Source organism: Confluentibacter flavum (genome assembly GCF_002843175.1).
In the GTDB taxonomy this organism is placed as follows: Bacteria; Bacteroidota; Bacteroidia; order Flavobacteriales; family Flavobacteriaceae; genus Confluentibacter; species Confluentibacter flavum.
Genome location: NZ_PJEO01000016.1, coordinates 1 through 57,671 on the forward strand (window position 1 = coordinate 1; position 57,671 = coordinate 57,671).

Annotated in this window: 43 protein-coding genes (1 of these 43 running past the window's edge); 12 read left to right on the plus strand and 31 right to left on the minus strand. The window is 34.4% G+C overall.

Annotation, left to right across the window (positions count from 1 at the left end):
• Positions 1-19 precede the first annotated feature (19 nt).
• The 7 genes from CSW08_RS05160 to CSW08_RS05190 all read right to left on the minus strand — a co-directional run bounded on the left by CSW08_RS05160 (position 20) and on the right by CSW08_RS05190 (position 11,982).
• Positions 20-925, minus strand: coding sequence for an IS982 family transposase (locus tag CSW08_RS05160; RefSeq protein WP_106657880.1), 906 nt, complete (start codon positions 923-925; stop codon positions 20-22).
• A gap of 106 nt (positions 926-1,031) precedes the next feature.
• Entirely contained in the window at positions 1,032-1,427 is a 396-nt protein-coding gene (locus CSW08_RS05165; protein WP_157831430.1) for a response regulator, read from the minus strand.
• Entirely contained in the window at positions 1,420-2,442 is a 1,023-nt protein-coding gene (locus CSW08_RS05170; protein ID WP_106658850.1) for a response regulator, read from the minus strand. Before CSW08_RS05170 ends, CSW08_RS05165 begins: the two co-directional genes overlap by 8 nt.
• A gap of 33 nt (positions 2,443-2,475) precedes the next feature.
• Positions 2,476-2,901 carry a response regulator gene (locus CSW08_RS05175; RefSeq protein ID WP_106658851.1) on the minus strand — a complete coding sequence of 142 codons (426 nt, stop codon included), beginning with the start codon at positions 2,899-2,901 and terminating at the stop codon, positions 2,476-2,478.
• A gap of 68 nt (positions 2,902-2,969) precedes the next feature.
• Positions 2,970-7,496: a PAS domain S-box protein gene (locus CSW08_RS05180; protein ID WP_106658852.1), complete on the minus strand. Its 4,527-nt coding sequence runs from the start codon at positions 7,494-7,496 to the stop codon at positions 2,970-2,972.
• 269 nt (positions 7,497-7,765) lie between these two features.
• Complete coding sequence (locus CSW08_RS05185) at positions 7,766-9,196, minus strand: DUF5689 domain-containing protein (RefSeq protein WP_106658853.1); 1,431 nt, start codon at positions 9,194-9,196, stop codon at positions 7,766-7,768.
• Between the two features lie 11 nt (positions 9,197-9,207).
• A complete protein-coding gene (locus tag CSW08_RS05190) occupies positions 9,208-11,982 on the minus strand; it encodes a TonB-dependent receptor (RefSeq protein ID WP_238987201.1) in 2,775 nt (924 codons plus the stop codon).
• Positions 11,983-12,125: 143 nt separating this feature from the next.
• Here CSW08_RS05190 and CSW08_RS05195 point away from each other — a divergent pair, with 143 nt between their 5' ends.
• Positions 12,126-13,220, plus strand: coding sequence for an endonuclease/exonuclease/phosphatase family protein (locus tag CSW08_RS05195; protein ID WP_238987202.1), 1,095 nt, complete (start codon positions 12,126-12,128; stop codon positions 13,218-13,220).
• A 12-nt stretch (positions 13,221-13,232) separates the two neighbouring features.
• Here the strand turns inward: CSW08_RS05195 and CSW08_RS05200 are convergent, their stop codons facing one another.
• From CSW08_RS05200 to uvrC, 9 genes are all read right to left on the minus strand, one after another.
• Entirely contained in the window at positions 13,233-13,673 is a 441-nt protein-coding gene (locus CSW08_RS05200) for a hypothetical protein (RefSeq protein ID WP_106658854.1), read from the minus strand.
• 115 nt (positions 13,674-13,788) lie between these two features.
• Complete coding sequence (locus tag CSW08_RS05205; RefSeq protein WP_106658855.1) at positions 13,789-14,574, minus strand: endonuclease I family protein; 786 nt, start codon at positions 14,572-14,574, stop codon at positions 13,789-13,791.
• A gap of 79 nt (positions 14,575-14,653) precedes the next feature.
• Positions 14,654-16,312, minus strand: a complete 1,659-nt coding sequence (locus CSW08_RS05210) for a choice-of-anchor J domain-containing protein (RefSeq protein WP_106658856.1) — start codon at positions 16,310-16,312, stop codon at positions 14,654-14,656.
• Positions 16,313-16,324: 12 nt separating this feature from the next.
• Positions 16,325-18,880, minus strand: coding sequence for a TonB-dependent receptor (locus CSW08_RS05215; RefSeq protein ID WP_106658857.1), 2,556 nt, complete (start codon positions 18,878-18,880; stop codon positions 16,325-16,327).
• A gap of 179 nt (positions 18,881-19,059) precedes the next feature.
• Complete coding sequence (gene pgi / locus CSW08_RS05220) at positions 19,060-20,679, minus strand: glucose-6-phosphate isomerase (RefSeq protein WP_106658858.1); 1,620 nt, start codon at positions 20,677-20,679, stop codon at positions 19,060-19,062.
• Between the two features lie 4 nt (positions 20,680-20,683).
• Positions 20,684-21,934: a M23 family metallopeptidase gene (locus tag CSW08_RS05225; protein ID WP_106658859.1), complete on the minus strand. Its 1,251-nt coding sequence runs from the start codon at positions 21,932-21,934 to the stop codon at positions 20,684-20,686.
• Between the two features lie 226 nt (positions 21,935-22,160).
• On the minus strand, positions 22,161-22,937 hold the full coding sequence (locus CSW08_RS05230) for a DUF3108 domain-containing protein (protein WP_106659012.1): 777 nt from the start codon (positions 22,935-22,937) through the stop codon (positions 22,161-22,163).
• A 211-nt stretch (positions 22,938-23,148) separates the two neighbouring features.
• The gene (locus CSW08_RS05235; protein ID WP_106658860.1) at positions 23,149-25,377 is read right to left on the minus strand and encodes a patatin-like phospholipase family protein; all 2,229 of its coding nucleotides are present in this window, start codon (positions 25,375-25,377) and stop codon (positions 23,149-23,151) included.
• Positions 25,374-27,167 carry an excinuclease ABC subunit UvrC gene (uvrC, locus tag CSW08_RS05240; RefSeq protein WP_106658861.1) on the minus strand — a complete coding sequence of 598 codons (1,794 nt, stop codon included), beginning with the start codon at positions 27,165-27,167 and terminating at the stop codon, positions 25,374-25,376. The genes CSW08_RS05235 and uvrC overlap by 4 nt, the downstream gene beginning before the upstream one ends.
• 447 nt (positions 27,168-27,614) lie before the next feature.
• Here uvrC and CSW08_RS05245 point away from each other — a divergent pair, with 447 nt between their 5' ends.
• The 4 genes from CSW08_RS05245 to CSW08_RS05260 are packed head-to-tail and all read left to right on the plus strand — an operon-like array spanning position 27,615 to position 30,478.
• A complete protein-coding gene (locus tag CSW08_RS05245; protein WP_106659013.1) occupies positions 27,615-28,040 on the plus strand; it encodes an ATP-dependent zinc protease family protein in 426 nt (141 codons plus the stop codon).
• Positions 28,037-28,915 carry a 30S ribosomal protein S6--L-glutamate ligase gene (gene rimK, locus CSW08_RS05250; RefSeq protein WP_106658862.1) on the plus strand — a complete coding sequence of 293 codons (879 nt, stop codon included), beginning with the start codon at positions 28,037-28,039 and terminating at the stop codon, positions 28,913-28,915. The genes CSW08_RS05245 and rimK overlap by 4 nt, the downstream gene beginning before the upstream one ends.
• Positions 28,916-28,930: 15 nt before the next feature.
• Positions 28,931-29,905: a succinylglutamate desuccinylase/aspartoacylase family protein gene (locus CSW08_RS05255; protein ID WP_106658863.1), complete on the plus strand. Its 975-nt coding sequence runs from the start codon at positions 28,931-28,933 to the stop codon at positions 29,903-29,905.
• Positions 29,906-29,914: 9 nt separating this feature from the next.
• Positions 29,915-30,478 (plus strand): 5-formyltetrahydrofolate cyclo-ligase, encoded by a 564-nt coding sequence (locus CSW08_RS05260; protein ID WP_106658864.1) that lies wholly within the window; start codon positions 29,915-29,917, stop codon positions 30,476-30,478.
• A gap of 89 nt (positions 30,479-30,567) precedes the next feature.
• On the opposite strand, the gene CSW08_RS05265 is transcribed toward CSW08_RS05260, so the two are convergent.
• From CSW08_RS05265 to panC, 14 genes are all read right to left on the minus strand, one after another.
• Positions 30,568-32,550, minus strand: a complete 1,983-nt coding sequence (locus CSW08_RS05265; RefSeq protein WP_106658865.1) for a monovalent cation:proton antiporter family protein — start codon at positions 32,548-32,550, stop codon at positions 30,568-30,570.
• A gap of 192 nt (positions 32,551-32,742) precedes the next feature.
• On the minus strand, positions 32,743-33,288 hold the full coding sequence (locus CSW08_RS05270; protein WP_106658866.1) for a pyridoxamine 5'-phosphate oxidase family protein: 546 nt from the start codon (positions 33,286-33,288) through the stop codon (positions 32,743-32,745).
• A 153-nt stretch (positions 33,289-33,441) separates the two neighbouring features.
• The gene (locus CSW08_RS05275) at positions 33,442-33,738 is read right to left on the minus strand and encodes a type II toxin-antitoxin system RelE/ParE family toxin (RefSeq protein ID WP_106658867.1); all 297 of its coding nucleotides are present in this window, start codon (positions 33,736-33,738) and stop codon (positions 33,442-33,444) included.
• Positions 33,731-33,979 carry a type II toxin-antitoxin system ParD family antitoxin gene (locus CSW08_RS05280; protein WP_106658868.1) on the minus strand — a complete coding sequence of 83 codons (249 nt, stop codon included), beginning with the start codon at positions 33,977-33,979 and terminating at the stop codon, positions 33,731-33,733. The genes CSW08_RS05275 and CSW08_RS05280 overlap by 8 nt, the downstream gene beginning before the upstream one ends.
• A 344-nt stretch (positions 33,980-34,323) precedes the next feature.
• Entirely contained in the window at positions 34,324-34,659 is a 336-nt protein-coding gene (locus CSW08_RS05290; protein WP_106658870.1) for a TlpA family protein disulfide reductase, read from the minus strand.
• Between the two features lie 91 nt (positions 34,660-34,750).
• Positions 34,751-35,371 carry a lipoprotein signal peptidase gene (locus CSW08_RS05295; RefSeq protein WP_106658871.1) on the minus strand — a complete coding sequence of 207 codons (621 nt, stop codon included), beginning with the start codon at positions 35,369-35,371 and terminating at the stop codon, positions 34,751-34,753.
• A gap of 169 nt (positions 35,372-35,540) precedes the next feature.
• Positions 35,541-35,921: a TraR/DksA family transcriptional regulator gene (locus CSW08_RS05300; RefSeq protein ID WP_106658872.1), complete on the minus strand. Its 381-nt coding sequence runs from the start codon at positions 35,919-35,921 to the stop codon at positions 35,541-35,543.
• A 4-nt stretch (positions 35,922-35,925) separates the two neighbouring features.
• Positions 35,926-39,366 carry an isoleucine--tRNA ligase gene (ileS, locus tag CSW08_RS05305; protein ID WP_106658873.1) on the minus strand — a complete coding sequence of 1,147 codons (3,441 nt, stop codon included), beginning with the start codon at positions 39,364-39,366 and terminating at the stop codon, positions 35,926-35,928.
• Positions 39,367-39,644: 278 nt separating this feature from the next.
• A complete protein-coding gene (locus CSW08_RS05315; protein ID WP_106658875.1) occupies positions 39,645-40,109 on the minus strand; it encodes a hypothetical protein in 465 nt (154 codons plus the stop codon).
• A gap of 112 nt (positions 40,110-40,221) precedes the next feature.
• Positions 40,222-41,580 carry a DNA repair protein RadA gene (radA, locus tag CSW08_RS05320; protein ID WP_106658876.1) on the minus strand — a complete coding sequence of 453 codons (1,359 nt, stop codon included), beginning with the start codon at positions 41,578-41,580 and terminating at the stop codon, positions 40,222-40,224.
• A 55-nt stretch (positions 41,581-41,635) separates the two neighbouring features.
• On the minus strand, positions 41,636-42,787 hold the full coding sequence (locus tag CSW08_RS05325) for an alpha/beta hydrolase (protein WP_106658877.1): 1,152 nt from the start codon (positions 42,785-42,787) through the stop codon (positions 41,636-41,638).
• A 91-nt stretch (positions 42,788-42,878) separates the two neighbouring features.
• Positions 42,879-43,847, minus strand: a complete 969-nt coding sequence (locus CSW08_RS05330; RefSeq protein WP_106658878.1) for a lysylphosphatidylglycerol synthase transmembrane domain-containing protein — start codon at positions 43,845-43,847, stop codon at positions 42,879-42,881.
• Between the two features lie 4 nt (positions 43,848-43,851).
• A complete protein-coding gene (gene panD / locus CSW08_RS05335) occupies positions 43,852-44,202 on the minus strand; it encodes an aspartate 1-decarboxylase (RefSeq protein ID WP_106658879.1) in 351 nt (116 codons plus the stop codon).
• 13 nt (positions 44,203-44,215) lie between these two features.
• Entirely contained in the window at positions 44,216-45,064 is an 849-nt protein-coding gene (gene panC / locus CSW08_RS05340; RefSeq protein ID WP_106658880.1) for a pantoate--beta-alanine ligase, read from the minus strand.
• Positions 45,065-45,334: 270 nt separating this feature from the next.
• Between panC and CSW08_RS05345 the strand changes: the two genes are divergently transcribed.
• The 7 genes from CSW08_RS05345 to CSW08_RS05375 all read left to right on the plus strand — a co-directional run bounded on the left by CSW08_RS05345 (position 45,335) and on the right by CSW08_RS05375 (position 56,505).
• The gene (locus CSW08_RS05345) at positions 45,335-46,144 is read left to right on the plus strand and encodes a glycogen/starch synthase (RefSeq protein ID WP_106658881.1); all 810 of its coding nucleotides are present in this window, start codon (positions 45,335-45,337) and stop codon (positions 46,142-46,144) included.
• A 23-nt stretch (positions 46,145-46,167) separates the two neighbouring features.
• Complete coding sequence (locus CSW08_RS05350) at positions 46,168-47,841, plus strand: DUF4270 domain-containing protein (RefSeq protein WP_106658882.1); 1,674 nt, start codon at positions 46,168-46,170, stop codon at positions 47,839-47,841.
• A gap of 157 nt (positions 47,842-47,998) precedes the next feature.
• The gene (gene glmS / locus CSW08_RS05355; protein ID WP_106658883.1) at positions 47,999-49,846 is read left to right on the plus strand and encodes a glutamine--fructose-6-phosphate transaminase (isomerizing); all 1,848 of its coding nucleotides are present in this window, start codon (positions 47,999-48,001) and stop codon (positions 49,844-49,846) included.
• Positions 49,847-50,053: 207 nt separating this feature from the next.
• Positions 50,054-52,804, plus strand: a complete 2,751-nt coding sequence (locus CSW08_RS05360) for a TonB-dependent receptor (protein ID WP_106658884.1) — start codon at positions 50,054-50,056, stop codon at positions 52,802-52,804.
• A gap of 11 nt (positions 52,805-52,815) precedes the next feature.
• The gene (locus CSW08_RS05365; protein ID WP_106658885.1) at positions 52,816-54,450 is read left to right on the plus strand and encodes an SGNH/GDSL hydrolase family protein; all 1,635 of its coding nucleotides are present in this window, start codon (positions 52,816-52,818) and stop codon (positions 54,448-54,450) included.
• Positions 54,451-54,616: 166 nt separating this feature from the next.
• The gene (atpD, locus tag CSW08_RS05370) at positions 54,617-56,125 is read left to right on the plus strand and encodes a F0F1 ATP synthase subunit beta (RefSeq protein WP_106658886.1); all 1,509 of its coding nucleotides are present in this window, start codon (positions 54,617-54,619) and stop codon (positions 56,123-56,125) included.
• A 101-nt stretch (positions 56,126-56,226) separates the two neighbouring features.
• Positions 56,227-56,505: a F0F1 ATP synthase subunit epsilon gene (locus tag CSW08_RS05375; RefSeq protein ID WP_106658887.1), complete on the plus strand. Its 279-nt coding sequence runs from the start codon at positions 56,227-56,229 to the stop codon at positions 56,503-56,505.
• A gap of 63 nt (positions 56,506-56,568) precedes the next feature.
• Here the strand turns inward: CSW08_RS05375 and CSW08_RS05380 are convergent, their stop codons facing one another.
• Positions 56,569-57,671, minus strand: partial view of a sugar MFS transporter gene (locus tag CSW08_RS05380; protein ID WP_203226851.1) — the 3' portion only. The gene runs 223 nt beyond the window's last position; the window shows 1,103 of its 1,326 coding nt (coding positions 224-1,326); its start codon lies beyond the right edge, outside the window; it ends in the stop codon at positions 56,569-56,571.

The window sequence follows — 57,671 nt, forward strand, 5'->3', positions numbered from 1 at the left end:
TAACGTGAGTTCGATGTAATTATAAAGTTAAATACAGTTGCTTTGTATCGACGAAGTTGTTTTTTAAAGAAGGTTTTCTATCTTTAAAATTATAGGCAATAAGTGAGGCAAAAATATTATTGAAGTAGTTGGTTACGCTTCTATGTCTAGAATGTTCAACTTGGCAAATGTTCTTGAGTTGGTCAAAAATAGTTTCGATAATGGCCCTTTTTCTTAAATGATAAGCATCTTGCACAGGGGTCAATAGTTTTGTTTTCATGTTCTTTTTAAGCTTGGTTACCAGATGCACTCCATTATAGAACAACTCAGTAAATAGATCTTTGGAGATGTAGCCTTTGTCACCAAAGAGCTTCCCAAACAGCTTTTTAACAAAGGCTTTGAAGCGTAAAGGTTTTCTATCATCCACATTGCCTTTAGTTATCATAAAATCAATGATACCGCCTTGGTCATTGGTGATTATGTGCAATTTGAAACCATAGAACCAACCCAGGGAACATTGTCCCCTTTGTGCCAAATCCTTGAATACCCTATGTTGGTTAATTCTTCGCTTGTCACAAACCCTTAGGGGCGTAGAATCTATAAAACTAATCCCCGTACAATTTGCCAATCCACAAACTTTGAGGTAAATAGCCAGGGGCATAAAGCTTTGCCCTTTGAGTTCCACCATACGATTATAGGATACCAGGTTTGGAAAATAACTGGTTAGATGTTTTGAGACATAGCCTATATAAAAATCCTTGAAGGTTTTATACCCGGATAAATGGAAAAGCACTTGAATGGTCATTACTTCAGAGAGGCCCATTTTTGAAGCTCTGGTGCGCTTTTTTCCATTGGCCAGTAGGCTTTTTTGCCAAAAAGGGACAAATTCAAGACAAAAATCATCAATAGAACAGAAAATTTCAGTAATTTTAGAATCGGAAATCATAGCGAAATATTTAGTTATATAATTGAAATTCAGAACTTTAATTTACTAAATTTTTCGCTTTTTTATTATAAATAAATCAACTTTTTTACGTCGAACTCACGTTAAGTTATTCATTAATTAAAGGCTGCAAAACATGATTTAAAGAATCAACTGATAATGGTTTTGAAAGCGTGTCTTTAACAAAACTATAGCTTTTAGCACGTTTTATATCATCTAGATCGGTTGAAGAAGTAACAACAAAAATTATTATATTATTATTTAGGATGATCTCTTTTTTTTTGATAATATCTAAAAACTGCCAACCATTATATACTGGCATATTAATATCCAACAAAATAATATATTGGCTTTCTTCACTATAATTAGTATTTAAATATTCTAATGCTATTTTACCATTTAAAGAGGAGTTTACGCTCAACTCAGGATAAACCTTCTTTATCATTCTAGTAAATATTATATGAAAAATAGGATCGTCGTCTACTAATAATACATGCTTATTCATTGTTCGACTCATTTATATTCAACAATTTAGCTTCATTTACAATATTACGTACTATGACGTCCATTTCGTTTCCTGATAATTTGAGCTGTTCTATTAAGTACGGTAAATCCTTTGAATTAAAAGATTCGAGCTCAATAAGATTAATTATTCCTAAAATACGCGATAAAGGCGCACGAACTACATGGGATTGTGTCCAAGCAATGTCCTTTAATTTAACGTTCTGTGCTTCAATTTTTTTTGTATGTTCTAATTTATCGGTTACGTCATTTGCTAATACCAATCTGACTAATCTACCATTATAATCAATATTACTACTAAAAATTTCTACACTGATGTTTTTACCAGACTTAAGTGTGTGAGTAAAAAACCCCGCAAAGCCAACAGACCCCGTTAATGCATGCTTGGCTAAACTATCCTGCAAATATTTAATTTGATTTTTAGGCCTTATATCCTTTATGGTCATACTTCTAAATTCCTCTAAGGTGTAACCATATTTATCAATGGCTGCTTGATTTACATCCAAAAAAAATAATGTGGAAGTATCGTATAGCCACATGGGTTGCGGACTCAAATTAAATAAATCTTGATATGTTTTTTTAGTTTTATTTAGACCGTTTATATAGCTTTTTCGTTCTAAAGAATAAATGATGGACTTGTATAATATTTCTGGGTTAATTTCATCTTTAATCAAAAAATCCGATACTCCCAGCGATAATATCTTTCTAGCCAAATCAATATCTGTATAGCCCGTCAAAATAATTATAGGGATATCGGTTGTATTCTGTTGGATTTTTTTTGCCAAAACCTCCCCCTGAAGGTCGGGCAATACCAAATCCAGCAGGATAATATCTATTTTTTTGTCTGACTTTATTGTTAAAATTGCAGATTCGAATGATTCCTCGTGAAAAATTTGGATAGCATCAAATTTTTCAAGTAGATGATCTTCCAGTAACACAAAATCCCCAAGATTGTCCTCAATTATTAGAATTGAAAGTGTCAGGCTATCCTTACTCATTATACCTCGTTTTAAATTTGAATAAAGATAACCTTACTTTGCCAGTTTAGAAAGTTGTAACCAAAACTCCTCTATTTTTAAAATGACTTTTAAAAAATCGTCCATATCAATGGGTTTGGTTACATAACTATTACCATGATTCTCGTAAGATTTATTGATATCTTTTTGATTGGAAGACGTTGTAAGCATTATTACAGGTATTGTCTTTAGTGAGGCATCCTCTTTAATTTTTTCAAGCACGTAATGTCCATTGTAAATAGGGATGTTGATATCAAGCAGTATTAAATCTGGACGATCTACTTCTATATAATCTCCTCTTTTAAACACAAAATCAAGTGCATCGGAACCATTTTTAACCACACTAATTTTTGTTCTTATCTTACTTTCTTCAAAAGCATCAAGGGTAAGAACAATATCTCCTTCATTGTCCTCGACCAATAATATATGGACTTCTTTCATGTTTTAATTTTAATGTTTTTAAACGGTTATATACCTTAGGTAATCATGTTTGTATGTGACCCTTATTTTTATTGAAGTTTCATACTTAAATGTTCTTCGTTTTTATCAATAGTAAAATAAAATGTACTTCCTTTATCCAATTCCGATTCGACCCAAATCTTTCCTCCCCAGTACTCAATAAGCTTTTTAGCAATGGATAAACCAATACCTGTACCTTCATACTTGTCTCGATTGTGCAACCTCTGAAAGATAATAAAAATTTTATCAAAAAATTGGGAATCAATTCCAATGCCATTATCTTCAATACTTATCTGCCAATAGGCTTCTGTTTCCAAAGCTGAAACTTTTATCGTAGGAGGCACATTTTCCCTAGAGTATTTAATGGCATTATCGAGCAAACAATGCACCGTTTGTAAAAGAGGTGCCCTGAAACACGTGATATTTGGAAGATTATTAACAAGTATGGTTGCTTTTTTTTGTTGAATGAGTCTCCTTCTTAAAATACCATAATCCTCGATAAGTTCGTTCAAATTAATAACTTCGAGATGATCTGCAAGTTTTCCTGCTTTAGAATAATCGAGTAAATCCAATATAATTTGTTTCATGCGTTTAGCCCCATCGGTAGCAAAATTAATGTACTGATGTGCTTTATCATCTAATTGGTCTCGGTACTTTCGTTGAATTTGATTTAAAAAACTGGAAATCATCCGCAAAGGCTCTTGTAAATCATGAGAGGCTATAAAAGCAAATTGTTCTAATTCTTCATTGGATATTTCAAGTTCCTTGATATGTTTTTTAAGAATTTTATTCAATTCTAGCACTTCTTTTTCATATACAACGCGGTGGGTAATATCGGTGATTGCACCAACCATTCGAATAGCTTTTCCTGTCTTATTTCTAATAACAACCCCTTTGTCTATAACTGTTTTTTCTTCTCCACTCTTATGAATAATTCGGTATTCATACCGCCAATGTTCCATTGAGGAATCCTGTAAACATTCATGTAAACTAGTCTGTATTCCGGTAAGATCTTTAGGATGGAAACTATCTTCCCAAAATTCATCTCCTTTAAGCGCTTTTTTTACATCATATCCAAATAGTTTTTCAAAACCGTCGCCACGATAAAATACATCATTTTCAATGTCCCAGTCCCAAATAGCATCGGTTGTGGCTTTGGTTACTTTTTCAAAACGTTCATTGGCTTGAAGTATCCGTATATCTGTTTCTTTTCTAAGGGTTATATCCTTGAAATAAACAGATAAGCCCTTTGAGTTGGGATAAGCCGTAACTTCAAACCACTTGTTTAATGTTGGATAGTGTTCCTCGAATGATACCGTTTTACCTGTTGCCACCGCTTGGTGGTATTGTCTATAAAAATCGGAGTCTATGGCATCCGCATACTCCTCCCACAGGTTTTTGCCCAATATAACATCCTTTTTTCTGCCAAGTACATGTTCAGCCTCTTTATTCCAATAGGTAACGATCCAATCTTTATCAGCAGCAAAAAACGCATCCCCAATACTTTCTAAAATTTGGTTTTTCTCCTCGTAGGCTTTTATCAAACGTTCATCGGCTTCTTTCTTATGCGTAATATCTCTAAAAAAAACACTAATTCCGTCAGCTGAGGGATAGGCATTAACCTCTAACCAAACACCGTAATAGTCTTCAAACAAGATGGGCTTTCCTGTTTCTATGACATTATGGTAATTGGTATACGAGGGTAGTTTTACTGCGTCAGGAAAAACATCCCATAAATTTTTACCCAACAGAGCTTCTCTTTTAACACCAATAAGTTTCTCAGCCGTTTTATTCCAGTAAGTCACGGTAAAGTCTCTATTCATTGTAAAGAAAGCATCTCCAATACTTTCCAGGATTTGGTTTTTTTCCTCATAAGCTTTTTGTAATTCTAGTGTCACTTTTTTTCGTTCATTGATATTTTTAAAATAGGATGAAACCCCTCCGCTGGAAGGATACACATTGAGTTCATACCAGTTATTATCCCCAGGATACAAATATTCAAAGCTTAGGGGCTTGCCTGTTTTGGCAACTTTTCGATACACCCTTTCCAACTCCGTACCTTTAGCCGGTTCAAATTCTTTCCAAATATTCTTACCAAGTACCTCACTGCTTTTTCGGTTCAATAAGTTTTCAGCTTCTTTGTTGAAGTAGGTGAAGTTCCAGTGTTCATCAAGAGCATAAAACGCATCAGAAATACTTCCCAGAATTTCTTTAAGTTGAACTTCAGTGGTTTTCAAGGAGTTGATATCTTGAAAACTTCCAGATATTTTAGTCCTCTTTCCTTGAACTTGCTGACTTTTTCCAATGCATCTAATCCACTTTTCTTTCCCTGTTTTTGTAATAATCTGTAGTTCTTCATCAAATCCAGTTCCTTCGTTGATGAGTGTTCCAACTGCTTTTTCAATGCGGCATTTACTTTCTTCTTTATAAAACTCAAAACCTTCTGTTAATGACGGATTGTAATTATCATCAACTTCCAAAATTTCTCTAACCATAGGGGACCAATATATAGTATCGGTTTTATCCAGTGAGACCAAATCGAGTTCCCAACTTCCGATTTTTGCCAATTGAGAGGCATCCGCCACTAACTCTCGTAATTTTTTCTCTTCAGTAATATTTTTGGCTGTAGCATAAATGACCCCTTCTTCTTTAATAGGATTGCAGTGCCAACTAAGCCAAATAACATCACTTTTTTTAGTAATATAACGGGTTTCAAAATTGAGAATAGTTTCTCCTTTTTTTATTTTTTTTACTTCATTGTTAAAAATGGCTTTATCTAGAGGATGTGTAAAGTTTTCAAATGGGTATCCTACAATCTCGTGTTCTTCATAACCGAGAAGTTCACATCCCGCCTTGTTTATTTTCAAAAAATGACCATTTAGATCTGCAATACATATAATGTCTGGTAAGGTATCAAACAAATGATGCAGATCACTTTCTAAGCGTTTCCTATTAATTTTAGCCCCTATAAATGACTCCATTTCAGTCAATATAGACTGATACCCTTCCATTTTATAAACATCTTCTTTAGTCCCAACAACCAACACTCCTACTATTCTTTCTTGGTGTGTAAGGGGAATGCCAAGCACAGATTTCAACCCTGCTTTTTTAGCAGCATCATTTCTTATAAAAAACCCCTCTATATCAATATCTCCCCATAAAATAGATTCTTTGGTTTTCCACACCTTACCTGGAAGTCCTTTATCAAAACCTATTTCCTCTATATTTTCTGAATACGTATAGAATTTTTTCGCTGCAGCATCCATTTCAACACGGGATAAAAGCTTTAAGGCTTTTTCATGAATGGTAGGCAACCAAATTTCACACAAACTAAAGTCTCCATAGTTAACAATAAGTTCACAAAGTCGCTCAAGAGACATATTGAGGTCTATACCGTCATTAAAAACAGTACTTATATTGGCTAAAAAATCTCTTTTAAAGTCTTCATTTTTAGCAGCGGTAACATCACGTTCAATCGCTATCCAGTGGGTGTACCTACCCTTTTCATCGGCTACAGGTGATACGGTGAAGTTAATCCAAAACTCCTCACCATTTTTTTTATAATTAAGCGTGGTTACCTCACATGATTCCCAGTTTCTAAGAGCTTTACCCAATCGTGCCAGTTCATTTTTATCAGATTTTGGACCTTGTAAGATGCGTGGCGATTTGCCAATCACTTCATCAGCCGTATAGCCTGTCATTCTAGTAAACGCTTCGTTTACATATATTATTCTGGGGCCAGGTTCATCCTGTGGCTCGGCTTCGGTAATTAATACGGCATCGTTGGTATGGGTAATAACACTTTCTAGTAATTTTAGGTATTGTTCTTCTTTTTTTTGTAACGTAATATCTTGTACTGTACCTTCAAATGTTATGGGTTTTCCTTCTGAGTTTTTGTTTAACCTTCCCATTTCGTGTACCCATTTTATATCTCCGTTGGGAAGTATAATGCGGTGCGTAAAATTTAATTCTTTTAATCCAGACACTGCAGCTTCTTGTTCACGTTCAAAAAGTGCTCTGTCATCTGAATGAATGGAATTAAAAAAAAAGTCATAACTAATTTCACTATTTTCCCTCTCTATATCCCAAATCTCAAAGACCTTATCTGACCAATACAATAAATTGGTAATTAAATCAAGCCTCCAATAACCAATCTTTGCTATTTCAGATGCTGCTTTTAGTTTCTTTTCTGATTCTTGTAATTCTAAAAGTTGTTTTTGTAAAACGGTAACATCTTGGCAAACTACCATAAAACAGTTTTTTCCTTGAAAATCTACTCTATGACCATTAGTTTCGACAAGCAAAATTGTTCCATCCTTTTTTTGATGGGTAAACGTGCCAAAGTGTTTATTGCCCTTATGCGTATGAATACCCTCATGAACTGCCATTAACTTAGGTATTTCTTCTTTAGGCCTTAACTCTTTAATGGTTAATGTTAAAAATTCTGCTTTATTGTAACCATAGAGGTCAATGGCAGCTTGATTGACATCAAGGATTTCAAAAGTATCTATATCATAGACCCAATTAGGAAAAGGGTTTAAATAGAATAGCGTGCTATAGTCAAGTTTATTGCTCATTTGGGGTTATTATTTGCTCTATCTATTATCCAAATTTTTTAATATTATCATTATCCAAGAGCATGCTTGGAAAAAACATTCAAGACATTATTTATATTAATAAGTGCAAAGGCAACTTTTGCCAATGGCTAAAATTGCATTAATTAATGATTATTTAATTGAGAGAGTTAACTACTTTCCATTTTTACGGATATCGCAAAAAAATTAAGCAGCTTTTATTAGAACGGGTATTAATAGCTTCACAAAGAAAAGAAAATCTTTTAATATTTTCAAGGTACATAATCAATACGTACTTCATCCAGTTCATACGTACCATCAAAAGTAGGGTTGCCACTGCCAATATATTTAAAAGCGATGTGTATGGTTCCTGTTAAACACGATAAATCGACATTGCCAGAGTTAAACCAAGAGCCAAAATAATCGGTATCTTTAACAATATAAGCATCAGACAAGATACTCCAAGTAGCATTGGAAACGTTGGCTTCGGTACCATCCCAATTAGAGGCATATAATACTTGCATATCACTGCTATCGGCAAAACTATTGGAGGTTTTAAAACGCAGGGTTTCCCCATCCTGAACATCTAAATTAATGGGCGGTGATATTAACCAAGCCACATTGCTTACATCGCCCGAACTAGCAGACTGCATTCTAGCCGATCTGTCTAAAGAAGCATTGGTTCCAGTCGCTGTGTAGGCTTCCCAGCCCTCGCTGCCTGCTTCTATATAATTGGTCCAACCGTTTCCTGTTATCAACCGATTATTGGTTTGCGATTGAAAATTATCGTAAAACAAATTGGCCATGCCAACGGTGTCTGCCAGACCACAACTAAATTGCATGGGGTCGCATCGGTTGTCATCGGTAAAATCGACATCGGTAACGCTATTAATCACTAATACATTAAAGTCGTCTCCAAAATCCCTTGTGAAGACTCCAGTTATAGAACCTTTTTTTTGAGGCACTTGTAACGACTTAAAATCGGCAAACGTACTGGTTTGTAATAGTATGGAAAGATTGGTATCGCAACTCTCCAAAGTACGGAATCCATCAAATTCATCAATACCTTCGCCTGCATAGGTTAATGCCAATTCGCTGTTTTTTATTTGCATATTATCCAATTGGATTAAGGTATTTTCATCAGCATCGGTTAATTCTATTAATGATGCTATTTTTGGGGTGATGGTAGCCACTTCTGGTGTTCTAATCACAATCGTTCTATATTCAAATTCTTGTATTTGTTCCAAACTTTGGTCTTCTCCCTTGGCAATGGTTAATACACCGTTTGATTCGCCTATAGTCAATCCGCTTAATTTTACATATATTTTTCTGCCAAACTCGTAGGTGTCAGACAAACTCCCCACATTAATATCTAACCGAATCCCTAATCTGGGATCGTCATCGGGGTTACTGCCATCTACCTTATTTTGAATGATGAGTTCTTCAAAAAAATTACCGGCTTGGTCACTGGACACTACATAGCCTTCAATATATAATTCTTCATCTTCATCAATAATAGCTATCAATTTATCATTGGCGACCGCTTGGGCATACTTTCCGTACAGCGCCTTAAATGTGGTTAGTTGATTTGTTGGAATGGTAATGTCTTGTCCTTCTTTTGGTATTGGAATGTCATAATCGCCATCATCTACGCACGATGAAAAAACAACCAGCAACAACATGGCTATAAATTTAGTATTCATAATTTTTAGTGTTAAAATCTAACATATAGGTTTAAAAAATAATTTGCTCCTCTACCATACCAATATTTAGCACCAAAAACAGGTTTATCCAAGGCTTGGTCGTCCCTTAATTGCCTGTAATTGGCATTGCGCCCTTGTTCAAATCCGCCTGTTTTATAAACTTCATCCAACAGGTTATTTACACTTGCAAAAAAACCAATGTAATACTGGTTCACTTTCCAAGATTTTCCACCTACCAGATTCACTACCATATAATCATCAAAACGTTCTTGTTTTAATAAGGCTCTTGCCAAATCATCATCATAATCAATAAAAGGTTGGCCGTCTACATCGGTATAAAAATTCTTGGTTCTAGTTAACGGACTCACATCTACATAGGTGTTTTTAAAAAAATTGGCCGTGGCACCAAACCACCAATAGTCGGGGTCGCGATATTCAAAACCGACGGAATAAGCTTGTTGCGAACCAACAGCTAACTTGTAATTTTTTAAATAGGATTTACCTAAATATACATTCTCAAACCTATCGGAAGACAGATATAAATCCGGGTTATTGGCATAGGTGTATTGCCCTATGGAACCAGCCCCCTTTAATTTGATAGTTGGCGTTACTTGAGCTTCCACGCCAAACTCGCCACCCAAATGGTTTTTGTTGATGCCCTGTAAAATTTCTTGAATAAATTCGGTTTCATCTCTCCCCGATTGTTGTGTGCCAGAATCGGCAATAACATTACCAATGCCATCTGCAAAGAAAAATGAGATTTCGTTGGCATTTTTAAGCATGGTATAAAACCCGGTGAGTTTTGCCTTTACATAAGAAGAACGGAAAATATAACTAGCATCAAAACTGCTTATTTTTTCTTCTGAAATATTGGGAACGATGTTGTGATTTGATCTGGAATTTGTATAACTATTACTTATGGATGGTGCTTTGGTAATGTAACCTAAATTGAAATCGAATACATGTTTCCCTGATATCTTATAGGTAAAACCTGCCTTAGCACCAAAACCCGTGAAGGATAACTTGTCTCCTTTTCCTAAGGAATTATCGGCAAATGTTTCCGATTGAAACAAGCCTTCACGCTGATATTGCGTGTTAGTGACGCTAGCAGATGCATAAAAATCAGCTTTATTGTATTTAAATTGTGCCTGTGCAAATCCTGATAGCACATTGGCAAACATATTATAATTATAGCCATACCTATCGCCTACTTTGGCTATAGTGTTCGGATTTTTTAAATCGAACTGAACGCCGTCAAAACTATCCACATTTAAAAATCCTGAACCACCCAAAAGATCTAAAACCTCAGCAAAATTTTCAGACTCAAATGCTTTATAACTTATGGATGCATCATATAAAATATGGTCGTTTACCTTACCATTAAAAATGGTGTTTAAGGTGAATTGTTTATCATCTACCCGATCTTCGTACAACATATAGTTAGCGTTTTTTCCTTGGGCTGCATTTGCCATATTGGCGTCGTACATGGGTTGCCAATGAATCTGCCCATCGTTTAAAAAAAATTGTTGTGCACCGTATGCAAATTCTAAATCATCTGGGAAATTGTGCTCAAAATAACTTGGCATTTTTTGATAATAAGCTGGACTTGGGTTTCGTCCGCCTCCTTCAAAAGTCTCCTGTCCTTCCGATGTTAATACTTGTGTAACACCTCCATAAGCCAAACGGCTGTTTCCTGTTTTTCCAAACTGATAACCCACATTGGTGTTCCATGACAGGTTGCTGTTTATGGCCCAATAATGGTTTAGCATTAAAATAGGTTCATCAACTTCTTTAATGCGGGAATTTCGTTTATTTCCATCTTGCCAGCCCCAATATTCATTATACTTTATGCCTTTTAAATCATAAACCTCTTGAGTATTTGGAGACGATTTTCCTCTTCTGTTTGGTGTATAAATGCCTGTAAAGTTTAAACTATGGGCATCATTAATAACTTTTTCTGCGGAAACAAAAACGGAATTCGCATCATATAAGGTAGCCTCTTGATAGCCTTCATCTCCCCATCGTCTCCCCAAAGACACCGCATAAGCCCAACCGCCTTGCAACAAACCCGATGAGTATGTTGCCATAAATCTATTGGCATAACTTCTGTTGCTTGATGAATAGGTGATTCGTCCGCCATACGACATTTGAGATGCCCTAACATTCACATTGCTGGTTCCTAAAATACCTCCAAATTGGTAACTTGATGGTTTTAGTCCCGGAGCTAATTCTTGGTTACGCATCACATCATTTAATCCGCCCCAGTTGCTCCATTGGGGTCTGCCATTATATATTTTGTTCATTTCAATACCATTAATCAACATGGTACTATTATCCGAATCCAATCCCCTAACCCTAAAAAAAGAAGAGCTAAATTCGAATGCAGCAGTTCGTTGAAACACATCTAGAGACGCATGCAATAAACCAGATACGTTTCCAAATCCACTTTCATCATTATCAAGTTCGTCTTCAGTTAAGCTAATGGTAAATAAATCTTGTGAAGCCATCGTATCAAGTTCAAGAATCATATCTGTAATATTAACTGTTTGAAATTCATCTACAGTTATAGGATACTTAGCTGTTATATATCCCATTTTAGAAATTTGTAATATGTGTTCTCCTAAGGGCACATTTGAAGAGAATTCAAACTCGCCTAATGTATTGGTTTTAGTGTTTTGAGATGTTGCCTCAATGGTTACGGTTACTTCTGGAATAGGCTGAAAAGATGTAACATCCTTTACACTTCCTTGAATGCGTGTTTGTTGTGCTAATACAGAAATTGACATTAACATATAAAACAAAAAAACAAGCCCTAATTTTTTCAATTTCTAAATTATAATTACTTACTAAACGCTAAAATAGTTTTTTTGAAAGAAATAACTACTTTTGTAATCAGTTTTTTTATCTTAATATGTAATATGTTTCAATCATGATTAAATTTTTAAAATTCAGTTCATTGTTTTTATTTTGGATGGTAATTTCAATTACAGAGGCTCAAGAACATAAAACTTATAAAATACATACTATTGCTTTTTATAATTTAGAAAACTTGTTCGACACCATAAACGACCCTACTAATTTTGATGAATATAGCCCCTTAATGGAACTAAAGGCAAATCGTTCTGATGCCTATAAAAAGAAAGTGAGAAATATGGCCCGTGTTTTGGCAGATATTGGACGGGACGTTTCTAACAATACTCCTGCAATCATTGGCGTTTCTGAAGTTGAAAACCAAGACGTGCTTGAAGACGTTGTGAATGATTCTATTTTAAGAGATAAAAATTATGGTATTGTTCACTATCATTCTCCAGATGCCAGAGGCATTGATGTGGCATTATTATACCAAAAAAAACTCTTTTATCCCATTACAACAAGCAGTCATGAACTAAAGATTTACGACAATGTTACTAGAAAAAGAATTTACACCCGAGACCAATTATTGGTGAGTGGCCATTTGGATGGTGAACTGATGCATATTATAGTCAATCATTGGCCATCTAGAAGCGGTGGCGAAGCAAAAAGCCAATACAACCGGATAGCAGCGGCTAAACTATCTAAATATTTAGTGGATTCCCTTCAAGTTATAGATCCGTATGCAAAGGTTTTCATCATGGGTGATTTAAATGATAACCCCAATAATACCAGTGTTAAAAAGGGTTTAAAAACTCAAAAAGATAAAGATAAAGTTGATTTTAAAGGTATTTATAATCCTTATGAAAACTTCTTTAGAGACGGTTTAGGAACAACGGCTTACCGAGATGCTTGGAGTTTGTTTGACCAAATACTGCTTACAAAATCCTTATTGGAAAAAGACTATACCTCTTTTCAATTTTATAAGGCAGGTATATTTAACAACGATTATTTAATTACGAGCAAAGGAACTTATAAAGGGTATCCGTATAGAAGTTGGTCTGATGGCGGATTTTCGGACGGGTTTAGCGACCACTTTCCAGTGTATGTTTATGTTATTAAGGAAATCCCCACTGTCCTATCGGACATCTCCCCGAAGGGGAGAGAAGACTAATTAAATCTATTTTTAGCTTATCCAGGTATTCCAAGGAATTCTTGATAAAAATAATACCAAAGCAATGGTATAAAAAACAGCTATTGGTTTTAATTTTGCTTGAGAGGTTAACTTCTTTTTATGTTTGGAATAACCTATGGTTATTAGAGCAACGGCTATAATATTCACAAAAGGATGCTCCACTAAATAAAGTCTATTAACAGCATCTTTCATCACGCCACCCATACCTAATTCACTAAAAGCTTGCAATCTTGGAGACACAAAATATAAAATCAATCCAATTAACAATTGAATATGTGAAACGATTAAGGCAAATAATGATATTCTAAAATCATTGGCAGCATATTCTTTATCTGCAGCCATTTTATACAAAGCATTGAACGTAGCCAATATTAATACCAAAAGTACGAGATAGGCCCAATAAGAATGGAGTATTTTAACTGTATTATACATAATTATAAATTTAGATTTTTAGAATAAAACAAATGTAATAATTTATAGTATAAAAAAACCGCTTCTCTGGATAACTATCTGGAGAAGCAGTTTTTAAATTATTGTTTTATGTATGCTAATTCCATTTATTTTCTGCAGCATTGCCTCCCCAAAGTAAAGTCGCTAAATACGGATTGTCTATAAAAGGGTTTCTATTACCTTGTGCGTGCTCAATAACATCATTTCGTTGAATTTCAAATTGCGATACAGGATCTTCAATGTTCCATTTTAGAAAAAGCGATATGCCGCCAACTTTAATAAAACTTTGATTATACCTAAGATTTAAATACATAATCATTCTTGCAACATCTCCTTTCCAATCGTCACCTGGGTACCATCTATTTTCTTCTACATTATATGTTCCATTTCCAGTTGCGTAGGCATAATTACTTCTTAAACTATTAACGTCTTCATCACAAACCCTTAAATGATGCAAGTCGGCAACAGCTATTTCAGAAGTTAATAATGATTGAGGATAAATATGCTCTGTATTAAATGTTTGCGGCGTATAGCTGTTGTTTCCTGATATATATTCTTGCCAATATCGACTTTCCCCAGAATACATTAGAATAACATTATTTGTATTGCTTGGGTCTTCATCTGCATTGTACAAATATTGGTGTCTTTGTCCATACGATAAGATTTTTGTATGATTCTCGGTAACATGTGCTATTAATTCATTTGCTATTAAATCAGCATCTTCAAAAAAAGACACGTCACTATAATAATTTTGCAGATTTGAAGGGATATTAAAACTTATTTCTATTGGTTTCTCTTCTATTAAAGGTTCTCCATTATTATCAGGGTTGCTGCAATTAATAGATAGTAAACCGAATAGAAGTATTGCAATGTATTTATTCATTAGTGTAAATTTAATTAAAGATAAAAAACCGCTTTTTAGGTTAAAGCGGTTTTATAATTATACTAGAATGATCTTTATTTTATTGTTGATAAACCCATTCACCACCTGTTTTTATAACACTTTTTGATTCATTAGTTGTAGAGCCATTATATATAACATATGTTAACACATATTTCTGATCTTCTGCAGTTACAAAATTTCCATTTTCTAAAAGCACGTTAAAAGCTTCAAGTAACATGGCATCGTTCCAATAATTACCACTTGTAGGCCTTCTATCAAAACTACCAAAGAAACCATAATTGTCAGCAGGCCCTGGATAGATATCTATAAACGCATTAGAAATGAATGCAACATCCGCTCCTGTAAAAGTATATCTTATGGTATTGTCTGGAACCCAACTATTACCATCAAATCCAAATTGCAGAGCAGTATCAATTGTAGATGTGTACGCTGTCCACATTCCGTCTATAACCGTATAAAGATTGCCTCTAATTTGAGCCCCACTTGAGCTAGAGAAATAATCATAAACCATGATAACCTCATCCTCTTCTTGAGCATATGCATATGGTGGAGTAAGACTTAAAAAAGTTGGTAAATAAGATTCCGCTGGTGTTGAGCTTCCAAAATTGTCAAAACGCCCTGGTTGTCCTGAACCTTCACCCATAGAATCAAAATCCGCAGAACTTAAAAAGGAGACGCCATCAACTTCTTCCCATTCACTACCAGTATAGGTGAAAAATTCGCCTTTTTTATTAGTTTCTCCCGTTGCACCTAAAACTTTCAAGGCCATACTCGCTACCCTCCATCTTCCTGCATCTGTATTGGATGAAACATATTTAAAAGCTATATTAATTGATTGTCCATCATATGCTGAAAAATCATAATCTGGAGAAGTAGTCATGCTTCCAAACGCTGTCTTGTCAAAACTTAATGGTGTCCATGTTGCCGTAGATGGATCTCCTGAATAATTTGTAGAAATCAATATATCAATTTGGTCGGGAACACTTAAAAAATCAATTTCCTGAGTTATTTGGAATTTAAGATTTGTTTCTCCACTTAAATCAATAGCTGGTGAAACTAACCATTCCTCATTTGCTACCTGAGTACCAAAAAACCCATTACCTTGAACATAACCAGTCAGAGATGTCCAAACCGCATTGCTACCTGTAGCTGGCGAAGTCTCTATTATTGACCACCCTTCAAAACCTGCGGCAAAATCATATTCCAATAAGTTTGCTAACCCAACTTCTGGTGTATCAAAATATTGCGAATATCTAGCTAAAACAATATCTCCTGCTACAGGACTTGCTATTTGTGTTGCTAAAACATTAGGTATTTGAGTCGTTGCATCTACATTTGGATAAAACCCGAATGCATCACTTCCTGTTGATGCGTAATCTGCATTAGTAAGTTGGTACACATCTGCACCAGAGTAATCACTTACCCCTTCAGCATTACCAATAAATAATCTATAACCTACAGTAACAGCAGAACCTTTTCCCCAACTTGGGTATAAATCGGATAAAAAATCTGGCAACATAGTTTTAGCATCCTCTTCAGAACTAAAGCTGCCAAAAGTTAAATCTAAATCTTCATAATCATCACTAGTTAAAATATAAGTAGTCTCCCCAACAATTGGATTCTCTTTTGCATCTATATCATTATAGATATCTTCTAAAGGATTACAACTCGTGAAAATTGCTCCTATAATTAATAAGTAAAAATATATATTTTTCATTTTCAAAGTTTTTTAAAAATTAAGTTTTGCACCAATACTGAATGTTCTTCCGAAACCAAAATAAACCAGAGCAGTTTCAGCTACCGAACCGTTTCCATCTTGAGCATCTGATATATATTCAGTATCAAATACATTATTCATTCTTGCAGTTAACGTAGCATCAAAAGAGCCAAATGAAAAACCGTGAGTCATTGCCACATCGAATAGTCCATAGGCTGGCATTTTCCATGCATCTGGGGCTCCTTCAGTTCCTCTGTCACTTGGATCAAAATCAGCATAAATATTGTCGTAATAATTATAATCAATTATTAATCTTGTTTCTGGAGAAAATCTATAATTAATCCCTAATGCTAGTGTAGTTTGCGCAGCATCTGCAACATGTAAATCTTTTATGAATAAATCAACTGTTTCAACTACGTTTTGGTCTTCGTCAAGTATATCAACATCTGTTACATTACTATCCCATCTCCAATCTCCAAGAGAAAGCATCCCTGTAAGGTTTAATTCATCTGTAGCTTTATAAACAAAATCCAATTCAACACCTTCGTGGATGGCATTTACACCTAAAATATTTGCTACAGCGTTTATTCCGTTTGGTTGTTGAAATGTAGCGGTTTCAGTTCTATCATTCCATCTAGTATGATAGAGATTTAAATTTGCTGATAATTTTTCTCCCCTAAAGCCATAACCTAATTCAAAACTAGATATTTTTTGATTCGGTGCATCTGCATTAATATTATCATTACTAAAATTTAAAAAGACAGAATCAAAATCAGGAGCTTTTTCAAAGTACCCAAGGTTTGCAAAAACGTTATGGTTATCATCTATTCTGTAATTAGCACCTCCCTTTGCACTATAACCAAAGAAGTTATAACGATCTGTTTCCTGTAATGGGTCACTATCTAAATATTGGAAATAATCAATTCTCTTGTAAGATGTATTAGATGCCGCTAATGAAATAAAAGTATTGAAATTTTCATTTACATCATATTCTAATTGACCAAAAGCACCTATCCAACCAACTAAACCATCATTATAATAATCTCGTTTATCACCGACTTGTAAAGCAGCATTTGGATTATTAACATTACCATCATCTAAAGCGTATTGAGCACCTAATAAATCGGTTACTTCTGAAAAATGGATCCCTTTATAGTTTCTGTAATCTAATCCTGTTAGTAAAACTAAATCATCAGATAAGTTTGTTTTTAATGTAGAAAGAACGCCATACCAGTTATGGTCATTACGTGAAGCTCTCAAATAAGTTTCTGCTCCATTAGCTCCTGATGCAATATTCTCATCTACTATTTTATCAAAATCTATTGGCCCGAAATTTCCAGTTCTGTAATCTCCTTGACCTGTAGTGGCATCAAACCCAAACTTATAATCACCAGCTGTACCGCCTCCACCACCAGATCCGAAAGATGCATAAGCAGAAGTGTTAATAGAGGTATTATCATTTAAATTCCAATAATGGTTTAAAGATATTTGTGGTTTGTGGTAAAAGTTATCTTCTTGAAAAGTAACTTGTCCATTTTTATAGCCCCAATCTGCATTAAATTTCCTGCCTCTTTCAGCGTTTCTAAAAGATTCAATTAACTGTCTGTTTTGTCTTTGTCCATGGCGTTGTTTAGCCCCAAAAGCAGAAAATGACAATTTATGTGCATCATTAATTTCTTGAGAAACGTTAATAAAATAAGATATTCCTGTAAACTCCGTACCATCCACATAACCATCTCCTTCTGTTTTAGCAGCAGAGACTGTTGCTGCAAAACCATTGTCCATTAATCCAGTAGAATAAGTTAAACCATATTTAAAATAGCCATCATTACCAATTGAGGATATCACATTTCCTCCTTCTTCAACATCTGTTGTTTTTGTAATAATGTTAATTGTACCACCAATAGAGGGTACTGCAATTTTAGCAGCACCTAACCCTCTTTGCACTTGCATTTGGCTAGTAACATCTCCTAAACCTGCCCAGTTACTCCAATAAACTTGACCATTTTCCATGTCGTTTACTGGAATACCATTAATCATAACTGCGACATTTTCAGAATTAAATCCTCTAAGATTAATTCTACCGTCTCCATAACCACCACCAGCTTTAGTAGCGTAAACGCCTGGAGTTGATTTTAAAATTTCAGGAAATTCTTGGGTTCCTAACTTAAGTTCAATATCTTCAGCTTTGATACTAGAAACTGCTACTGGCGTTTTTCTGTCTACTGCAACAGAAGCAATAATTTGAATTTCTTCCAAGCCTACTTGACTTGACTCTAAAAGAATACTTCCTAAGCTAGAACTGCCAGTGAAAGAAATTGTTTTTGAACTGTATCCTACGTAAGAGATTACTATTTCCCCAGAATTAGATTGTGTTTCAATGGTAAAGTTTCCATCAAAATCGGTAACAACACCATTAGTTGTACCCTTTTCTATAACATTTGCACCTGGTAAAGGCATATTAGTGCCTTCTTCCAAAACAATACCTGTCAAAGTACTTTGAGCCATGATAACTGTAGTAAATAACAACGCCACAGACATCAATAAAAATTGAGTAGTTTTTTTCATAAGTTTGAATTGAATTAATTATTTATTATTCGAAAATTAGTCACTGCAAAAATACATATAATTATGTTTTAAGTATTACGCATATGTTAAGAAATTTAACAGTTAATGATAAAAAAAACACCCTATTATTTGAACATAATAGAGTGTTTTAATGTATTCGTTAAATTTTTTAATTCATTTTAAGATAAATGCTTATAATAATTCAATAAATTTTGAGTTGAAGAATCGTGCTTATTTGTTGCGGTATTGTTAAGTTCCTGTAAAATTTTTGTTGCTAATTGCTTTCCTAATTCTACTCCAAATTGATCGTAACTAAAGATATTCCAGATAATCCCTTGTACAAATATTTTATGTTCATACATGGCTATTAATTTGCCCAAACTTTCGGGTGACAATTTGTTAATAAAAATGGTATTCGTGGGTTTATTGCCTTCAAATATTTTAAAAGGCAACAACTCTGATGAAGCGCCTTCCGCTTTTACCTCGGCTTCTGTTTTACCGTTTAGCAACGCTTCCGTTTGTGCCAGAAAATTTGATGTTAATTTATCTTGATGGTCTTGATTACCATGTAACGATATAACAAATCCAATAAAATCCGCAGGAATTAATTTAGTTCCTTGATGTATCAGCTGAAAAAAAGCGTGTTGTGAATTGGTTCCAGGCTCTCCCCAAATAATGGTCCCTGTTTGATAATCTATAAGGTTTCCGTTTCTATCGACACTTTTGCCATTACTTTCCATAATGCCTTGCTGTAAATAGGTAGCAAACTGACTTAAATATTGAGAATATGGAATAATCGCTTCACTTTCGGCATTAAAAAAGTTATTGTACCAAACACTTATTAAAGCTAATACAACAGGGATATTTGTTTTAAAATCTTCATTTTTAAAATGCTCATCCATTTTATGTGCTCCCAAAAGCAAACCTTCAAAATTTGGATAACCAACTGCTAAACTAATGGTTAAACCAACAGCACTCCAAAGTGAAAAACGCCCGCCAACCCAGTCCCACATGGGGAATATATTGTTTTCATCAATACCAAAAGCTTTTACATTTTTAATATTGGTAGAAACCGCTACAAAATGTTTGGCAATCGCTGATTCATCGGCAGATTTTAAAAACCAATCTTTAATGGTATTCGCATTTGAAAGCGTTTCTTGTGTAGTAAATGTTTTTGAAACAATAACAAAAAGTGTGGTTTCTGGATTTAACTTTTTAATAACTTCATTAACATGATCACCATCTATATTGCTTACAAAATGCGTCGTTAAATGGTTTTTATAATATTGTAACGATTCCACGACCATGGCAGGGCCAAGATCGGAGCCTCCAATACCAATATTTACAACATCTGTAAACGGTTTTCCAGAAAATCCTTTTCTGCTGCCATTTACCACTTCATTCGTAAAGTTTTCTATTTTTTGTTTTACCTGATAGATTTCAGGCATTACATTAACGCCATCTACTTTAAAATCTGCATTCTTGGGTGCTCGTAAAGCCGTATGCAACACAGCTCTTCCTTCTGTTTGATTTATAACCTCTCCTGAAAACTGACTTTTAATGGCTTCTTTCAATTTAACCTCATCGGCTAATTGAAGCAAGTATGTCATGGTTTCCTCCGTAATTCTGTTTTTTGAATAATCTACGTAAAAATCATCCCATTTAATGGTAAATTTATTTGCTCTCGTGCTATCTTGAGCAAATAAATCTTTCATGTGAACATTTTGCATGGCTTTATAATGTTCCTCTAATTGTTTCCAGGACTTTGTTGCTGTTGGATTTTTACTTGGTAATGCCATAATATTAATTATTTTGGGAGATGAGATTATCGTTTTCTTCTTTATTTGAACTATCTAAAATCGGCAGACCATCTAATTTTTCTTTTATTGGCTTTATAAACTCTAAATAGTCGCCTTTAAGTGATTCTGCAATGGGTTCCGATTGTGAAAATTTCTCCTTTAAAGGATCGACCTGTTGTCCATTTTTCCAAAAACGATAGCATACATGTGGTCCACCTGTATTTCCTGTCATGCCCACCGTACCAATAACATCACCTTGTTTTACGCGATCACCAACTTTTACTTTGCGTTTCTGCATGTGAAGGTATTGTGTTTCGTAGGTAGCATTATGCCTAATTTTCACATAATTACCATTACCTCCTTTGTATTGGGATTCGGTAACCGTTCCATTAGCTGTGGCTAAAATAGGAGTTCCAACCGCAGCAGCAAAATCGGTGCCTTTATGCGGACGTAATGCAAAACCGTAATAAGCAATGCGGCGATTTAAATTATACCTTGATGAAATTCTACTAAATTGAACCGGAGCTTTTAAGAAGGCTCGACGTAAATCTTTGGCAGCTTCGTTGTAATATTCGTGTATGTTTTTTATGGAATCTGTTTGATATCTAAACGCATAATAGGGGGTATCTTTGTGATTGAAAAATGCCGCTTTAACATTATGTACGCCAGCATAAATGGTATCATCAATATACTTGTCAGTATAAACTACTTTAAAAATATCTCCTTTTTGAAGGCGCGTAAAATCTATTGTCCAAGCGTATATTTGTTCTGCCAACATATTTGTTAAAATGGGGCTAATACCTTGTTTATCTAAAATTTCAGAAATACTACTTGTAACAATCCCTGTAACTGTTTTTTCAACATACTTAATAGGTTTTCGGCTTGTGTAGGCATGAATGGAATCGTGAAAATTAATGACCACAAACTCTTCTTGGTTGGGTTGGTAGATAAAACATCTTGGGATTTCCAGAGAATCTTTAGAGCATAATAACGTGTAAGGTTTGCCTATTTGAAGATTTCTAATATTAAAGGTGTCTTTGGCTTTTTCGGCTATTTGAAATATATCTGGATACCCTATTTTATTTCGTTCTAATATTTGACCAAAACTATCTCCCTTTCTTATGGTATCCCTTTTAACTGTAAAATCATTTAAATTAAAACCAAACTCATAAATATCTGGTTCTACCAACGCTAAGTCTTCGGATTCTTCCTCAAAAGTAGTTTCTGATTTTTCTTTACAGCTAAAGATATTCATGGCGATTAATGCCACAATTACATATTTTTTCAACAAATCTTTATTTTTTTATATAGCCCCTAACTATAGTTAATTATTAAATTTTGTAAATCTAATAAATTCCTATTTGTATTTTATTGAAAAAATGTTAATCTATTACTTTTTTTCAACAGTTTTGCGATAAATCGTGAAGATTAGATGGCAAGTTAGGTTACATTAAAAAAAGAAAAAGACTTTGCTTAACCTATTAATTATCAACAACTATTTTAAATGGGTGTTTTAATCCTTTAAAAGCTTCTAAATCGGCTCTTAATGACCCAATTCTTAAATCTGCCTTAATTCGTAAAGGAATCTTGTTTTTATCGTTAGATACCCAAAGCGTTAAACTTTCTTCTTCTTTAAAAACACGCCCAGCCATTACAGATGGTCTAAATTTAAGTGTCTTTATTTTTCCAAAATCGGTTTCTATGGTTTCTTCTCCTAAATATTTTAATTTAAACCCATAGATTTCTTCATCAAAAAACATATCGACCATAACTTCGTCTCCAGGTTTTATATTTTTAACATCTAAACGGTTTCTTAAGTAATAAAATGTAGATACCATATCTTGAATATTGGGCTTGGTATCAAAAACGGCCTTTACTTTATTTTTTTTATCATGGTTGTATGCTTTATTATTTGCATGATCAAAATCAATCTCAATGTCCTTGGTATAACCGCCTTCATCAATATTTCTTATAAATTTATAAGGTATGTTGGTTTTCTTATCAAAATAGGATTCATACCTGTCTTCCACTTTAAAAAACCATTTAATCATACCTGTTGTCCAGCCTTTTCCAACAACATGATATACGTCTTTTCCATTAATCTTATCATCTTTAACGGTAAGCGTAGCGTTACCCGCTTTGAGCCAATTACTGTAGCTCATTTTGAACTTAAACCATTCACCAGTGTCAAATGCAGATTCTTGGGCAAAAGATAACTGCATAATGAACACACAAATTATAAGTAGATATTTTTTCATTTTCATAGTAGTTAAATGTAACTCTTAGTTTATTATTTTATTGTAATAAGACCTAAATTACAATTACTGTTCCAAAAGTATTAAAACAAAAAAACTCCATCAAAATTAAATGATAGAGTTTTCTTATTAAAACAACAAATTAATGTTAAATAATGACTATCCCGTTATTTTAACTTATTAAGACGAAACAAAAACAAGTATACTAACACATTTAAAACCAAAAACCTACATTAAAAAACCAAATGCTTTTTTTAGTTTCTGGAGACCATGAATATTTAATTTCTATTGGACCAATAAATGTTTCTAAAGCATAGCCCAAGGCATAACCTGTGTAATCTATTTTTGAAAACCATTCTGAACCCTCAAAAAGATCATTTCCAACATTTGCCATATTTACGGCAAAATTTAAATGGTTTTTCTTAAAAATTTCATAGTCTAATGTCAATGCAGATTTTATAAAGCTATTTCCAGAAATGGAAAGAAAATCATACCCATAAAATGGCATATAATTATTTATTAAGTGCCCGCCATAACCTCCTAAAACAAAGTTTAGATATGGGTTTGTTTCTTGTCCTACCCTAAAGCCTGCATCAGTTGTAATATTAGCCGAGAATTTTTTAGAAAACGATTGTGAGAACCCAAAAGTAGCTTTGGCTATTGAAAAACTAGAGAAGTCATCTTTAAATTCGGATGCATGTAAATAAGTGTGAAAATCGGCATTAAATAAAACACCATTTTTAGGAAAGTATTTATTGTCATAAGTGTCAAATCTTAATTTGCCAAACACACTTGTATAATCACCTCTTTCAAACACCGATTCTTCATCATCGTTACTGTTCAAAATGGTTTCTGAAGTAATTTTTAAATGTTTATATTCCGCCCCTAATGTTAAAGAAAGATCTTTTCTAAAGAGTGTTTGTATATATATCTGATGTGTAAAATCACTTACTTGTATGGCAAGTTTATTTATGTTTATTAAACTTAATTGCTCTGGAGATAGGATCGTTTCTGCTGCAACATTATGATTAAAATTGTCGTATCTAGAATTCAAACCAATGCTCCAATAAAAACCTCTATCTATATAATAATCAAAATTATATCTTACATTATCACCAAGTATAAAATCGAAAGAAGCCAAGTCATTTTTGGTAAGCAATCTCTTTTTGGTGAGATTTATTAATGCCGAGCTTTTGTATAAATCATCATAATGAAGCCCTAATTTTAAAAAGGTTGTTTCATTACTTTCTTTTAAGTGCGCATTCATATCGTAACCATCAATACTCTCTGAAGGCTTTAATTCATATAAAAAACTATCAAAATTATTGGTCGCAATTAAGTTATTGACTCCCTTATTAAAATCGTCATAACTAATCTTTTCATTGGTTTTTAATTTTAATTTTCCCAGAACATAGGATCTGGTATAATTATTTTCACCAGATAAATTTATCGTATTAATTTTTAGACTATCAACTGGTTTTATTTGTATTTGCTCTCTTTTTTTTGATTGAAATTTGGTAATCTCCGTTAATGCTTCCGCATGATTAAGCGTAGCAACGGCACCTGTTTTAGTGATTTTTTTGAGCTCACTAAAAGACACAACGGAAAAATTTGAGATATCTGGTTTTATGTAAATATCTGTCTTTTTTGCCTTGATCTTCATATCGTTTATGGTCCTAAAATTATTGATTTGGAGCAAAACGTCAGGGGCCGATGTGAGTTGTTCTCGAGACATAAAACCGTCTTGAACATCAACGCCTATAATGACATCCATACCTTTTTCCCTCAGCTCATCTATAGGATAATTATTAACAACACCGCCATCAATTAAAACTTGATCGTCAATAATAACAGGCTGAAACAATGAAGGGAAGGCGCCGCTAGCCATAACGGCTTGTGACAAATTACCCTTATCGAGTACCACTGCTTTGCCTGTTTCTATATTAGTTGCTACACAGAAAAATGGAATAGGCAATTCACAAAAATCGTCTAAAGTATTGACATGTAATGTTGCTTTTGAGAGCAGTCCCAAGGTATTCTGACCTCTTGAAAGTGCGGAAGGCAATTTAATTTTAAAGTTTTTAAAAGGTAAGGTAAAAGCATACTTTTCATTATTATCACGCTCATAAAATGTTTTTGATGCTCTTGGTAAATGATCGTTCAGAATATCATCAAAATTTACCGACTGAAAAATGGAATCGATTTGTTTTCCAGAATATCCAGAGGCATACAAAGAACCAACGATAGCCCCCATACTGGTGCCTGCTATATAATCTATCCTAACCCCTAAACTATCAATTACTTTTAACACGCCAATATGCGCCAGACCTTTAGCGCCGCCGCCACTTAACACCAAACCGACTTTCATATCTTTTTTTTCTGTTTCTTGGGATAACCCCTGAAAACAGATAAAAAAAACTAAAATGGTTATAATATGCTTCATTTATTATGGTAATAATTATAAACTTTTTCTGCTCTTGAAATCCCTACAACAGTCTCCAATTCGTCTAACTTGGCGTTAGAAATTCGTTTGGCAGATTTAAAATGCTTTAATAAATCAACCACCGTTTTTTCACCCACACCCGTTATTGTTTCCAATTCTGTATTTAATGCACTTTTACTGCGTTTATTCCTATGGTGTTCTATACCAAAACGATGTGCTTCATTTCTTAATTGTTGAACGACTTTTAAAGTTTCACTTTTTTTATCTAAATATAATGGAATTGGATCATTTGGATAGTATAATTCTTCTAAACGTTTTGCAATACCTATAATGGCTATTTTTCCTCTTAAATTAAGGGCTTCCAAACTTTTTAATGCCGAAGATAATTGCCCTTTACCACCATCAATAATAATAAGCTGAGGTAACGATTGATCTTCATCCAACATGCGTTTATAACGACGGTAAACCACTTCTTCCATAGAGGCAAAATCATCTGGACCTTCCACTGTTTTTATGTTGAAATGCCGATAATCCTTTTTACTTGGTTTCCCATTTTTAAAAACCACGCAAGCAGCAACTGGATTTGTGCCTTGAATATTTGAATTATCAAAACACTCAATATGTCTTGGTTCTTCATGCAACCTTAAATCGGCTTTCATTTGTGCCATAATTCTATTGGCATGCCTGTCTGGATCAACAATTTTATCTTGTTTAAACCGCTCCATTCTGTAGTATTTGGCATTCCGGACGGATAAGTCTAAAATATGTTTTTTATCCCCTAATTGCGGAACGGTTACTTTTACATCTTCACCCAAATCAACTTTAAAAGGTACGTAAATTTCTTTAGATTTGGAATGGAATCGTTGCCGAATTTCAATAATGGCAAGTTCCAATAATTCTAAATCGGTTTCATCTAGTTTCTTTTTTATCTCTAAAGTATGTGACCGAATGATGGAACCATAAGACAATTGCAAAAAATTGACATACCCATAGGTTTCATCGCTTACAATGGAAAACACATCTACATTGCTTATTTTAGGGTTTACAATAGTCGATTTTGCCTGGTAATTTTCAAGCACTTCTATTTTTTCCTTTATTTTTTGGGCCTCTTCAAACTGCATATTTACTGCATATTGTTTCATCTGTGCTCTAAACTGCGATAGCGAATCTTTAAAATTTCCTTTTAAAATCTCTTTAATAGCTTTTATATTTTCGTTGTATTCAGCTTCCGTTTCCAAACCTTCACAAGGACCATTGCAATTTCCTAAATGGTATTCTAAACACACTTTATATTTTCCAGCATCAATCTTGTCTTCAGATAAGTGATAATTACAGGTTCTTAAATGATAAATGCCCTTTATTAAATCCAACAACGTATAAACGGTTTTCATACTGGTATATGGGCCAAAATACTCGCTGCCATCCTTAATCACCCTTCGGGTTGAAAACACTCTAGGAAAACGTTCGTTTTTAATACAAATCCAAGGATATGATTTGTCGTCTTTCAACATCACATTATAACGCGGCTGGTGCTTTTTAATCAAGTTATTCTCCAGCAACAACGCATCTGTTTCTGTTTCTACAACAATGTGCCTGATGGTTACAATTTTTTTTACCAGCACACGGGTTTTACCATTATCATGTGTTTTAGCAAAATAAGAGCTTACGCGTTTCTTCAGGTTTTTGGCTTTTCCAACGTAAATAATAATCCCTTCTGCATCATAATATTGATACACTCCGGGTTGTTCTGGCAAGGTTTTAAGCTGTATTTCTAATGTAGAATGACTCATCACTCAAAGGTAATTATTTTAATTTTTTATTGTTAATTTACCATGTATTAAAACGTTAAACTTTTTTATATAAATCGCTTTTCGTTAGAACTCATTTAAACCTTTTGGATTGAAGCGAAAATTATTCATTTTGTATCCATTTTAAGGTTTTTTTGATCCCGATTGCTATCGGGAGCAGCAGGGCTATGGAAGGAAAAGAAGACGAAAAATGGGTGCAAAAGGGCGGTTTTTTAGCCAATTGAAAAAGTTTAAACGAGTTCTTTACTAATTCGCTACCTTCGCAAACTTTTTAAATGATTAGAACATGAAATGAGCATGACCGAAAATTAGTCGCAAATACCAATGAAGATATGCGAATTACACATGACCTTTAAAAAACAACTGCGAAGCACATCAGTGAACACAGCTAATAAATATCAACTTAGAGAACTAAATAAATATCTACATATGAAAAAGAAAATTATTGGCAGAGTAGATAAAGTGGACTTTCCTAATTTGGATTTATTCAATATCGATGTTAAAATTGATACAGGAGCGTACACGTCTGCCATTCATTGTTCTGATATTATTGAGGACAACAAGAAGCTAAAATGTACTTTTTACAGTGAAGGCCATGCCAATTTCAGTGGAAAGGAAATCATTTTTGAAACCTTTTCCAGAACGAATGTGAAAAGTAGTAATGGTTTTAAGGAAAATAGATATAAGATAAAATCTGAAGTTATATTTTTTGGAAAAACATATAAGATTAACTTAACTTTAAGCACGCGCGACGATATGAAATTCCCCGTACTTATTGGTAGGCAATTTTTAAAAAACAAGTTTATGGTTGATGTAGACAAAGAAAATATGTCTTTTAATTTAAAAACACAATGAATATAGTTATTCTATCCAGAAACTCTAGTCTATACTCCACTGAAAGGCTTATTGAAGAAGGCGAAAAAAGAGGTCATAAAATGGAAGTTATCGACCCCTTAAAATGCGATATTATTATAGAAAGGGAAAAACCCACTATTTACTATAAAGACCGTTATCTAGATTATGTAGATGCCGTTATCCCTAGAATTGGTGCCTCCATTACATTTTATGGCTGTGCGGTTGTAAGGCAATTTGAAATGATGAACGTTTTTGTTATCGCCACCTCAGATGCCATTCAACGTTCCAGGGATAAATTGCGAAGTTTACAGCGTTTAAGCAAAGCGGGCATTGGCATGCCAAAAACGGTGTTTACTAATTATTCGCGCGATGTGGAAGAAGTGATTGAACATGTTGGTGGCGTACCCGTCATTATTAAACTTTTAGAAGGCACTCAAGGTTTGGGTGTCGTTTTGGCAGAAACCAAAAATGCCGCCGAATCAGTACTTGAAGCCTTCAACGGATTGGAAGCCCGAGTGATTGTTCAAGAATTTATAAAAGAAGCTAAGGGCGCCGATATTAGAGCACTTATTGTAGACGGACAAGTTGTAGGCGCCATGAAACGACAAGGTAAAGAAGGCGAGTTCCGTTCTAATTTACACAGAGGCGGTAGTGCGGAAGTTATAAAATTAAACGAATTAGAATTGCGTTTGGCCATGAATGCGTCTAAGGTTTTAAAACTTCCCGTTTGTGGTGTAGATATGCTGCAATCGGCAAGAGGGCCTTTATTGCTGGAAGTAAATTCTACCCCTGGTCTAGAAGGTATTGAAGAAGCCTCAGGAAAAAATATTGCAAAAAATATTATTACCTATATAGAAAGAAATACAAAGTTATAAAATGATATCATTTGAATGATTACAGCCAAAAATAACACATTACATATTCTAGGAGTTACTATTTTGCCTGGCGAAAGCAAAGAAATAAGTTTAGATTTAGCCAAACTGCACACCACCTCAACGGTAGATGTTCCCATTATTGTAGAACGCTCTAAAATACCGGGACCAACTATTTTATTTACGGCAGGTATTCATGGTGATGAAGTAAATGGTGTTGAAATTGTACGTCAACTCATTGCTTCTGGTATTAACAAACCAAAATGCGGTACCATTATTTGTATTCCTGTTATCAATATTTTCGGATTTATCAATTTAAAACGTGAATTCCCCGATGGCAGGGATTTAAACCGTGTATTTCCAGGTTCCGTAAATGGCTCATTAGCCAGTAGGGTAGCCCATAAATTAGTTCACGAAATCATTCCCCATGTCGATTTAATCATTGATTACCATACTGGAAGCGCTGGTAGATTTAATGCGCCTCAACTTCGCTTTGTTAAAGACAATAAAGAGCTTAACGAGTTATCAAAAGTTTTTGGAGCCCCTTTTGTTTTATATTCTAAAAACTTAAACAAATCGTTTCGGAATACCTGCCATAAATTGGGTAAACCCATGTTGCTTTTTGAAGGTGGAAAATCATTTCACATAGATGAAACCATCACGGCTTCTGGCATTAAAGGTGCCAAACGCATTTTGCAACATTTTGGCATGCTAAAGTCAAATTTCACAGTGGCAAAACCTACGAAAGAGTCTATTTATATTAACGAGAGCACTTGGAAACGTGCCAAATATTCCGGCATGTTCAAACCTTCTGTAAAAATAGGGATTAAGGTGAATAAAAGAGATGTTCTGGGTACCATTACCGATCCTTTTGGCAAATTCAATCACTTTGTAAAAGCCAATAATGTGGGATATATTATTAATGTTAACGAAGCACCAATAGTATATCAAGGCGATGCCCTGTTTCATATAAGCACCAAACTTAAACGCTGATAATAGCATATGCAAAAAGCTGAATTGCGAAAAAAATATAAAGCACTTCGTAGTGAATTATCCATGGAAGCCATTGACCATTTAAGTATGGCGATTGCCAATAAGCTTTTAAAACTACCCGTTTGGGATGCTTCTTTTTACCATATTTTTTTAACGATTGAAGAACAAAAAGAAGTCAATACCGATTATATTTTAAACATTCTATCAGGAAAAGACAAACATATTGTACTCTCAAAAAGTGATTTTGAAACCACGTTAATGACGCATTATTTACTGACGGATAACACCGTGATTAAAAAAAACACATACAACATTCCCGAACCTGTTGATGGTATAGAAATCACCAATAATAAAATTGAAGTCGTTTTTGTGCCCTTGTTGGCTTTTGATAAAAAAGGTCATCGTGTTGGTTATGGCAAAGGGTTTTACGACAGGTTTTTAGCCGAATGTAAACCAGATACCATTAAAATTGGACTCTCTTATTTTGAAGCTGAGGACACCATTGATGATGTTTTTAAAAGCGATGTAACACTGGATTATTGCGTAACACCTGAGCGGGTTTATGGGTTTTAGATTTTTATGAGTAGTTAATAGCAAAATTAGAAACTATCCTTATAACAATATTTTTATCATTGGTAGTTTAATCTTGTGTCTTCAGTCTTTTATTTTATCAGTTTATGGAATTGTTCAATATTACTTTGACTTCCTTGTATATAAATAACATCCCCTTGTTTTAATATTTCTTCTGGCTGTATGCTTTCCAGCATATCATCTCTCCTTTTTATGCCCAGGATATTTATTCCGTATTCGGCTCTTAGGTTCAATTGTTTCAAAGGTTTCCCTAAAAATTTATTGCTATCGGCGTTCATGCTTAAGCATGTGATATTAAAGTCTGCTATATTACTAGGACGAAACGTTTTAGGTCGCTTTAATTCACCTTTAAACAATTGATAATTGTCATTTCTAACCGTTTCGATAAATTGATCAATGTCGTCTTCGGGTACAAGAAAATTTTGAAGCACATGAGTGAAAATTTGGACCGATGTTTCAAATTCCTCAGGAATAACTTCGTCGGCACCTAAAGCAATTAGTTCGGAGGTTTCCTTTACATACCTTGTTCTAACTACCAAATAGAGCGAATCAGAGTATGAGCGAACATTTTTGATAATGGCTTTAGTCGCAAGATTGTCTGATATAGCTATTACAACAGCTCTAGCTTTTGAAAGATGCACCGTTTCGAGAATATGGTCTTGAGTGGCGTCACCAAAAATGATTGGCAAACCCTTTTTGCGTTCATGCTTTACCGTTTCTGCATTCATCTCAATAACAACATAAGGAATGTTACTTGAAGCGGCTGCCTTTGCCAAATTACTACCATTTACGCCATATCCAATGATAACCAAATGATTTTCCAATTCCTGATTGTCAATTTCTAGTTCGCTGTTTTCTGTAATAAAAGATCTGTCAAGTCCTAACTTTTTTGAAACACCTATAAATCTGTTGGCTATTTTCTCTGAAAAAATAATGACAAATGGTGTCAATAACATGGACACGATGGAAACGGATAAAAAATATTGATTGGTTTCAGCATTTAATAAGTTGTATTCTATACCCACTTTCGAGAGTATGAATGCAAACTCTCCCACTTGAAAAAGTGAAAGTCCTGTTAAAAGTACCGTTCTAATGGGATATTTTAGAATTGCAACTGCTATTGCGGTAATGGATGATTTTACAATAAATACAACCAATACCAAAAGCAATATGACAGGAATATTACTTGTAAAAAAGCTCAAATCAAGCAACATGCCCACAGACACAAAAAAGAAACTAGTAAATAACTCTCGAAAAGGCAATATAATACTGGTGGCTTGGTGGCTGTATTCTGATTCAGAGACAATTAAACCTGCAATAAAAGCTCCTAGTGCCAATGACAATCCTGCTTCTGATGTAAGAAAGGCAATAGCAAAACAAAGTGTAATAGTCACCAACAGAAAAAGTTCTTTACTATTCGTTTTCGCAACTGCATGCATCAATCTTGGAACAATATACCGTGCACTTACAAATGTGATTACAATTACAATCGCAGATTTTAGCACCAGCGAAAAAATACTCATGCTAATATTGTCTGACTCTCCTGCTATTAGCGGTACAATGAGCATCATTGGCACCACTATAATGTCTTGAAAGATTAATATTGCCAATGCATTTCTACCATGAGGTGCTGTAATTTCCTGTCTATCTTGCAACGTTTTAAGCACTATTGCGGTACTAGATAAAGAAAAAAGAAAACCAACAAAAACCGACTCATTCCATGGGTACCCTAAAAAGTAATAAACAAGCCCAGATACGAGCACTGTTATGCCTACTTGTAAAAACCCACCAACAAAAACAGTTTTTTTAATTGATATTAATTGTTTAATAGACAATTCCATGCCAATCACAAAAAGCAAAAGGATCACACCAACCTCCGATAGAATTTCAACTTGTTCAATTTCATTTATAAGGCTTAATCCAGAGGGACCAATAATGACTCCTGTTAGCAGAAAACCGATTATGGAAGGAAGCTTCAGTCGTTGAAGCACAAATACGATTATAACAGAAAAAACTAAAAGGATAAGTATGTCTTGTAGTAATGGTACATGCATAAGTTTATTTTATTTCTAAGTTTTGTGTGTGTGTTTCATTTTCGGCCAACCATAGTTGGGGTTTATGGGCTAAGATAGTTAAAAAACACTATTTAGACTTGCCAATATTTTTTAAAAATACACGAGCAACACGAACTTTTTGAAAGCAAATTAGAAGAAATAGGCGTCAAACTATTTTAGATATAGCTCTTTTTAATCGTCCAGAATGTTTGTTTCAAATCCATCAATGCTTACTGTGTTTTTTTCTTTCCAATAGGCTTTGATGTTATCCTCTCCCTGTTTATCAGCCCAAGCATGTAAGGTGGTTCGTTCTTCCTTGAAATCCATAAATGGCACGGCAAAACCACAAGATGTTTGAACCAGGTCCACTTCCATGTCTATTATTTGTCTAGCACCAACATTCTCTAAAAACAAATTTGAATATTTATGAAAACCGTCATCTCTTTTATGGTAAATTTTTGCTTCTCCATATAGCCTTAGAATCAAAGGTTTTCCTTCAAAAGCACAAAACATAATCGTCATTCTGCTATTCTTTAGTAAATGCGCAGCGGTTTCATTGCCGCTTCCTGTTAAATTCAACCAAACAATTTTATTCTCATTAATAACCCTAAACGAATCCGTTCCTTTTGGGGATACATTAACTCTTCCGTCGTTAGCCGCTGTTCCTACAAAAAATAGTTTCTGGTTTTCAATGAACTCTTTTAGTTCGGGTGTGATAACATCTAATTTCTTTCCCATGTTTTAAATTAGTTAAAACGTATTGTGTAAAGTTGGATGTTTGTTAATGAGGATCTTTGCTAAATTAAAATCGGAAGCCAGCAAACGGGCAACAAACTTTGTGCAAGCTAAAACTAGCAATTTTTTATACACGGCTTGTTGGGTGTAGTTTTTTTATTCGGTTAATTTATTTTTCAAATCCATTCTTTCGTGTAATATTCTAATGATTTCTATTTCTTCTGAAATTTGATGATAAAATATTATATGTTTCCCAGATTTGAACCCGAATAAACTAGCACTTATTTCATAATATTGTTTTCCAATATTGGGGTTTTTTCCGATTTCTTTACAAGCAAACTTAATTGTTGAATAATATATGTCTGCTTGATTTTCGGACCATTTATACGTTGTGTAATCCCAAATATCAGATAAGTCATTAATGGCTTCTTGTCTCAATATAACTTTAGCCATTCTTTCCTTTTTCGGATTTTAGTTTGGCCAGATGTTCATCAAAGTTAAAGTTTTCAACCCTTGGGCTATTCAGTCCTTCTTGTATGGCGTTTTTTAATGCAATTACTTTACTTTCTTCATCTTCCAATAGTCGAAGTCCAGCTCTGATTACTTCGCTTACATTTTTATATCGACCGGCGGATACTTGGCTGCTAACAAATTGGTCAAAATAATTTCCGAGAGATATGGATGTATTTTTCATTTTTTTAAATTTTATCAAATTTACCAAAAATTGGTAAAAATTCCAAATCTGACTCGTTTTCTCAAATTACACCCAACGTGTATAGGTGTATGGAACGTTGCGGTTTATTGGTGAGGATTTTCCAAAAAACATTAGCGAAGCAAACTGGCACAAGCGAGAGGTTGCATGGAGTGCACTTTGTTTTACAGATATTTTATTAACTTTCTATTTAGTCTTTTTTCATTATTTCCAAACCATTTTTCGACAATTGTCCCATTTTTATCAATCAGAAAAAAATATGGCCAACCATCCATTTGATAGATTTTAGAAATCTCATCTTTATTTTTTGCATCCCAAATAGAAATTCATTTAAAGTCTATGTTGGCTTTTTGTGCCATTTTATACCATTGTTCTTTCTCATTATCCCAATGAAATGAAATCACTTTTAGTTCATTTTTGTACTTTTCTTGCACCTTGTTCATTTGGTTGTATGTTCCCCAACAAGGACCACAATAAGTTGCTGTAATATTTAGTAAAATGTATTTCTTTCCATTATAATCAGACAGTTTTATTTCTTCTCCATTATCATCAATTCCAATAAAATCATAAGCTTGGTCTCCGGCATCAACTGTGAAATTGATTTGAGAATAAGTTTGACAAAAAAACAATAATGCTAGAATAAATAAAATAAAATTTTTCATTAGTAAAGTTGGTTTAAAATATGTAAAACTAAGTATACCAGAATAAATATACTAATTATCCTACCTACAAAAGCAAAAAGAGTAATAAACTTTATTTCTTAGAAAACGCCTTTTTATTAAAAACAATAAGCATGATAAACCCAGTGCTTATGGCCATATCGGCAATGTTAAAAACGGGTTCAAAAAATGTGAAGAATTGGCCACCATAAAATGGTAACCATTCGGGCAAGTAACCTTTGTAAAGTGGGAAGTACAGCATATCTACCACTTTACCATGTAATAACGTATCGTAACCACCGCCTTCTGGTAAAAAGGTGGCAACTTCTAAATAACTATCACTAAACAAAACACCATAAAAAACAGAGTCTATAATATTGCCCAAAGCACCTGCAAATATTAATGCTATGGCCCATGTTAATATATTTGAGGCTTTATTTTTTGTGGCATCATACAGCCAATAACCAATACCAAAAATGGCTACAATTCTAAATAGTGTGAGGGCTGTTTTTGCTGATCTATCGTTTATAAACGGCACAAAATCGCTTATTCTAGTGCCCCAAGCCATACCTTCATTTTCAATAAAAAAGATTTTAAACCAACTAAAGACTTCAATACTATCTTGTAGCTTAAAGTGTGTTTTTATATATATTTTACTTATTTGGTCAATAAGCAAAACAATAATGATAAGTAGGATAGATTTTTTTAATGACATGAATGGATTTACGAATTACGATATTTGAATTATGATTGAAAGCATGGGTGTTTAATACTGGATTCCTGCCTTTACTTCGACTTCGCTCAGCATAAACTCCGGAATGACAAATAAAAAACGTCTCGTTTTTAAACCGAGACGTTTAAACTATATTACTTTATCAAACTTATTATTGCATGTTTTTTGCCTCAATACTCAATGTCGCGTGTGGCACTAACATCAATCGCTCTTTAGCAATCAATTTTCCTGTAACACGACAAATCCCGTAGGTTTTATTTTCAATACGGATGAGCGCATTTTTTAAATCGCGGATAAATTTTTCCTGTCTGATCGCCAATTGCGAATTGGATTCTTTGCTCATCACCTCACTACCTTCATCAAACGCTTTAAACGTTGGTGAGGTGTCTTCTGTACCGTTGCTAAGATTGTTCATATAAGCGCTTTTAATAAGATCTAAATCGTGCTGCGCCTTCACTATTTTTTCTTGTATAAGCACTTTAAATTCTGCTAAATCTTTGTCTGAGTATCTTACTGTATTTTCTATAGCCATAATTTTAGTGTTTTTGAATAAACAACTTGGTGTTTACATCATCAAAGGCAATTTCGATGCCTTGGGTTATCTGATCTATAATTTCAAGTTCTTCCGTTAATGTTTCTGTTTTTATATATTCTAAATTCGAGTTGACAGCTTGTGCCATTTTATCATCTTTTTGCAGCTTCACATCAATGCGATCTGTCACTTCAAAACCTGAGTCCTTACGTAAATTTTGAATGCGGTTTACAAGTTCCCTTGCGATACCTTCTTTTCGTAATTCGTCGGTAAGGGTAATATCTAAAGCCACTGTTAATGCGCCTTCTTTGGCTACTAACCACCCCTCAATATCTTGTGAGGTAATCTCCACGTCATCAATGGCTAAAGTTATATTTTTTCCATTAATAACAATATCTAAAACCTCATTTTGTTCCATTTTGTTAATATCTTGCGAGGTAAAGTTAATTACTTCGTTCGCTATGGCCTTCATATCCTTTCCAAAACGAGGCCCTAAGGTTTTAAAATTGGGCTTAATTTGTTTAACCAATATATCTGAAGCATCTTCTAAAAGTTCAATCTCCTTAATGTTAACTTCATGCTTGATTAAGTCTGAAACCGCTAAAATTTCATCTCTTTGCTGTTTACTGCTAACCGGAATCATTATTTTTTGAAGTGGCTGACGTACTTTTATCTTTTCTTTAGCTCTTAACGATAATACTAAAGATGATATTGTTTGTGCTGCTTCCATTTTACGCTCTAAACTTTTATCTACAAAAGTGGCATCAAAAACCGGGAAATTTGCTAAATGTACACTTTCATAGTGTTCCTTTTTGGTAACGGAATTCAAATCCATATACAACCTGTCCATAAAAAATGGTGCGATTGGCGCGCCTAACTTCGCAATGGCTTCCATACACGTGTAAAGTGTTTGGTAAGCCGAAATTTTATCTGGTTGGTAATCACCTTTCCAGAAACGTCTTCTACTTAAACGCACATACCAATTACTTAAATAATCTTGTGTGAAATCTGAAATGGCCCTTGCCGCTTTTGTTGGCTCATAGTCTGCATAATATTCATCTACTTTTTTGATTAATGTATGTAATTCTGAAAGTATCCAACGGTCTATTTCTGGTCGTTCATTTAAAGAAATGTCAGATTCACTATAATTGAAATCATCCAAATTGGCATATAATTGAAAGAATGAATAGGTATTATAAAGCGTTCCGAAAAATTTACGTTTGACTTCTTCAATACCTTCTACATCGAATTTTAAATTATCCCAAGGATTAGCGTTCGAAATCATGTACCAACGCGTGGCATCAGCTCCAAAAGTCGATAATGTTTCAAAAGGATCAACGGCATTTCCAAGACGTTTGGACATTTTTTGTCCGTTTTTATCCAGCACCAATCCGTTAGACACCACATTTTTATAGGCAATATCATCAAAAATCATTGTAGAAATTGCATGTAAAGTATAAAACCATCCACGTGTTTGGTCAACACCTTCGGCGATAAAATCCGCCTTCTTCCAAGTTTGTTCAACTAATTCTTTGTTTTCAAAAGGATAGTGGAACTGACTAGTTGGCATCGCCCCAGAATCAAACCAGACATCTATTAAATCGCTTTCGCGTTTCATGGGTTTTCCAGATTCAGAAACTAGTATAATGGCATCTACAATATTCTTATGCAAATCTATTTTGGCGTAGTTTTCTTCGGAATTGTTGCCAACTTCGAAATCTTCAAAAATATCTTTTGAAAGTATTCCTGCTGAAACAGCTTTTTGCATTTCGGCTTTTAATTCTTCAACCGAACCGATACATAGTTCTTCCTTACCATCTTCAGTTCTCCAAATAGGCAACGGAATGCCCCAATAACGCGAGCGTGATAAGTTCCAATCGTTAGCGTTTGCCAACCAATTACCAAAACGACCTGTTCCTGTAGCTTTTGGCTTCCAGTTGATGGTTTCGTTCAATTCGAACATGCGATCTTTTACATCGGTGACTTTTATAAACCAAGAATCTAACGGGTAATAAAGAATTGGTTTATCGGTTCTCCAACAGTTTGGATAACTGTGTTTATATTTTTCAACCTTAAAGGCTTTGTTTTCTTCTTTTAATTTGATGGCAATCTCCACATCTACCGAACGCTCTGGAGCTTCGCCATCGTTGTAATATTCATTTTTAACATATTTACCGGCATATTCACCCATTTCTGGTCTGAACTTTCCTTGTAAATCCACCAATGGCACTAAATTACCATGTTCATCTTTTACCAACATAGGCGGCACTTCGGGCACGGCTTCTTTAGCAACTTTAGCATCATCAGCACCAAAGGTTGGTGCTGTGTGAACGATTCCAGTACCATCTTCAGTTGTGACGAAATCTCCCGAAATTACTCTAAAAGCATTTTCTGGATTATCGTGCGGAAGCGTGTATGGTAATAATTGTTCGTATTTTATTCCGACTAAATCTTTGCCTAAACACTCTCCAATAATTCTATATGGAATTTTTTTGTCCTCTGGTTTATAATCTAATAATTCTGCTTTTGTATCAACTAGATTGAACTTGCCAGAAAATTGATAGCTAACCAGTTTTTTTGCTAAAATCACATGGATTGGTTCAAACGTGTATTGATTAAACGTTTCTACCAACACATATTCAATTTTAGGGCCAACCGTCAAGGCCGTATTTGAAGGCAATGTCCAAGGCGTGGTTGTCCACGCTAGGAAAAAAATCCCCCTAGCCCCCGAAGGGGGAATTTGATCAGCCTCCCTAAATTGAAATGCTTTATAAAAAACGCCCATATTTCCCCCTTCGGGGGCTAGGGGGAACTGCGCCACAACCGTCGTATCTGTCACATCTTGATACGTTCCCGGTTGATTCAACTCATGCGAACTCAAACCCGTACCCGCTTTTGGAGAATATGGTTGGATGGTATAGCCTTTGTACAACAAATTTTTGTTATAAATTTCTTTTAGCAACCACCAAACGCTTTCCATGTATTTAGGTTCGTAGGTAATGTATGGGTCGTCCATATTTACCCAATAACCCATTTTTTCGGTTAGATCATTCCAAATATCAGTGTAGCGCATCACGGCTTTTCTACAGGCATTGTTATAATCTTCAACCGAAATAATTTTCCCAATATCTTCTTTTGTAATACCCAATTCTTTTTCAACGCCTAACTCAATGGGGAGTCCGTGTGTATCCCAACCAGCTTTACGCTTGACTTGATAGCCTTTTTGAGTTTTATAGCGACAAAAAATATCTTTTATGGCACGTGCCATAACATGATGAATTCCAGGAAGTCCGTTTGCAGAAGGTGGCCCTTCAAAAAAGACAAACGATTCGTTGTTTTCTCTGGTGGAAACACTTTTTTCAAATATGTTGTTTTCTTGCCAATAGAGGAGAATTTCTTCTGCTACTTTTGGTAAGTCAAGACCTTTATATTCAGGAAATTTCATCTGTTTATGTTTATTGTTTTTTATCGGTCAGATGTTACATCCATAATCATGCTCCTGTATTTTAAAAGTGTTTTTAGCATGGATGTTTCATCTGATATTTTTTATTTTAATACAATGACAGATGTAAACTTTGGTGATCAATTTTATGAAAAACTCAATCATCACGAAACCAAAGTTTTAACTCTCATTGTATCCAATTTCATTTCGAGGTGCGAAATTAATGAATTTTGATAAAATAGCGCCTTTAATTAAAGTAAAAAAAGCATTAAATCTAAGGATTAGTGAGTTTCGTTAAATGCTTTTTGAAAACGCTTTGCCTTAGCTATGAAAAGTTTTTGTTCCTCGGCGCTTACACTTTCTGTGGAAACCACTTTGCCATTGTAGATGAATATTTTTTTTGGCTTTGAATTTTCCGAATGAGAATCAAAATAACTAAGCTTATTATTTTTAAAATAATAGTTTTCGGTGATGGTTTTATTTGTTGTTTCTAAGTTTTTGATTTTTAATAATTCATTTGTTTCCTTATTAAAAAATACCGTGTACTTAAATTTCCCTATGTCTTCAAATCCTTCGGTGTCTGTTAGGGCTCCTTCTATAATGTCCGTTTCAAGAGCTTTATCCGAGTCTATTTTTGCAGAATATAATTCCACCTCTTTTATTAAACTTTCCGGGTTTTTAGACACCTTTGTGCCGCATGAAACCAAAACAATGACGAATACCAAGTATAAAAGACGTTTTCCCATATTACAAATTTAAATAAAAAAAGCCCAAACAATTGTTTTGGCTCGAAACCATATGAATGCTTATTATTAACTCAATAATAACAAAAAAATTGTCTTTTCAGGAGAAACTGTGTTAAACCAAAACACCCACTAAATCTTCAATTTTTGAGATAAGCTGGATGTTAATAGACGTAGTTTTAAGTGCTATTTTGTTGTATTTAGAAACATATATCGTGGAAAATCCCAATTTTTCAGCTTCCAAAATACGTTGTTCCACGCGTTGAACGGGCCTGATTTCACCAGATAATCCAACTTCAGCAGCAAAGCATACATCTTTTTGCAAAGCAACATCTTCATTAGAAGATAAAATAGATGCAACCACGGCCAAATCAATAGCTGGATCATCTACATTAATACCACCTGTAATATTTAAAAAAACATCTTTAGCGCCTAAACGAAAACCTGCGCGCTTTTCTAAAACTGCCAGAAGCATATTTAAACGTTTGGCATTAAAGCCTGTGGCACTGCGTTGTGGCGTGCCATAAACCGCCGTGCTCACCAATGCTTGAACTTCAATCATTAAAGGACGCATACCTTCTAAAGTGGCAGCGATGGCATTCCCTGATAATTCTTCATCTTTCTTAGAAATCAATATTTCGGATGGGTTGGAAACTTCACGCAACCCAGAGCCTTGCATTTCATAAATTCCAAGTTCGTTTGTAGAACCAAATCTGTTTTTATGCGCTCTTAAAATTCTAAATACATGGTTTCTGTCGCCTTCAAATTGCAGCACTGTGTCGACCATATGCTCTAAAATTTTCGGCCCAGCAATATTCCCGTCTTTCGTGATATGACCTATAAGAACTACGGGGGTTGCGGTCTCTTTTGCGAACTTAATTAACTCTGCCGTACATTCTTTTATTTGTGAAATACTTCCGGAAGAGGACTCAATATAATCACTGTGCAAAGTTTGAATAGAATCTATAATAACGATATCGGGCTCTAAAGCCTCTATTTGTTTGAAAATATTTTGGGTTTTGGTTTCGGTAAGAATATAGCAATTATTAGTGCTTGGGTTAATGCGCTCTGCACGCATTTTAATTTGTTTTTGACTTTCTTCACCAGAAACATATAAGGTTTTATATGGCAATTTTAATGAAATTTGAAGTAGCAAGGTGCTTTTTCCTATGCCAGGTTCGCCACCTAATAAGGTTAAAGATCCAGGAACAATACCTCCGCCCAAAACCCTGTTAAATTCACCATCAAAAGTGTTTAATCGTATTTCGTTTGAAGCGTCAATGTCTTTGATTTTTAATGGCACAGCTGCCTTTTTTACTGCTGATGTTGGTGATTTCCAATCACTTTTTTCTGGTGTTTGAATGACTTCTTCCACAATGGTATTCCACTCTTTACAAGCCGTACATTGTCCTTGCCACTTGGCATATTGATTGCCACAACTCTGACAAAAAAAGGTGGTTTTTAATTTAGCCATATTCCTCTTCTAACCTCTCCAAAGGAGAGGAATTAATTCTGTTTTTAAATTTAAATTAATAGCCAAAATCGGCTTTAATGGCATCTGATTTTTCTAGCATTAAATCTTTGGTAATACCTCCAATTTCTTCGAGGATGTAAGCCGACTGATAGGTTTTCATCGCTTTTTTTGGATCGCCTGTTTCTTCTTGAAAACGAGCTACGTAATAACTTCCTAAAAGGGTTTTAGGATATTGCTTTTGTGCCATTTTACCCAATTCTTCATAATATTCAAACTTTTCAGTTTTTTCTATAGCTGCGGAAATAGCTTTAAAATCGTTAATAAGAATTTGTTTTTCTATTCCAAATAAGTCTTTTATCGTTTGATACTTTTCCTGTAAATAGGTGACTGGAGACGTATCTAATTTAAGTATGGTTTCTTGATATTCCTTTTTACTGATGGGTTGAAAAACATGAAAAATACTCTCTAAAGCATTTGGTAATGCATGTGTTGGAACAGAATAATGCGTCGGATTTTCAAAAGTGTCATACTTATATAAAAGGTTTTTATTATCAATCACTTTAACGTCCATATTTAGAGCTTCGGTCATTTTTTTTATGGATTCAGAATCGTTATTGGTTGTTGCTAAATAATAAAATGTTTTTGCTTGTATTTTAGATAACCGTTCTGGAAGATAAGTTATCATTTTAGGCGCTAATTCTGGGCTTATAGCTATATACCCTTGAAATAATGGTTGTTCTTTAAGCAAATAATAGTTTATAAAATTAGCTGTTTCTCCATGCCCAATGGCTACTTTAAATTTTCCTGTTCTGTAAGTGGTTTCAATAAACGGAATAAGTTCTGCGCCTATAAACTCAAAAAAAGCAGCACCGGTTTCTACAGGTAATGAGTTTTGTGCAGAATACATAGAATCTTCAAAACGATCATCAAATTGATTAACCCCAACCACAATCGCTTCTGGCATATCTTCCCAATAGGTATAATAATCAACATTCCCAGCAACAGCTTCAAATAAATAGTCGCCATCTAGCACAATGAATAAAGGGTAGCTTTTATCTTTATCATTATTATAGCCTCTTGGCAATTGTATTTTCAATTCTCTTGTTTTCCCAAGCTTTGAAGACTCTAAAGTTTTGTATATAACTTGAGCATTCGTAAGACTTGTAAAAAACAGTGTAAACAATAGGTAAAGGATTGGTTTCTTCATTTTTAAAATGATTTGAGATTTAACACATGGCAAGGTAAGAAATAAGCCCTAACTTTTCAAGAAGATAAAAAACGAAATGTGATGAGTTATTTTAAAGGTTTTTTATATCTGATTTTCTATTATAAATTGGCAAATAGATTAAAGATAATCCGCCAAAAACAATAATCATTAGTGTTTGTGCAAACCACATGATCCAACCAAAAGCAATACTAGGTTCTTCTGGGATATTGAATATGGATAAAGCGGCATAAATCGCCAACGGATAGGAACCTATGCCTCCATTGGTGGCAGCAATACTAAAACTTCCGGCAATAAAACCCACCAAAACGGCACCTAATGGCAAATCGCCTAAATCTTTAAAAGCAAAAGACGTGACATAAAACATGAGCACATACATAATCCATATAAACAGCGTATGAAAAATAAAAGCCCACTTTTTTTTCATTTTGAAAATACTAAGTACCCCTTCAATCAAACCTTTAACAAATGTTTTTATTCTTAAAGCCATTTTTGAGGTGCTTTTCTTTAAATATTTGAAAAACAAGACTCCAAGAAAAATCAACAAAAGTAAAGCAATCACAATTTTTATGGGATTGAATTTTTCAATTAAAAAACCATATAAAAAATCAAATTGAATAAAGAGCGTTATTAGTATAATGATAAACATCACAATTAAATCGGCTATTCTCTCGGCAACAATCGTCCCAAATCCTTTTTCAAAAGGCACGCTTTCGTAATTTGTTATGATGGTGGCCCTCGCTATTTCTCCAGCTCTTGGTATGGTATAATTAATTAAATACGCCGAAAAAATGGCCATTACGCTGTTATTAAACTTGATTTTATGCCCCAGCGGCTCCAATAAAAACAACCAACGATAGGCTCTGGATAAATGGCTAAGAAATCCGAAAAACATACCTAATACAATCCACCTATAATCTGCTTCTTGAAAAAAAACAATTAATTGGTTAAAAGAAACTTTATGCAATGAATACCAAACTAAAAAAACTGCCAAAAGTAATGGGAGTATAATTTTTAGTGCTTTAGATGTTTTTGGATTCAAAAGTCTATTTTAGTAAGTTTGTGGCTTCGTCGGGAAACACTAAGGAAGGTTTAAATACTTTTGCTTCTTCTATATCCATAAAAGCATATGTAATTAAAATAAGGGTATCTCCTACGGATACTTTTCTTGCGGCGGCTCCATTTAATGTAATTTCGCCTGTATTTCGCGGTCCGGGAATCACATAGGTTTCTAGTCGTTCGCCATTGTCATTATTAACAACCTGAACTTTTTCACCTTGTATGATGTTTGCGGCATCCATTAAGTCTTCATCAATAGTAATACTACCAATGTAGTTAAGTTCTGCACTTGTACATTTAACCCTATGAATCTTAGATTTTACTACTTGAATTTGCATGTGGCAAAGATAATTAATTTAATGCGATATTGTCAATAAGCCTAATGTCATCAGCATATACCGCTATGAATCCTCTATATTTTTTATTTTTAGATTTTCGTTTTAACGCCTTAAGGGTATGAATATCTGCAATTATAAAATATTCCAATTTTAACAACTCATGATTTGCAAACTGATTTTCAACCCATTTAGTTACCCAATCATCACTTTTTGTGCCAAAATATGTTTTGGCAGTTTTCAATGTTTTGTATATAAAAGGTGCGGCTATAATATATTCGGGTTTTAGTCGCGTATTTCTTGAACTCATTGCAAGGCCACTAGCTTCGCGATGTATTTTGCATCCAATCACATTTACTGGGAGGTGATATTTTTCTACTAGTTTTTTAATAATTTGTAATTGCTGAAAATCTTTCTCTCCAAAATACGCATTGTTTGGTTTTACAATTTCGAAAAAGCGCTTGACTACCGTGCCGACTCCGTCAAAATGACCGTGACGAAATTTCCCTTCCATTTCAAATTCCAATCCATCAAAATCAAAACTTTCTGATGTCGTTTTTCCTTCATATATATCTTCAACAGTAGGCGCATAAACCAAAATATCCTTAGAAATACTTGCTAAAAGCGAGATGTCATTTTCTAAAGTTCTTGGATATTTTTTAAGATCATCGGGATTGTTAAACTGTGTTGGATTTACAAATATGCTTACCACAACAACATCGTTATTTTGTATTGCCTTTTCAACTAATGCCAAATGTCCCTCGTGCAATGCCCCCATAGTTGGAATAAAACCAATGGTTTGCTGTTTTACCTTGTAAGCATCGATAGCAGCAATAATATCCTTCTTTCCTGAAAAAACTTTCACCTTTTATTATAAAATTAACGCTGGCAAACTTAAGATTTTACAACCAATCTGCATAAATTTTTGTACTTTTGCGTGTTTTTTATTTTGAATTTTCAAAATCAGGACATTTATGAAACGGTTTTCTGTTGAGTAAAGTTTATCAATAGTTTCATAAAATCATCAAAAAAACGGCAAAAGCAAACATATGAGCCATAACAATAAGTCGATACAAACCGAAACGTTTAATGGCGAATTGCATCGGGCCATTAAAAAACAAATAAATATAAGCAGATGAAAGATAAGAGGATATTATATGTATCATCTGAAGTAGTGCCTTATTTACCAGAGACCGAAATTTCTTCAATGTCTTTTGAAGCACCAAGATTGGTGAATCAACAAGGTGGCCAAATAAGGATTTTCATGCCCAGATACGGAAATATTAATGAGAGAAGACACCAATTGCACGAAGTTATTAGGCTTTCTGGAATAAATTTAGTGATTAATGATTTGGATATGCCTCTTATAATAAAAGTGGCTTCTATTCCAAAAGAACGTATCCAAGTCTATTTTATTGATAATGATGAATATTTTAAAAGAAAAGCAACATTAACAGACGAAAACGGCGTATTGTTTGCCGATAATGATGAGCGTGCTATTTTCTTTGCAAAAGGTGTTATTGAGACTGTGAAAAAATTAAACTGGTCCCCAGATGTAATTCATGTACATGGTTGGCTAGCTGCCTTACTTCCTATTTACCTAAAAGAATATTACAAAGACGAGCCCTTGTTTAACGAAAGTAAAATTGTTACCTCTGTATACAATCAAAGTTTTAACAATACGTTAAGTCTAGATATGTTTAATAAAGTTAAATTTGACAATCTTAATGAGGACTCCATTAAAGTTTTAGAAGAACCATCTTATATTAATTTAATGAAAATTGCCATTGATTATTCTGATGCTTTAATTGTTGGATCTGAAGAAATCCCTAAAGATTTAACAACCTACATTAAAGATTCAAACAAACCTGTTTTAGAATACAAAAATAGAGATGATTTTGGTGAAGCTTACACGAAATTTTTTAATACTGAAGTTTTAAGCTAACTAAAGATTCCTTATATAATTATATGAAAAAGATATTTAAAGCCCTTAATTTTACTGTTGTTATTCTGTTTTTATTAGTCTCTTTTATTGCTTGCGACAAGGATTTTAGCACTGTAGAAAGTGATGTTTTAGGTGAAGACAATATGAATTTTAGCACGGCCAAAGTAAACTTGCCCATCATAGCTTACAATAAAAAGCTCGACTCTTTACAGATTAATAATTTGTCATCAAATTTGTTGGGTGTTTTTAATGACCCGGATTACGGTCAAACAACGGCAAGTATCATTACCCAAGTATCACCAAGTGGATTTAATCCTAATTTTGGTGACAATACTGTTTTAGACTCAGTCGTTTTAAATATTCCATATTTCAGTAGAGCCATAACAGATTCAACCTATACTATTAGCGATTCGTTATATGGTAATGCTCCTATCCATTTATCTGTTTTCAAAAACAATTATTTTTTAAGGGATTTTAATCCAAATTCTCAAACCAATGAGCGGCAAAATTATTTTTCAAAAGCAAATGGCTCCATAAATGATACCGATAATTTTGCTATAACAGAAAATACAACCATAAATTTTGATACAAATAAAGGAGAATTGCTTTTTGAAGATCCTAACTTTATCCCTAGCAATGAAACCATTTATTTAACTCCTGCAGATAGTACTGCGCCGAAAACAAAATTAGCTCCCGCGCTAAGAGTTAAACTTGATAGCCTTTATTGGGTAAACAGCATAATTGAAAAAGAAGGGCAACCAGAACTAAGCAATGAAAATAATTTTAAAAACTATTTTAGAGGTCTATATATAAAAGCTCAGGCAATTAGTGAAGAAGGCAGTTTAGTTTTTTTAAATCTAGCATCAACAAGCTCCAACATTACCATTTACTATTCTAAAGACAATCCTGCAGCAACCGGAGAAAGAACTCAAGATACCTATATTTTAAATATTGCTGGCAACAGATTAAATACCTTTATAAATAATTACACCCTTCCGTTAGCTAATGGAAACAAAACGTTAGGTGATGAAAAACTTTATTTAAAAGGTGCCGAAGGCTCTATGGCAGTCGTTGATTTGTTTGGCGGTATGGTTGATTGTGATGGAGATGGCACTTTAGACATATCAGCGCTAGATTGTTTTAAAGAAACATATCGGGTTCCTGACGGCAATGGTGGATATAAAAAAGACAACTTTGGCAATTATATCTTAAAACAATTGATCAATGAAGCACGATTGATTATTTATGAAGATGAGGGCATGGCAGCCGACTATCATAAATATGATAGGATTTATGCTTATGATGTTAAAAACAACTTACCAACAATCGACTATCTATTTGACCCTACTACAAACAACTCAATACCTTTAAGCTCTAAAATAATAAGTTTAGGACAAAGAGATCCTGATCAATTAAAATACAAAATACGCCTCACAGAGCATTTAAACAGTATTTTAATTAGGGATTCAACCAATACAAAAATAGGCTTAGTTTTATCTTCAAATGTGAACGCAGATTATAATGCCGGTACTCTCTTTTTCAATAAGTCCAAAATTTTAAATAGTAATGCGGATGTTAAAGGGGTTCCTGCTACGTCCATTATAACACCAAGAGGCACCATTTTACATGGAACTAATGCAAATGTTCCTGAAAATAAAAGAATGAAATTAGAAATATTTTTTACTAAGCCTAAGTAAATTTTTAGCTGTAAAGTTTATACTATAATAGTCTTATTTTATTTGTTGGAAATGAATTTCATCGTTTAAAAAACAACTTATAAATAATAATTATCATACATTAGTACTTATTTTACATATTTGTCTTGATTCATATTAAACCCAAATCAAATTAATTATGTGTGGAATTGTTGGATATTTAGGGCACAGGGACGCTTACCCAATTATTATTGAAGGTCTTAAACGATTAGAATACCGTGGCTATGATAGTGCAGGAATTGCTCTATTTGATGGCACAAATCTTAATATTTCAAAAACTAAAGGTAAAGTTACCGACTTAGAAAATTGTGTTGAGAATCAAATTTCAAAAAAAGGTAACCTAGGTATAGGCCACACCAGATGGGCCACTCATGGTGTTCCAAATGATGTTAATTCTCATCCTCACACCTCAAATTCTGGTGATTTAGTCATTATCCACAATGGAATTATTGAAAATTACGACTCCCTTAAAAAAGAACTTATTTCTCGTGGTTATACTTTCAAATCTGATACTGACACTGAAGTTTTAATCAATTTAATTGAAGATGTTAAAAACAAAGAAAATGTAAAACTTGGAAAAGCTGTTCAAATAGCACTAAACCAAGTGGTGGGAGCTTATGCTATAGCTGTTTTTGATAAAACGAAACCTGATGAAATTATTATTGCTCGTTTAGGAAGCCCATTAGCCGTTGGTATAGGAGAGAATGAGTTTTTTATAGCAAGTGATGCATCCCCCTTTATAGAATATACTAAAAATGCCATTTATCTAGAAGATGAAGAAATGGCTATTCTTAGAAAAGGCAAAGACATAAGAATTAGAAAAATTAAAGACGATTCTTCAGTAGATCCCTATGTTCAAGAATTACAACTAAATCTAGAGCAAATAGAAAAAGGTGGTTTTGATCACTTTATGTTGAAAGAGATTTATGAACAACCTAAAGCCATCAACGATACTTACAGGGGTAGGCTTTTAAGGGAAGATGCCATTATAAAAATGGCTGGTGTTGAGGATAATATGAAAAAATTCCTTAATGCCAATCGTTTTATTATAGTAGCATGTGGCACTTCATGGCATGCTGGATTGGTAGCTGAATATATTTTTGAAGATTTAGCAAGAATTCCTGTAGAGGTTGAATATGCTTCTGAATTCAGATACCGCAATCCCATAATTACTGAAAAAGATGTTGTTATAGCCATTTCGCAATCTGGAGAAACAGCTGATACACTTGCAGCTATTAAATTAGCAAAATCAAAAGGTGCTTTTGTTTTTGGTGTATGTAATGTCGTAGGTTCTTCAATAGCTAGAGAAACAGATGCTGGCGCTTATACACATGCTGGTCCAGAAATTGGTGTTGCATCAACCAAAGCTTTTACTACTCAAATTACCGTATTAACATTAATTGCTTTGCGTTTAGCAAGAGCCAAAGGCACAATTTCCAGCTCTGATTTTCGTCACTATTTATTAGAATTAGAAATGATTCCTAAAAAAGTGGAAAAAGCTTTAAAAGCTGATGCTCACATAAAAGAAATCGCCTATATATACAAAGATGTTTCTAATTTCTTATACTTAGGAAGAGGTTATAATTTTCCAGTTGCTTTAGAAGGTGCTTTGAAATTAAAAGAGATTTCATACATTCATGCAGAAGGGTATCCTGCTGCCGAAATGAAACACGGTCCCATTGCTCTTATAGATGAAAATATGCCTATTGTAGTTATAGCAACGAAAACAGGGCATTATGATAAAGTTGTAAGTAATATTCAAGAAATAAAATCCCGCAAAGGAAAAATTATTGGTATTGTTACCGAAGGTGATGTAACCGTTAGGGAACTTGCCGATCATGTTATTGAAGTACCAGACACTTTAGAGTCTTTAACCCCATTATTAACAACTATTCCGCTTCAATTATTATCTTATTATATTGCAGTTATGCTGGGTAAAAATGTAGATCAGCCACGTAATTTAGCTAAATCTGTTACGGTCGAATAAAACTACAAAATTCACATGTATTTTAAAATCCTATGATTTATTACAATAAATTATAGGATTTTATCATTTATTTCGCTAATTTTTGTCAATAAAATAATTGAAAGTCAATTTTTTAAATAAAAATACTATGCAAGCATAATATTTTTATTAATTTTACTATCATGTTGTAAGAAAGTTTATTACCTTAATTAAAACTTAGCCCAAATTATGAAAACATCTATTTATGTTCTACTGTTGTTTCTCTGTGGATGGTCTTACTCCCAAACAACAATTTCTGGAACTGTTCTTGACGACAGCGGACAACCCATTCCTGGAGCAAATATCATTGTAATTGGAACCTCAACGGGTACAGTCACGGATTTTGATGGTAATTTTACATTAAATGTAACCCAAGCACCTCCTTTTGATCTACAAGCAAGCAGCATTGGTTTTGCAACGGTTGTAGAACGAATAATATCAAACAATCAAACGGTTAATTTTACACTTAAAGAAGGTACCTCACTAGATGAGGTAGTAATCTCTGCTTCAAGAACACCTGAGCGTATTTTTGAGTCGCCTGTTACGGTAGAACGTATCGGGTTAAAAGAAATTAAAAGTACGGCCTCTGTTGATTTTTATGACGGGCTGGAGAATCTTAAAGGTGTAGATGTAAATACAAACAGTTTAACTTTTAAATCTGTAAACACTAGAGGTTTTGCCACTTTTGCCAATAACCGTTTTATGCAATTGGTTGATGGCATGGACAACTCGACGCCTGCTTTAAATTTTCCAATAGGAAATTTAGTCGGCATGACCGAAACAGATGTTCTAAGTGTGGAATTATTACCTGGTGCTTCATCTGCTTTGTATGGTGCCAATGCCTTTAATGGTATTTTATTCATGCAAAGTAAAAACCCATTTGATCATCCAGGAATTCGTGCTTCAATTAAACGGGGGATTACTTCTCAAGAAGCTGCTGGGGATAATGCGTATACCGATGTCAGTTTTAGTGCGGGGCATAAGTTTAGCAATAAATTTGCTGGAAAAGTGAATTTTGGTTACTTAAAAGGCACTGATTGGGCAGCTAATAGTGAAGTAGATAAAAACATGCCCGGCGGAACGAGAGCAACCAACGTTAATTATAATGGCGTTAACGTCTATGGAGATATTGTTTTTACTAATATTAGAGCTGCTGCAGGCGGATTGGGCATTGTACCTAATGTAAATGTAAGTAGAACAGGCTATAACGAAAGTGACTTGACTGATTATAATGCAGAAAGTATAAAGGCAGATTGGGGATTATATTATAGACCGTTTGAAAATGACTTTGAAATATCATATGTCGGTAAAGTAGGCACAGGTTCCACCATTTACCAAGGAACCAATAGATATCATATTAATGGATTTTTTCAAGAACAACATAAATTGGAAATAAAAAATAATAACTTTTTTTTAAGAGGCTATGTAGTTGGTGATAAAGCTGGAAAATCTTATGACATGGAAGCCACCGCTATTCAAATTAATCGAGCTTGGAAAAGTGACCAACAATGGTTTGGAGATTATATTGGCACCTATGTTGGCGCTACTTTTGGCGGAGCAACAGAAGCCCAAGCTCATGCTGCTGCTAGAGTAGCGGCAGAAAATGGTCGTTTTGAACCAGGTAGTCCAGAATTTGTTGCAGCCTTCAATAAAAGTATAAATGACCCAAATTTAGTGACCGGTTCTAAATTTCAAGATGCTTCAAAATACTATCATGCCGATGGAAATTACAACTTTAGCCACTTAACTGATATCGCTGAAATTCAAATCGGCGGTTCTTACAGACAATACAGTTTAAATTCTTCTGGTACTATTTACACCGATAGTGATGGTCCTATTGATTATTCAGAATTTGGAGTATATACACAAATTCAAAAGAATTTAGAATTAAATGATGCTTTAGATTTAAAACTAACTGGCTCTATTCGTTATGATAAATCAGAATACTTTGATGGTTTCTTGTCTCCTAGAATATCAGCTGGTTTAACAGTAAACAAAAATCATAATTTCAGAGCCTCTGTACAAACGGGATTTAGAAATCCCACAACACAAGATTTATTCATAGGTTTAGATACTGGTGCTTATGTCTTGGTGGGTTCAGCACCTGATAATTTAGACCGCTTTTCAAGAACCTATAATGTTAGTGCATCAGGCCAGTTATTAGGCCAACCTGCAACCGTTACACAAGCTGGCGGAGCTGCCTATACTAATTCATATACTGCAACTTCAGCGCTAGCTGCCGCCGCAACTGGAAATGCTGCGCTTTTACAAGTTGCAAACCCTGGTTTAATAAAGCCAGAGCAGATTAGCACTGCCGAAGTTGGTTATAGAGGTAAATACAGCAACTTAATTGTAGATTTTAGTGCTTATTATAACAAGTACAAAGATTTCATTTCTCAAGGACGGGTTATTTCTCCATTATATGGAACAGTTGGCGATAATTCTTTGTCTTTTGAAGCGGTAAAGAATAGAGATTATCAAATCTATGGTTCTTATACAAACGCTGAGGCGGATGTTAAATCTTATGGTGCTTCTATTGGTTTGTCTACAAAAATATTAGGTGATTTTGATTTAAGTGGAAGTTATACCTATGCAAAACTAGACTTTGACCAAGCTAAATACCCTAGTTTTGTAACCAATTTCAATACACCAGAACACAAATTTAAAGCATCTTTTGGTAATACTGAGTTGTTTAAAAACTTTGGATTCAATGTGTCGTATAGATTTAGTGATGATTACTTCTGGGAGGCTACATTTGGTGATGGTGTTGTGCCAGAATTTCATGTTGTAGATGCACAAATTAACTTAGTAGTGCCCAGTCTGAAATCAATATTTAAAGTAGGGGCGACAAATCTCGGTGGTAAAGAATATTATACAGCCTTTGGTACAGGATATATAGGCTCCATGTATTATGCGTCTTGGACAATTAACAACTTATAAAAAAGATTATTATGAACACAAAATATATATGGCTGTTAATAATCCTATTAGGGCTTACAGCATGTAACGATATTGAAGATGTTAGCAGACTTGAAGCTGAAGTAGAATTACCTGAACTAACTGCTGGCTCTGCCGATTTTTCAAACTATGTCGCCATAGGAGGATCATTTACCGCGGGTTTTACTGATAATGCTTTGTTTAAAGCTGCCCAAGAAAATTCATTTCCAAATATATTAGCGCAACAATTTTCGAAAGTTGGAGGCGGCTCATTTACCCAACCCTTAACAAGTGATAATTATGGTGGTTTAGCTGCTGCTGGTACTAGAATTCCTGGTTTCGATCCAAGATTGGTTTTTGGAGGTGCTGGACCAGTTCCTTTAGAATCTGTGATTGGTCCCGTAACCGTGAGTACAGATATCGCCATCAATAAACCAACAGGTCCTTTTAATAATATGGGAGTTACTGGCGCTAAAAGTTTTCATTTATTGTTTGACGGCTATGGTAATATTGCAAACTTAGCAACGAAAACCGCTAACCCATACTTTGTAAGAATGGCATCAAGCCCTACTGCTACTGTTTTAGGTGATGCTATGGCGCAAACCCCGACTTTTTTTACATTATCTGATATTGGCGGGAATGATGTTTTAGGATATGCAATTTCGGGAGGTGATGGTTCAAATACAATTACACCAAATACTGGCCCTCCTGGTGTAGGTTTTGACCAAACTTTTGGTTATATTGTTTCAACATTAACTTCCGGTGGAGCTAAGGGAATTATAACGAATGTGCCTTATATTACAGATTTACCTCATTTTACAACCGTTCCTTACAATCCTTTAAGTCCATTAAATCCCGCTTTCGGCCCTCAAATACCAACTCTTAACGGTATTTTTGGTCAGTTAAATCAAGTATTTACTTTTCTTGGGGTTCCAGAGCGCTCTATAGTTTTCTCCACTACGGCCGCCAGTCCAGTAGTTATTAGAGATGAAACTTTAGTAAATATATCTGCTCAAATTGAAGGGGTTCTTAATGCAAGTCCAACATTCCCAGCTTTTGTTCAAAGTTTCGGGTTGCCAGCTCAAGCAGCACCATTAGTTGCCAATTTATTTGGGCTTACCTACGGACAAACAAGAATGGCTAACGCAAATGATTTGTTAGTTTTACCAAGCAGCTCGGTCATAGGAACCATGAATACAGATTCAGTAGCCTTTTTAATGAGTCAAGGCTTACCTCAAACATTAGCTGGACAATTTTCTGCAGAAGGCATTACATTACCCCTATCAGACAAATGGGTTTTAATACCAAGCGAACAACAAGAAATTAAAGCTGCAACAGATGCCTATAACATAACCATTGCATCGGTTGCAAACTCAAATCCTAATGTTGCTCTACTAGATTTAAATGGCATTCTTCAGGAGGCAACGGCCGGCGGCGTTGTTTTTGATAATTTTACGCTTCAAACCAGTTTGGTTACGGGTGGAGCAATAGGCTTAGATGGTATTCACTTTACAGCAAGAGGTTATGCCTATATGGCAAATAAATTTTTAGAGAAAATAGACGAAGCCTTTGGCTCAAACTTTATAGCTTCAGGAAACGTTGCAAAAGCCGGAGATTACCCAACAAATTATTCAGCTACATTACAATAATGATAGCTTAAACTACAAGTATAAAACACCTTCAAAAAAGAGGTGTTTTTTTATGACAAAAAAGCTTAAAAACGACTTTAATTATAAATTAAAAAATATATCTTTGCACGCGAAAACAAAATGCGTTTTCACACAATTAAATCGCATAATATTAAACATATAAGTAATGTCTAAAGTTACAGGTAAAGTTGCTCAAATAGTTGGTCCGGTGATAGATGTCGCATTCGAGGCAGGATCTACCCTTCCAAAAATCTACGATTCATTAGAAATCAAAAGACCAGATGGTACATTATTAGTATTGGAAGTTCAATCCCATATTGGTGAAGATACCGTACGTACTATAGCTATGGATTCTTCGGATGGTTTAAGTAGAGGTACTGAAGTTGTTGCAACAGGAGCCCCAATACAAATGCCAATAGGCGAAGATGTTTACGGACGTTTGTTTAATGTAATTGGAGATGCTATTGATGGTCTTGGAGATTTACCTAAAGCAGGTAAAGCTGGGTTGCCAATACACCGGCTAGCGCCTAAATTTGAAGATTTATCAACGTCTACTGAAGTTTTATTTACAGGTATTAAAGTAATCGATTTAATTGAACCTTATGCAAAAGGTGGTAAAATTGGATTATTTGGTGGTGCTGGAGTAGGTAAAACGGTATTGATTCAAGAGTTGATTAACAATATAGCAAAAGGACATGGTGGACTTTCCGTATTCGCAGGAGTTGGAGAAAGAACACGTGAAGGAAATGACCTTTTAAGAGAGATGTTGGAATCTGGAATTATTCGCTACGGTGATGATTTTATGCATTCTATGGAAGCTGGTGGATGGGATTTATCTAAAGTTGATAAATCTAAAATGAAAGAATCTAAGGCAACTTTTGTGTTCGGACAAATGAACGAACCTCCCGGAGCTCGTGCACGTGTTGCATTATCTGGTTTAACTATTGCTGAGTATTTCCGTGACGGTGCTGGAGAAGCTCAAGGAAAAGACGTGCTTTTCTTCGTAGATAACATCTTCCGTTTTACACAAGCTGGTTCTGAGGTATCTGCGTTATTAGGTCGTATGCCATCTGCGGTAGGTTATCAACCAACATTGGCAACAGAAATGGGCGCGATGCAAGAACGTATTACATCTACAAAAAGAGGTTCAATTACATCTGTACAAGCGGTTTACGTGCCTGCGGATGACTTAACAGATCCGGCGCCTGCTACAACATTTGCCCACTTAGATGCTACAACGGTATTATCACGTAAAATTGCTGAGCTTGGTATTTATCCTGCGGTAGACCCATTAGATTCTACATCTAGAATTTTAACAGCTGATATTTTAGGAAAAGATCACTACGATTGTGCACAACGTGTAAAAGAATTATTACAACGCTACAAACAATTACAGGATATCATTGCTATTTTGGGTATGGAAGAGCTTTCAGAAGAAGACAAACTGGCCGTATCAAGAGCAAGACGTGTACAACGTTTCTTATCGCAACCATTTCATGTTGCAGAACAGTTTACAGGAATCCCAGGTGTTTTAGTAGATATCAAAGAAACCATTAAAGGATTTAACATGATTATGGATGGTGAATTAGACCACTTGCCAGAGGCGGCGTTTAACCTTAAAGGGACTATTGAAGAAGCCATTGAAGCAGGTCAAAAAATGTTGGCTGAGGCTTAGCCGAAGCCAATGCTGAATTTATTTCAGCATCTTTAAAATTGAATTTTCAATAAAAATTAAAAACCCTGAAACAAGTTCAGGGTACTAAAACAAGTTTTAGTATGTATTTAGAAATTGTATCACCAGAAGCAACTTTATTTAGTGGAGAAGTAACCAGTGTTGCCGTTCCGGGAGTAAATGGTAATTTTGAAATGTTAAACAACCACGCTCCAATTGTATCTTTATTAAAAGAAGGTTTTGTAAAAATTACTGGCAATATAGAATTAGATGAAGCTGTTCAGGACAAATTTACCAAAGGTGATAAAAACACAACTTTGCTGAAAATTGAATCTGGCACTATAGAAATGAAAGATAATAAAGTGATAATTTTAGCAGATTAAACTTTATTTAATCATAATATAAAAAACGTGAAACAATTGTTTCGCGTTTTTTTATGTCCAAAACTAAGGCTTTAGCCCCACTTTATGTCCATAAAACGCATAATATAAAATAATTAGATAACACGGTAAAAGAATCCAATACCCAAACGAAGTTGCTTCACCAATGGCTGAGGTTTCCCCCATGCCGTTTAAAATTAACGCTTCTTTTTTACCATCTACCAACATACCATATAACGGCGGAATAATAGCACCTCCAGAGATTGCCATAATAAGCAACGCTGAAGCCGTTTTAGTAAATTTCCCTAAGCCTGTTAAAGCTAAAGGCCAAATGGCAGGCCACACTAAAGCATTTGCTATTCCTAAAGCAGCAACAAATAACACGGATACAAAACCATCTGTAAAAACAATACAAAATGAAAAAACAATTCCTAAAATGGCACTGGCCTTTAAAGCAAATGCTTGACTTATGTATTTGGGAATTAAAAATACTCCTAACGCATAAGTTACCACCATAGCCATTAATGTAAATAAGGTGAAAAATTTAGCTTGTTCGACAGGAATATCTAAAGCAATACCGTAAGATATAATGGTATCACCAGCAATCACTTCAACGCCTACATATAAAAACAATGCTAAAACCCCTAACCATAAATGAGGGAATTGAAAAATACTGGTTTTTACCGTTTCGCCTGTTTTCGGCTCTTCAATAAGTGCTTCTTCCACATTGGGCAAAGGTGCTTTTCTTATTAAAACCCCTAATACAAATAGCACCAAGGCCATAACAATATACGGTGTAACCACGCTATCTGCCATAGTATCTAGTAAGCGTCCTTTTTCCTCGTCATCAACAACATCAAATTGTTCTTTTATTTTATCAATGCCAGATAACAATAACGCTCCAAAAATAACCGAACCTAATGCGCCCGCTACTTTATTTGCTATACCCATAATAGCAATACGTTTGGCTGCACTTTCTATGGGTCCCAATATAGTAATATAAGGGTTTGATGCTGTTTGAAGTAAGGTCATACCGGCACCTTGAACAAAAATACCACTCAAAAACATCCAGTAGGTTCTGGCTTCTGCTGCCGGTATAAAAATTAAAGCCCCTACTGCCATAATAATTAAACCTAAAGACATACTTTTCTTGAAACCTATTCTTTTGA

Excerpts from the sequence above, each read along its gene's own strand:
- CSW08_RS05160 (WP_106657880.1), bottom strand. The coding sequence starts at position 925 with ATGATTTCCGATTCTAAAATTACTGAAATTTTCTGTTCTATTGATGAT.
- CSW08_RS05165 (WP_157831430.1), bottom strand. The coding sequence starts at position 1,427 with ATGAATAAGCATGTATTATTAGTAGACGACGATCCTATTTTTCATATA.
- CSW08_RS05170 (WP_106658850.1), bottom strand. The coding sequence starts at position 2,442 with ATGAGTAAGGATAGCCTGACACTTTCAATTCTAATAATTGAGGACAAT.
- CSW08_RS05175 (WP_106658851.1), bottom strand. The coding sequence starts at position 2,901 with ATGAAAGAAGTCCATATATTATTGGTCGAGGACAATGAAGGAGATATT.
- CSW08_RS05180 (WP_106658852.1), bottom strand. The coding sequence starts at position 7,496 with ATGAGCAATAAACTTGACTATAGCACGCTATTCTATTTAAACCCTTTT.
- CSW08_RS05185 (WP_106658853.1), bottom strand. The coding sequence starts at position 9,196 with ATGAATACTAAATTTATAGCCATGTTGTTGCTGGTTGTTTTTTCATCG.
- CSW08_RS05190 (WP_238987201.1), bottom strand. The coding sequence starts at position 11,982 with ATGTCAATTTCTGTATTAGCACAACAAACACGCATTCAAGGAAGTGTA.
- CSW08_RS05195 (WP_238987202.1), top strand. The coding sequence starts at position 12,126 with ATGATTAAATTTTTAAAATTCAGTTCATTGTTTTTATTTTGGATGGTA.
- CSW08_RS05200 (WP_106658854.1), bottom strand. The coding sequence starts at position 13,673 with ATGTATAATACAGTTAAAATACTCCATTCTTATTGGGCCTATCTCGTA.
- CSW08_RS05205 (WP_106658855.1), bottom strand. The coding sequence starts at position 14,574 with ATGAATAAATACATTGCAATACTTCTATTCGGTTTACTATCTATTAAT.
- CSW08_RS05210 (WP_106658856.1), bottom strand. The coding sequence starts at position 16,312 with ATGAAAAATATATATTTTTACTTATTAATTATAGGAGCAATTTTCACG.
- CSW08_RS05215 (WP_106658857.1), bottom strand. The coding sequence starts at position 18,880 with ATGAAAAAAACTACTCAATTTTTATTGATGTCTGTGGCGTTGTTATTT.
- pgi (WP_106658858.1), bottom strand. The coding sequence starts at position 20,679 with ATGGCATTACCAAGTAAAAATCCAACAGCAACAAAGTCCTGGAAACAA.
- CSW08_RS05225 (WP_106658859.1), bottom strand. The coding sequence starts at position 21,934 with ATGAATATCTTTAGCTGTAAAGAAAAATCAGAAACTACTTTTGAGGAA.
- CSW08_RS05230 (WP_106659012.1), bottom strand. The coding sequence starts at position 22,937 with ATGAAAAAATATCTACTTATAATTTGTGTGTTCATTATGCAGTTATCT.
- CSW08_RS05235 (WP_106658860.1), bottom strand. The coding sequence starts at position 25,377 with ATGAAGCATATTATAACCATTTTAGTTTTTTTTATCTGTTTTCAGGGG.
- uvrC (WP_106658861.1), bottom strand. The coding sequence starts at position 27,167 with ATGAGTCATTCTACATTAGAAATACAGCTTAAAACCTTGCCAGAACAA.
- CSW08_RS05245 (WP_106659013.1), top strand. The coding sequence starts at position 27,615 with ATGAAAAAGAAAATTATTGGCAGAGTAGATAAAGTGGACTTTCCTAAT.
- rimK (WP_106658862.1), top strand. The coding sequence starts at position 28,037 with ATGAATATAGTTATTCTATCCAGAAACTCTAGTCTATACTCCACTGAA.
- CSW08_RS05255 (WP_106658863.1), top strand. The coding sequence starts at position 28,931 with ATGATTACAGCCAAAAATAACACATTACATATTCTAGGAGTTACTATT.
- CSW08_RS05260 (WP_106658864.1), top strand. The coding sequence starts at position 29,915 with ATGCAAAAAGCTGAATTGCGAAAAAAATATAAAGCACTTCGTAGTGAA.
- CSW08_RS05265 (WP_106658865.1), bottom strand. The coding sequence starts at position 32,550 with ATGCATGTACCATTACTACAAGACATACTTATCCTTTTAGTTTTTTCT.
- CSW08_RS05270 (WP_106658866.1), bottom strand. The coding sequence starts at position 33,288 with ATGGGAAAGAAATTAGATGTTATCACACCCGAACTAAAAGAGTTCATT.
- CSW08_RS05275 (WP_106658867.1), bottom strand. The coding sequence starts at position 33,738 with ATGGCTAAAGTTATATTGAGACAAGAAGCCATTAATGACTTATCTGAT.
- CSW08_RS05280 (WP_106658868.1), bottom strand. The coding sequence starts at position 33,979 with ATGAAAAATACATCCATATCTCTCGGAAATTATTTTGACCAATTTGTT.
- CSW08_RS05290 (WP_106658870.1), bottom strand. The coding sequence starts at position 34,659 with ATGAAAAATTTTATTTTATTTATTCTAGCATTATTGTTTTTTTGTCAA.
- CSW08_RS05295 (WP_106658871.1), bottom strand. The coding sequence starts at position 35,371 with ATGTCATTAAAAAAATCTATCCTACTTATCATTATTGTTTTGCTTATT.
- CSW08_RS05300 (WP_106658872.1), bottom strand. The coding sequence starts at position 35,921 with ATGGCTATAGAAAATACAGTAAGATACTCAGACAAAGATTTAGCAGAA.
- ileS (WP_106658873.1), bottom strand. The coding sequence starts at position 39,366 with ATGAAATTTCCTGAATATAAAGGTCTTGACTTACCAAAAGTAGCAGAA.
- CSW08_RS05315 (WP_106658875.1), bottom strand. The coding sequence starts at position 40,109 with ATGGGAAAACGTCTTTTATACTTGGTATTCGTCATTGTTTTGGTTTCA.
- radA (WP_106658876.1), bottom strand. The coding sequence starts at position 41,580 with ATGGCTAAATTAAAAACCACCTTTTTTTGTCAGAGTTGTGGCAATCAA.
- CSW08_RS05325 (WP_106658877.1), bottom strand. The coding sequence starts at position 42,787 with ATGAAGAAACCAATCCTTTACCTATTGTTTACACTGTTTTTTACAAGT.
- panD (WP_106658879.1), bottom strand. The coding sequence starts at position 44,202 with ATGCAAATTCAAGTAGTAAAATCTAAGATTCATAGGGTTAAATGTACA.
- CSW08_RS05345 (WP_106658881.1), top strand. The coding sequence starts at position 45,335 with ATGAAAGATAAGAGGATATTATATGTATCATCTGAAGTAGTGCCTTAT.
- CSW08_RS05350 (WP_106658882.1), top strand. The coding sequence starts at position 46,168 with ATGAAAAAGATATTTAAAGCCCTTAATTTTACTGTTGTTATTCTGTTT.
- glmS (WP_106658883.1), top strand. The coding sequence starts at position 47,999 with ATGTGTGGAATTGTTGGATATTTAGGGCACAGGGACGCTTACCCAATT.
- CSW08_RS05360 (WP_106658884.1), top strand. The coding sequence starts at position 50,054 with ATGAAAACATCTATTTATGTTCTACTGTTGTTTCTCTGTGGATGGTCT.
- CSW08_RS05365 (WP_106658885.1), top strand. The coding sequence starts at position 52,816 with ATGAACACAAAATATATATGGCTGTTAATAATCCTATTAGGGCTTACA.
- atpD (WP_106658886.1), top strand. The coding sequence starts at position 54,617 with ATGTCTAAAGTTACAGGTAAAGTTGCTCAAATAGTTGGTCCGGTGATA.
- CSW08_RS05375 (WP_106658887.1), top strand. The coding sequence starts at position 56,227 with ATGTATTTAGAAATTGTATCACCAGAAGCAACTTTATTTAGTGGAGAA.